This window comes from Lawsonella clevelandensis (genome assembly GCF_003241315.1).
GTDB lineage: Bacteria > Actinomycetota > Actinomycetes > Mycobacteriales > Mycobacteriaceae > Lawsonella > Lawsonella clevelandensis_A.
On record NZ_QFOZ01000010.1, the window covers coordinates 1 to 53,560 of the forward strand.

Here is a 53,560-nt window from a genome sequence, read left to right on the forward strand (position 1 = left end):
CCGCTCTGCCGCCAACACGGAACGCATCCTCCCCCAACCCGGGAACCTCCCCCGCGGCCCTATCCGTCACCCTGATGATCCCCTCTACGGCACCGGACGATAAAAACAGGACGCAAATACCCGGCACCAGTCGCTAAAACGCACCGGACGATAAACACCACACCGGACGCTAAACATTGAACTAGTCACCAAATACCGGGTACGCGACACCACTCAATTAATACGAGTAAAAGAAAACATGGATACATGATGCGCATGCATTATGTACGCGCATCATGTGTCGGTATCTTGTGTGCGTAGTGCGTAATGGAGTGGTGGGGTAGGTGCAGGGTAGGCTAGCAATCGTGAAACCGAAGACCAAGTCAGCCATTATTATCACTGTTCTGGTGGTGGCGTTTATTGCTCTGGGAACACTGGTGAAGATGCCGGTAGCGGCGTTGGGGCCGGGCCCTACCTTTAATACGTTAGGGGAGACCCAAATGCCGGATGGTTCCGGGAGTAGCGATGGTTCCGAGGGTGGGAAAGTTCCTGTTGTTCAGATTACGGGAGCGCCGGTTAATCCGGTAAGTGGTCATCTGGATATGACGACTGTGAATGTCTTAACAGGAATGAATTTTTTCGAGATGGTTCGGCTTGGTTTCAATAAGAAGTGGGATGTGGTGCCTCTTTCGGATATTTATCCGCCGGGCGTCAGCCATGAGCAAATGGAGCAAGAGCAAGCGGCTGAAATGAATCAGTCGGAGAACGCTGCTGCTACAGCTGCTTTGCATTATTTGCATTTACCTGTCGCTACCTATGTTGGCACTGTGGTGAAGAAGGGGCCCGCGGTGGGAAAGCTACAGCGGGGGGATCAGATTGTTGCAGTGAATGGGAAGGTCACTGTTTTAGCTACCGATGTGTATAAGGCTTTGCGGGGGACGAAAGCTGGGCAAACGGTAAAAGTGTCAGTATTGCGGAAGGGGAAAGCGTTAACTTTCCCTATCACGTTGGTTAGTGGAGCCCCAGATGTCGTGGATAGGGGCTTGCTGGGGGTAGGTGTTTATAGTGCTCCTTCTGGGAAGGTGCGGGTGCATATCAATTTGTCTGACGTGGGTGGTCCTTCAGCTGGGCTTATGTTCACTTTGGCAATTATTGATAAGCTCAGTCCACTTTCCTTGACAGGTGGCAAGTATATTGCTGGTACTGGCACTATGGATTATGACGGTTCGGTGGGACCAATTGGTGGTATTACTCATAAGTTAGCGGGGGCGCGTTCTGCAGGAGCCCGGTATTTTTTGGTGCCAGATAAGAACTGTCAGGAAGCCCTTACTGATGTTCCGCGGGGTCTTACCCTTATCCGGGTGACGAGTGTGCAGAGTGCATTGGATGCGTTAGCGCTCGTGCGTGCGGGTAAGACTGCCCCCACTTGTCGCGCTCACTGATTGCGGTTCTGTCTATATGGCTTTGCGTAGCTTTGCTCGTAGTTCTGCTTGCAAGTCTGCTTAAACCTTATTTTTCCCGTATCGTAAAGACAATAGCGTCGTGAAGACAGTAGTAAAGACAACACTGACAATGTTTAGTTAAGTGCTTAGTTAAATGCTTGGTTTTGTCTGTTTTTGTCTTGAGGAGATTGAATGGCTTTGAACTTCCCCGGCTTTGGCGATTATCAGCAGCCGCCGCGTCGTCCGCAGCGGCAGCCTCGGCAGCGTCAGCCTCTAAGCCAAAAACAGAAGAAGCATCTCAAAAATACCGGCATTACTGTAGCGGTGTTGGTGGCGCTCTTCGTTATTATTCCGCCGCTGGTGAGTGTCTATACCGGCTGGTTATGGTTTGATTCCTTGGAGAAGGGCGGTATTTTCGGCACTATTCTGGGAACCCGTTTAGGAATTTTCCTTATTGTTGGGGTTGTTTCTGCGGCCATTATCTACTTCGCTATGGCGTTTGCACATCGTGCGAAACCAACTACGTTAAGCCGTCCCAATCCGGTGCTGGATCCTTACCGCCGTATTGGTGAGGGTAAGCATAAGCCAGTATTCATTACTGTCGCCGTCATTGTGGGTATTGTCTTTGGTTTTTCGCTGCAGCTTAAGTGGCAGCAGATTAGTATCTTTTTCCACTCCACATCTTTTGGGGTGAAAGATCCACAATTCAACCATGACCTTAGTTTCTATGCTTTCCAGCTACCGTTCCTCACTATCCTTTTTGGGTGGCTTATTGGTGTGGCCAGCATAGGTATTGTCCTTAATATTCTGCTTCACTATTTCCAGGGCTCTCTGGAGTTCCGTGTGCGTCAGGGTAAACAGCGTGGCGGTGTTATTTTGGCGGATAAAGCGCGTAAGCAGATATCTATTCTGGGCGGCGTGCTGCTTGTTCTGGTGGGTGTTAGGTATTGGCTGGACCGCTACGAACTACTATCGGGGGATATTAAATTCAAGGGGCAGACGACCACTGGTGCCGGCTATACCTCCGCGAATGTTCTTATTCCGGCGAAACTGCTGCTCACTGTTATCGCGGTGTTGTGTGCGATAGCGTTTTTTGTCAGCTTTGTGGTTAAAGATTTGCGTGTACCCGCATTAGCAACCGCCATCATGCTGATTGGTGAAGTGGCCGTGGGTGGTGTTCTGCCGTGGGCGGTGGAGCAGCTGTCGGTTAAACCTAATAAGGCTAATAAGGAAGCGGAGTTTATTGCACGTAATATTAAGGCCACTCGGTTCGCCTATAACTTGCGTGATGACAATCTCACGGTAATGCCTAGTTTCGGCAAGGAGAATGCTCCGGCGCCGCAACCGGGGGGAAAGGGTGTAGCGTCTACTCTTTCTAATATTCGTCTTTTGGATCCTAATGTTTTGTCGCCTGCGTTTACGCAGTCGAAGCAGTTGCGGTCTTTTTATGGCTTCCCCGATACGCTTACTATTGATCGTTATCATGTGGGTAATGAGTTGCAGGACTATGTGGTAGCGGTACGCGAGATTAATCCAAGTGCATTGTCGGGTAACCAGACGGACTGGATTAACCGCCATACGGTGTATACCCACGGCAATGGTATTGTGATGGCTCCTGCGAATACTGTGGACGCCATTGTTACGGATGCGGGTGACCGTGGCGGTAATCCGAAATATGAAGTGTATGACTTGCAGTCTCTCGCTGCGAAGCAGGGGCAGCAGCATACTACTGCCAATAATGGAACGGCGCACCTCGATCTACGTGAACCGCGTGTGTACTATGGGCCGCTTATCGCTAAGCAGGATCCTGATTACGCCCTCGTTAAAACCGCTGGCGATTCGCAAGAGTATGACGTTGAGGGGGAAAACTACACGTATCAGGGTAAAGGTGGCGTTCATGCGGGTGGTTTCGCGAACCGTCTTGCCTACGCCATTGAATACCATGAGTTGAATTTCATTCTTTCCAACCTCATTAACGGAAATACGAAGATTCTTCTCAACCGGGATCCGCGTGCACGTGTGGAGGCAGTTGCCCCATGGCTTACGGCCGATACGTCCGCATATCCAACTGTTATTGATGGGCATATTAAGTGGATTGTTGATGCTTACACCACTTTGGATTCACTACCGTATGCGCAGAAAATTAATCTTGGTGAGGTTGATACGGACTCACAAACTGCGCGGCGGGAATGGTCCCCCACTATGAAGCAAGTATCCTATCTGCGCAATTCTGTGAAAGCGGTTGTTGATGCCTATGACGGTACTGTGCAACTGTATTCTTTCGATGAGAAGGACCCAGTGTTGCGTGCGTGGAAAGGTGTTTTCCCGGGTTTGGTAAAAGAAAAGTCGGAGATGTCTGAGCAGCTTCGTCAACATATCCGCTACCCGGAGGATATGTTTAAAGTGCAGCGTGAAATCCTCTCCCGTTACCATGTGACGAACCCTATGGGCTTCTACACGGGGGGCTCTTACTGGCAGGTTCCTAATGAACCGACGATGAGTGACAATGAGGCCGCTGTGGGTGCAGACTCGCACGGTATTTTCGACCAACCACCGTACTACGTGGTTTCTGCGGATCCTCGTACGGGCCGGCCCAGCTTCCAGCTGACAACCCCTATGTTGTGGAATCAGCGTGAGTTCTTATCTTCACAGATTTCTGTTTCGTCAGATCCAGATAATTATGGGCACATTACTATTAGGCAGTGGCCTACTAACACCACAACGCAGGGACCTAAGAACGCGCTTGACCGGATGACCTCAGCCGGCGGTTACCAAACCGAGAAACTGCAGCTGGAGGGCGCTAACACTATCATCTACGGTAACCTGCTTACCCTCCCTATTGGGGATGGCGGTGTGCTTTACGTAGAGCCACTTTATGCACAGCGGAAGGGACAAGATTCCGCTTACCCGAAGCTCATTCGTGTCATGGTGATGTATAACAACCGTATGGGGTATGGCAGGTCCCTTGCCGATGCGTTGGAGCAAGTGGGGCTGGACGGGTCGCTAGTTGAGCAGCCAGAAGGTGCCGAAAACGACAGTAGTGTTCCCCCCGTCGCTAAGAAATCCACGCCAGATCGTATGACGCGTGATGCTGCCGCTGCGAAACTAGATGAGGCACTGGCCAATCTGAAACAGGCGCAAGCATCAGGCGACATGAGTGAGTTTGGCAGGGCTTTGGAGAATCTTGATAAGGCGGTACAGGACTACCAAAACGCAGGAAAATAACTCAATAGTTCATGATTAATTTGCTTATTAACCCCACGGTGAACTAACGTTATCCATACAACATCGCGGGGTGGAGCAGCTCGGTAGCTCGCTGGGCTCATAACCCAGAGGTCGTTGGTTCGAATCCAGCCCCCGCTACTAAGAAGGAAGAACTCGGTTCCTAGAAGGAACCGAGTTCTTCCTATTTACTAGAGTTGTTTTTAGTACTCGAACAATACTTTTCATAATCAATTCAATAGAATTTATATTTTTCAAAAAATATTCTTGTTACTATAAATACTGAGTCGGCACGAAATTACTTGTATTGCAGTCTTTTCAAGATAATTTCCAGTAAAGCAGTAGATACTGGCAACCACTGAGATGTTGTCGTAGCGCAAAGAAATTAGATTCGAGGAGTTCAGTTGAAACCATCCATAGCTCTCACGATGGCAGTAATAGCAGTTTCGTGTGGCTTTTCGGTGATAGCTGTTGAACTTACTGTACCCGGTGTTTGGTCTGTTCCTACTTTCATTGGTGCCGTAGGTTCTGTGATTATTGGAGCTTCAGCAATTTTCCGTGTAGTCGGAGGACTTCAAAAAGAACATCAGACCAGTAAAAAATCTCAATTGGAAAATCAGTAGGGATTGGATCTGGAGAGTTTAGTTGAAGAGATCTGCTGTAATTTTCGCGCTATCGATAGGATCAGATGTACTTGTTTTAGCGGCACTCATTATTGTACTCACTGTGCCTGGTGCTTGGTCTCCCTTGAATTTTGTTTTCTGTATGTGCATGGTTTCGTCTGCCGATGTAGTGACTTTTCAGGTTTTTAAGAGGATGAAAGAGGACCAGAGCAGTGACGATCGTCAGTTGGAGGATCGATAACCTCTAGAGGTCGGTCTAGGACAGTCTGTCTCCGTAAATGGTTTTATCCCATTCGGTGATGCTGCTCTGGGTGTCGTTAAGAAGAACTCGGTTCCTAGAAGGAACCGAGTTCTTCTTATTTGTGGGTTTGTTCTCAGTGTGCGAACACGGGCTTTTTATCGTTTTGTTATCTTGCGTGGAAAAAAGTGATCACGTTAGGCTGGGAAAATCTCCTGTTGTGAAGGACGACTTTAATTTTATGATTCTTGCAGCTAGTCCTATTAATAACGCTATAGAAACAGTGATGGTGCCTATTTCCCATGCGGTGTCATCTGTTGTTTTCTGTGATATTCCCATAGGGAGCAATAGGCTCCCTCTTATTCTTGTGTGGCTTCTTGCCGGCTCCGTCTTTTTTACTGTTTATCTTGGAGTTCAGCAGCTTCGCCCTCATTCGCAAAAGCTTTCCTACAATCTTATCCGTGGTCGTTTTGCGCGGGAGACGGATCCTGGTGAGGTAACGTCTTTTCAGGCGTTAGCGACGGAGCTTTCGGGTACTGTCGGGTTGGGCAATATTGCGGGTGTGGCTATTGCTATTACGGCTGGGGGGCCGGGTGCTGCCTTGTGGATTGCGGTAGCGGGCGTGTTGGGAATGTCCGTCAAGATGGCGGAAGCAACCTTGGGGTCGAAGTTCCGTATTGTTCGTGAGGACGGTACTACTGATGGTGGCCCCATGTACTATCTGCGGGATGGTTTGAAGCAGCAGGGGCACGAAAAATTAGGTAAGGTCCTTTCCACTATATTTGCTGTCACAACTGTTTTCGGTATGACTGGCGCCGGTAATATGTTTCAGGCGAATCAGGCCACGTCACAGATTGTGGCTGTTTCCGGGGGAGCGTTAGAGTCTTACCGGTGGGCTATTGGGGTGGCTATCGCAGTTTTGGTGGCCCTAGTTATTTTGGGTGGTATTACCAAAATCGGTAGTTATACGTCCCGCATTGTGCCGATTATGGCGGGTATCTATGTGGTGACGTGTTTAGTGGTTATCGGGTGTAATATTCACCAATTACCTGCCGCATTCCGTGCTATTTTCGAGGGGGCTTTTACTGGTAGGGGCGCCGCAGGGGGAATTGTTGGGGCCATGATTATTGGATTCCGTCGTGCCGCATTTTCTAATGCTGCAGGGGTGGGGACGGCAGGTATTGCCCATTCGGCTGTGAAAACTCGCCGTCCGGCATCGCAGGGTTTTGTAGCTATGTGGGAGCCTTTTGTGGATTCTGTGGTGGTCTGCTCTATTACGTCCCTCACCGTGGTTATTACTGGAGTGTGGCAGAATGTGGGGCCGGGGGCAGAGGGGGTCTCTTTAACGTCTAAAGCGTGGTCAACTGCTGCACCATGGTTGTCGTATGTGCTGGCTGTGGCGGTTGCACTTTTTGCTTTTTCAACAATGTTGTCCTACTCCTTTTATGGCTGCAAGGCGGTAGGTTTTCTCTGTGGGGGATCTCGTAAGGCCGAAAAGATCTACAACATTATTTTTATTCTTCTTATTGTGGTGGGTGCTACAACGTCACTGGCGCCTATTGTGGATTTCTCCGACGCCATGCTTTTCCTCATGTCAATCCCTAATTTGGTGGGACTTTACTTCCTGGCACCGGTAGTGAAGCAGGAAATTTTTGGTTTTGTAGGGCGTGTGAAAGACGGCGATATTGGCCCGGTGGCAGAAGAACACCAGTTGGGCATGCTGTATAGCAAAAGTAGTGATGAGGATCCGGCGGTAACTGTTGGGAATATTCCCGATGGTGGCGGTTCTATGGGGGAAGTTCCTACCGGTTCGGAACCTGGCGAATTTTGTGATGATTTCTACAGTGATGAAGTGCCCTCGGAAGATTAAGTAGTGTCTTAAAAAGCTAGCTGGCTGTTGTTCCGCATAGTGGGAGAGCAGCTGTGTGAAAGAATAATAGGGACAATTCTGTCCAAATTTCATAGGTGAATTCATAATCGAAGAGGAGACGTCGGAGTGAATACTATTGGCTTTGACCGTCAGAAATACATTGCTCTGCAGTCGCAGCATATTAAGGAGCGTCGCGCCCAGTTCGGTGGACGTCTTTACCTGGAAATGGGGGGAAAACTCTTCGACGATATGCACGCATCGCGTGTTCTTCCCGGTTTCACCCCGGACAATAAAATCCTCATGTTGGAGTCGATGAAGGATGAGATGGAAATCCTCGTCGTTCTTAACGCGGAGGATCTCACTCGTAATAAGGTTCGTGCGGACTTGGGAATCTCCTATGAGGAGGATGTTCTTCGCCTGGTGGATGTTTTCCGCTCGCGCGGTTTTCTTGTTAATAATGTTGTTATTACTCGGTGGAGTGATGACAATGCGCAGGCCCAGGATTTCCGTCGCAAACTGGACCGTATGGGGGTGACGGTGCGGCGCCACTATCCTATTGCCGGCTACCCCAATAAGATCAGCCGTATTCTCTCCGATGAAGGCTACGGTAAAAACGAGTACGTGGACACTACCCGTGACCTTGTTGTGGTGACGGCGCCGGGCCCCGGGTCCGGGAAGATGGCGGTGTGTCTTTCCCAGATTTATGCGGAGAATCAGCGCGGTATGAAGTCTGGTTACGCCAAGTTTGAGACGTTCCCCATATGGAATCTTCCCCTGGACCACCCCGTCAATGTTGCGTACGAGGCGGCTACTGCTGATCTGGAAGACGCTAACATTATCGACCCCTTCCACCTGGCTGCCTACGGTAAGCAGGTGGTGTCCTATAACCGTGACGCGGATGTTTTCCCTGTTCTGAAACAGCTTCTGGAAGGCGTGATGGGGGAGTCCCCTTACCAGTCGCCTACGGATATGGGTGTCAATATGGCGGGGTATTGCATCAGTGATGATGAGGCGTGCCGGGAGGCTGCGAAGCAGGAGATCATTCGTCGCTTCTATCATGCGCAAGTGTATGAGAAGCAGCAGGCTCTGGAATCCACCCAGTCTGATCGCATCGCCCTTCTGATGAGCAAGATGCATCTCAGTACGGAGGATCGTGCCGTAGTGACACCTGCCTTGCAGGTTGCCGCCGAAACAGACGCGCCAGCAGCCGCTATCCAGCTAGCGGACGGCACTATTATCACGGGTAAGACGAGCCCGCTACTGGGGTGTTCCTCGGCTATGTTGCTGAATGCGTTGAAGTATTTGGCGGGGATACCGCATGAGGTGGAATTGCTTGCGCGTGAATCTATTGAGCCTATTCAAACTCTTAAAACTCAGCATTTGGGATCCCGTAATCCGCGGCTGCATACAGATGAAGTACTGATCGCATTGTCAGTGTCTGCGAATACCGATGATTATGCGCGCCGGGCATTGGAACAACTGCGCGCATTACGTGGGTGCGATGTTCATACCACTACTATCCTGGGATCAGTGGATACTGGTATTTTCCGTAACTTGGGTGTTCTTGTGACCTCCGAGCCGGTGTACCAGCGTAAAACCCTCTACCGAAAGCATTAATACTTATGACGTTCCCTATTATCAGGCGCGCCACTATTGCTGACGCCCCCGTTATCTACGATCTTGTGTGCAACCTTGCCGAGTTTCAAAAAGCCTCTGACAGGGTAAGGACGTCTCTTGAACAGATTGTGGAGACAATGTTTGGGGACAATCCGCAAGTGTGGGCTGAACTGGTGGAGGACGAAGACGGTGTGCAGGGTATGGCTCTCTGGTTCGTCACCTATTCCACCTGGGAGGGTTCCTATGGAATCCACATGGAGGATCTTTTTGTCCGTCCGGAAGCACGTGGGAAAGGCTATGCGTCACTTCTCTTTCAACGGTTAGCGTTGATTATGGAGGAGAAAGGCTGGGCACGTATGGAGTGGACTGTTATCGACTGGAACCAGCCCGCTATTGACGTGTATCAGCATATGGGCGGGGAAGAAATAGAGGGATGGTACGACTATCGAATGATCGGAGAACCAGTGCATGCACTCGCTGAGCAGGGGCGTCAGAACGGTCTTACCGCTGAGCTTTAGGCTCCAGTTTTCAGCTTCTAGCTTTAATTCTCACTAACCGTATAGGAGGATGACGGATATGTCAGGCTCACTTAAAGAGATTCACCAGCAGGTGTGTGACGCCGCTAGCGAATTATGTGAGAAAAGCGAGATACCAGCCGGCACTCTCTTCGTTGTGGGGTGTTCCTCCTCGGAAATTAGCGGCCACGCTATTGGTGCCCAGCCTGCCCCCATAGTGGGGAAAACGGTAGTGGACGCACTGCTGGAAGTGTTGCAGCCGCGTGGTATTCACCTGGTGGCACAGTGCTGTGAGCATTTGAATCGTGCTCTTGTCGTGGAGCGTGAAGTGATGGTGGGCCGCTGGTGGGCGGAGGAAGTTAACGCCCGGCCCATCCCCACCGCCGGCGGGTCTTTCGCCACTGCCGCCTATGAGACTTTTACACACCCCATGTTGGTGGAGTCCATGCGGGCGGACGCTGGCCTCGATATTGGTTCAACGCTAATCGGTATGCATTTACATGCTGTCGCTGTCCCCGTTCGCTTGGAACACAACCGGGTTGGGGAGGCGTATGTTACTGCGGCTCGGACTCGCCCGAAGTATGTGGGTGGTGTGCGGGCACAGTATAACGATGCTCTCGCACATACACCGGGGTGCCCGCCCCGCCACTAATGTAGCGGTTTGATAGTTCGGCAGCCGGGGCGCCCGTCACACACTATCCCTGCCAGCTATCCCTGCCAGACAACTCCGAAGGGTGTACCGGCACTGAAGGACTGCTCAATACCGTGGGTGACGAACTCTTTTGCAGTAGTAACAGCCGTGTGCAGGTCATTTCCCTTGGCTAGTTCTGCCGTAATGGCGGCGGCCAGGCTATCGCCCGCACCCGAAACACGCAGTTCACCCACCTTAGGGGCGGAGAAGATAGTGGCCTCGCTACCGTCCCACAGCACGTCCACAGCCTTATCCCCGGGAAGGTTCGCGCCGCCTTTAGCCAGAACAGCCTTGGCACCAGTATCAGCAATGCGTTTAGCGGCTTCCGTCAGCTCCTCCACAGTGCTGATGGTGTCCATTCCAGAAAGAATTTCTGCCTCAACAAGATTGGGAGTAAGGACAGTGGCGAGGGGAAGAATCTTCTCCCGCAAAGCATTATCAATATCCAGTGCGGCGCCGGGCTCTTGCCCCTTACAGATGAGGACGGGATCCACAACAACGTGGGGGAATGCGTTTGTGGAGAGAATGTCGGCGGTGGCCTCAATTGCGGGGACAGTGCCGAGCATGCCGATTTTGACGGCGTTAATATCCCAGCAGGCCAGAGTGGCTTCCGTTTGATTCTTGATGACGGCCGGGTCGATGGGGACGAAACGGTGGTCCCACCCATTCTGGGGGTTGAAGGCAACAATGCAGGTAAGTGTGCAAGCGCCATAAACACCTAGCTGGTGGAATGTGCGTAGGTCAGCCTGGCAGCCGGCACCACCAGTGGATTCAGAACCGGCGATATCAAGAACAAAAGCGGTCATTCGTGCTTCCTTTTCCTCTCGTAGCGTTACAAGAGGGGCAGTAGCGGGTACTACTCTCCAGCAACAGCAACATGTGGTTTTAGTATACGGGTGCCTGAACACTGTGCTTTAATAGAGCGCTTTAACAGAGTGCTCTTTAACGGGGTGTTGTAGCAGGGGCTTTTAGCAGAGTGTTTCAATGGGGTGTTTTGGTGGTATCGGGATAATGTCAAAGCATGCGTATCCTGCTCGTTGACCATCATGATTCCTACACCCATATTTTGAGCCATCTTTTCTATAGCGCTGGTCAGCAGTTGGGGTATGCGATTGATGTGGATATCGTTCCGCATGATTGTCCCTCATGGCAGGCTGCGCGCATAGAGGAACTGGCGCAGTACCAGCTGCCGGTGTTTGGCGTGTGCTTGGGGCATCAGCTTATGGCGGTTGTGGAGGGCGCGCAGCTGCAGGAGGGGCATGGTCCGCATCATGGGGTGGTATCGCATGTACGGCATAACGGTGACGGTATATGGCACAGTATTGAGCAGAATGCGCAGGTGGTGCGGTACCACTCGTTGGCGATCGCGGAGCCTCTTCCTACAGGAATAGAAGCAACTTCCTGGGCGGAGGACGGTACCGTCATGTCGCTGCAGTACCAGGCGCAGCGGTGCCAGTGTGCGGGGGCGCCGCGGTGGGGTGTGCAGTTTCACCCGGAGTCCATTGATTCCCCTTGCGGTGTGCAGATAGTGATGAATGTGCTGCGGCTAACCCAAGAGTGGTGGGATCGGAATGGTAGCGGTAACGGTAACGGTAGCGATAACGCTAGTGGTTATAACGATGGTGGATGCAGCATTCGTGAAAGCGTCAGCGTTGAGGGTGTGGCGCCTGCTGAGAGTATAGCAAGGGCTAAGGGTGTGGAGACTGTTGGGGGCGTGACTGCGGAGCAGATTGCTGCGGTGTTCCGGGAGGAAGTACAGGCGGGGGAGAGTCTGCGTTGGTTGGACGACAGTCTAGGGGAGACGGCAAGTCTTATCGCTATATGTGGGGAGCCGCAAAAGTCGGGGCAAAAGCTAGGCTTGCCAGACATTCAGCCTATTCAGCCCATGCGGCCTATCCAACCTATGCAGCAGAGCTCCCCGGCCTATCCTTATGCGGGCTGGATAGGGGTTGTGGACTATGAGGACGATTACACGAATTTTGCTCACACGGAGGTAGTGGCGTGGGGGAGGAGGAACTGTTGGCAGCTTGCTGGCGCGGATCCTGCCCGGGTTACTGTACTGTGTGAGCGCTTGCATGATTGTGTCGGATCCTCGCAGGTAGACGATATGGCAGAAGCAGCTACAGCAGTACCGTCTACAGAGACGCCGACAATACTTGGAACAGAAAGAGTCGCCGCGGTAGCGGTCAGCCCGGCCCGCTATAAAAAGTCCTTCACCACGTGCCAGAATCTTCTTCGCCGTGGTGAAAGCTACGAAATCTGTCTAACGGATACTATTCGCCTACCACGCCGGCTCACCCGCCACCCGTGGGAGGCCTACCAGCAGCTACGACATATTTGCCCCACAAACTTTGGTGCATATCTAGAGTTTCCAACTGGCCCGGTGGAGGCCATAGCGTCTGCCTCCCTCGAACTTTTCCTCCATGTCAGCAAAGATGGGCGTGTCACCACCAGACCGATGAAGGGGACTGCGCCGCGTTGCTTGGATGATCCTGCTGAGGATAAGCGCCGGGCGTTCGCCTTACAGACTGACCCTAAAACGCGAGCCGAAAATCTCATGGTTATCGACATGGCACGAAGCGATGTGGCGCGCGTCTGCCGGCCGGGGAGCGTCACCGTCCCCAAAGATCGGGTTGTGGAAACATACCGCACAGTGCACCAGCTTGTTACAGAAATAACGGGTACACTCCTGCCCGGTTTCACCGTCTGCGACGCACTGCGCGCCTGTTTTCCGCCGGCAAGTATGACGGGTGCTCCCAAAGAACGAACAGTGGAATTGCTTAAAGATATTGAGGCGCAGCCACGCGGAGTCTACTCTGGGATTCTCGGGTTTTTAGGAGATGACGGATCCGCGTCATTCTCCGTTATTATCCGCACGGCCTCCTATATGCGCAGTGGGGATGTGCTGATTGGTGCCGGTGGCGCGATTACCGCAGATTCCTCCTGCCACGCCGAATATGAGGAGATGCTGCACAAAGCCAACTATGTGGTTGGTACGGTAGTGGACCCCGCGCAGTGGACAATGCCTGTAGTGGACTCGTTCTACCTTGTTGACGGCATGTTCGCGCAGGCGGAAAACCTTACGGCACGGATCGGGCAAATGTGGGGGAACGCTGGCACTGTATTTCCATACGCCAACGGTGATGAACGGCGCGGTAGTGATGCTGGCCAAAACAGCAGTGATGCTGCGCGATGGGACAAGCGTCTGCGGGAGCTTCATCAGCAACGGTTTGTGTCCTCCGTCGAGGCTATGTACGGGGTGGAGGCGGCCACGCAAGCTGCAGATTTTTACCAGGACTGTCTCGCCCACTTACCTACAGAGGGAGAGTTCTTCCCGCAAATCCGGTGGGGCGGAACAAGCGCTGACACTATCCAAGCTGCCGCCGCTCAAGCCGATGCTATCCAAGCGACTCACACTAGCACTGCCCAAGTTACTGCCACCCAAGCTGGCAGCGCGGATCTTTTTCGTCCGTGCCCGCCCCGGCTTACCGAGATTGTAGGCATTGTGGGAACAGATCCCGTTTTCAAAGAAACCTATGCGAAACTCGTCACGCCGCGGATCAAAGGCCCCGACATGCCCGCCTATGGGAAACTCCGCTCGTTGGCTATGGAAGGGGGAGCTCATGAAGTGGTCCTTGTTGACCGGTGGGGGATGGTTCGGGAGGGAAGTCACTCCGCTATTCTCTGGTGGGATGGTGACGTGCTGTGTGCACCTCCGCAGGATGCCGTCATGCCCTCCACTATGCGCACTGTAGTGGAGGAGGCGGCGCATCGGCAGGGGTTCCGCGTGGAGGAGCGGTGGCTGCCGGCGGACGAGTTACAGAACTATCGAGTGTGGTCGGTGAATGCTCTGCACGGGATACGGGAGATCACCAGCTGGATATAGCGGGCTGGCTATAACGGGCTGGGTGTGTCTCTGGGCTAGCGGCATCTCTGGATAGTATCGCCGCCGTTACTTGCGCGGAGGGAGTTCACCCAGATTAATGGCGCGCAAAACCTGGTCGTGGAGCAGTCCGTTAGTAGCGACAGCCTCACCATTGTGGGGGCCGGGGCGGCCATCCAGTGAGCTGAAACGTCCACCGGCTTCACGCACTAAAACATCTAGGGCTGCTAAATCCCAGAGGCATACTTCCGGCTCGGCCGCCACATCTACAGCACCCTCGGCCAGGAGACAGTAGGAGAAGAAGTCCCCGTAGCCGCGCATTCGCCAGGAGTAGTTCATCATATTGATGAAATTCTCCATAAGGTTCTTCCGCTTCCAGCCAACCAAGCTGGAAAAAGAAATGGAGGCATGGCAGAGGTTGCTCACTTCGGAAACGTGAATGCGTTTCGCGGGTGAGCTAGCGCAGCAGCGGTAAGCCCCCGCACCTTCAGCCGCCCACCAGCGACGGTGCAGGGCTGGTGCGGACACAACACTCATGCGGGGAACCCCATCTACCATCAGCGCGATAAGAGTGGCCCACGTGGGGACGTTGCGCACAAAATTCTTGGTGCCATCAATGGGGTCAATAACCCACTGTCGTCCTACATATTCCGCAGTGCCGCCGAATTCCTCCCCCACAATGTCATCGTCGGGGCGGTGCTCCTGGAGGTGTGTGCGGATAGCGCGTTCAACAGCTAAATCCGCGTCAGAAACAGGGGTGAGATCGGGTTTAGCATCCACACGGAGGTTCTCTGCCTCGAAGCGATCCATGGTGATGCTATCTGCAATGTCCGCGAGTTCCCACGCAATACGGAGGTCATCATGGTAGGTACCTTCCGTACCGGGAAGAGTGTTGAAGGCGGGCGGGTAGGCATTCACTGCCAGATTCTCCTTATGTTGTGGACCGGGTGGTTACATCAATTCCACTCGCTGTAACCTGCGCTACAACCTGCACAGATTTCTTAAGGCTAGCCTACTACTAGGCTCAGAGTGTACACAGGTTAGTCCCTTTGTAATGCGGCACCTTGTAGCGCAGCAGTCGCTCCCTTCACAAGATGCGGCGCGCCCGCAATAGTCCACACTTCCCCCGCAACCTCAACATCCTGCACGGCTCCACCCACACCTAGTACTAGTGCTGCGCCGGGCAGGCGGTCCCAGTCGGGTAGGCGGTGCTGTATCCAAAGGTCGGTGTCTCCTTCTGCAGTGGAGGCTAGATCGACTGATGCGGAGCCCATCATGCGGTAGGTGGCGCAGCGTTCAATAACGCGGAGGAAAGCCGCATAAACCTCGGGGTTGTGGTAGAAAGTGGGGTGTAGGTAGGTGTTGATGCAGGCAGAGGCGAGACTACTAGGGGTTTCTCGTGCGGGGTCGCCGAAGTGGGGGATGGGTTGCCCGTTGCGGGTGGTGGGAATGTTCTTTCCGCCTACCCAGAGGTTATGGGTGCAGGGCTGGTAGACGGCTCCTGCGGTGACGGTGTTGGAGGGGGAGAGGTAGCGTTCGCGGCTGCGGAGTCGTACCGGATCAGTGGGGTCGTTTTCGGTGAAGGCGATGGCGGAGCACCAGTATTCAAAATTGTTGGCGAAGTTGTAGGTGCCATCTACGGGATCAATGGTCCAGCGGGTGCCGCTTTCCCCTAGCCGGAGGGTGCCTTCCTCGCCCAGGACGGAGTCGTCTGGGCGTTGTTGGATGAGTGTGGAGGTGACGTATTCTTCCGCGGCCCGGTCGGCTTGTGTCACGACGTCGGAGATGGATGTTTTGGTGTCGATGGTAAGGCCTTGTCCTCGCATTCTGTAGGCGAGGTTCCCAGCAGTGTAAACAAGGTGAGTAGCGAGGTGTATGTTGTCGATCGTCGTATTCATACTGTCCACGGTAGTGTCTTTTGGGGTGATTATCGAGGGTGGGAAGAGTGTTTCTGTTGGGCAAGGCTTACCAGTAGTTGGCGGTTGAGTTTGCCGTTACTGCGGTGTGGCAGGTGGGGCAGGATAATGAGGTCTTTCGGGAGGGAATAGTAGTCAAATGTGGATTCGAGTACACCGCATATTTCGTCCAGTGTTGGTGGTGTGGCACCGTCTTCCGGCACGATGACGGCGGTAACGCGGTGCCCGAAATGTGGGTGGGGAAGGCCTATGATGGCGCAGTCTTTCACCTGTGGGTGGGTGAGGAGGAGTTTTTCGAGGGGTTGTGGGATAACCATAATTCCGCCGCTGTTGATGGCTTCGTCGAGGCGTCCGTCAATAATGAGGCGTCCGTCGGCTGTCCAGTGTCCCAGGTCGTGCGTGTGATACCAGCGTCGGCTGTTACTTTGGTCGTCGCTTTCGCAGTTGTCCCCGCTGCTTTCTACAGTCCAGTCGGGGTGGGTGTCCATACCGACGTAGCCGTCTGCGAGGGTATCTCCGCTAATGCTTATACGGTGGGTGGTGGGGTCAACACGGATTTGTGTGGCGGGGCCGGGGCGGCCGTCGAAAAGGACTCCGCCGGCTACTTCTGAACTGCCGTAGCCGCGCACAATGGTGAGTCCGGCAGCGGTGAGGTAGTCGTCTATGTGTTGGGGTAGTGGTGCCCCTCCGGACAGGATGGCATCTAATTGAGCGCATGCGTGGAGGGCTTTTTCGGCAGTGCGGCGAGTGTCTGGACGTGATGAGTGAAGATCCTGGTAGAGGGTGTCTAGTTGGTTGGGAACCAGTGACGCATAGTGTCGCCGCTGTGGCTGTGACTGTGCTAGTTGGAACCCGTCATCGATGGGCATGGTGACGGGTGGGTAGCCGGTGTGAAGGCTGCGGAGAAGTACTTGCATGCCGATAATGTGGTGGGCGGGGACGGCGAGTAGCCAGCGTCCTGGTCCGCCGAGTGCGGTGTGGGTGCTGTCGATGGAGGCGCGTAGTGTGGCGGCGGAGAGGCGGGCGCCTTTGGGTGTTCCGGTGGTACCGGAGGTTGTCATAATGAGTGCGCTACCCGGCGCGGGTTTGCCAACGAAGTGGTGGTGTAGTCGTTGTGCTTCGACGGGGTTGGCGGGGAGTACGACAAGTGGGGGTGTGGTGCCTCGTAAACACTCTCGTAGAAGTGGGTAGATGGAGTCCATGCGAGAGTATGAGGGTAGATAGAGTGGTTCGATAAAGTGCTGCACAGAGCAATTATTGAACACTGTATAGGTGAATGCAATATGCTTACACCATGCACACTATGCACAATGATGTTCCCCCACCGCTTAGCCAAATGTTTTATGATTCCCCGCATATTATTCGCCATGATGAAGCCCGTCCAACAGAGAGACATTTCATTGACTTAGCGAGTAATAACTATCTCGGTCTAGCGAAAGACCCACGCGTTTGTGCCGCCGCACAGCAGGCAATAGAACAGTGGGGAGTAGGCGCTACCGGATCGCGCGTTGTGTGCGGCACTGTTCCGCCTCACCATGAATGCGAGGAAGCATTAGCAGACTTTCTAGGTTTCCCCGCTGCACTGCTTTTCTCCTCCGGGTATACGGCTAATCTGGCAGCTGTTACATCATGTGTGCAGCCTGACGACACTCTTATCTGTGATGTGCGAAACCATGCCAGTCTTATCGATGCATGTCGGCTTACTAAAGCACCACGAATAGTGTGTGACTGTACAGACCCTCGTGCTCTTACCAATGCACTCCAGTCTGCTGCGTCGGCGGTAGTGGTATGCGATGTTGTCGATTCAACAGACGGCAGTGTCCTCGATATCGCAACTATTTACCAGGCCACGCATGCAGCAGGCGCCCTCCTTATCGCAGATTTCGCCCACGGATTGGGCACTTTAGGAGACGATGGACGTGGGAACCTACACACACTATGGGCTAGGGACATCGCGCCAGATGATTGTGTCATAACGTGTACTCTTTCGAAAGCATTGGGAAGCCAGGGCGGTGCAGTACTGTGTTCTCAGCAGTTACGGGACCATATGGTCACCACTGCTCGTTCCTTCATCTTTGATACGGCATTAGCCCCCGCGTGTGCTGCTGCGGCCACAGAAGCACTCCGTATTCTGTCCGCAGAGCCAGATCGTGTACAGGCATTACATCAGCAGATGAACATGTTTGCGCATGTCCTGGATCTACCTGCTACACGCACAGGGGTAATGGCTATTCCGTTAGGCGATCCGGTGTCTGCATTGGAGGCGCAACGGTGTCTTAGTGCGATGGGGGTAGAGGTTGGTTGTTTCCGTCCGCCCAGTGTGCCATGGCAGCGAAGTGGGTTGCGTATTGGTGGCTGCGCCGGTTTATTTCCATCACAGGCACAACGGGCTATCAGTACCGTAAAAAATGTATTAGACCAGTTGAATTAGTAGATAGTGCTAAATTGCGCTAGTACTTATGTAACTATTAACAGTTGATATGTTGTCTAAAATGCCACATTTGTCTTGGGAATTAGGTAGGTGTGGTTTTAGTATGGGCGGCATGAGCACTACTGAAAATCTCCCTATCGTCTACTTCCTAGGCGCTAATAATGTTGAAAAGAGCGCTATGGCGGAAGCGATTACCAATGCTCGCCACGGCCATCTTTTTAAGGCATACTCTGCAGGCACCGACTGCGAAAAGGGTCTTTCCCGAGACGCGGATTGTGTAGCTGCCTGCGCCGAGATTGGTATCACCCTTGATGGTGTCTCCACCCCTGTTGACGAAGACCTTTTCAAAAAGGCGGATTTCGTTATCGTCGTTTCCCGCAAGATGACTGTTGATCCTGTCCCTGACATGAAGGGCGTCATTTTGCGGTGGGGTGTTGATGAACCCTCCGAGCAAGGCATCACCGGACGTGAGCGTGCCAACCTACTCCGCGACTACCTCATTCGTCGCGTTGACGCACTCGCTGTTGGCGCCATGACAAGTGATGGAACCCTCCGCTCCGGCTACCGCGGAGAGGACATTCTCGACCAAACCGGTGGAGAGAAATCCAGTCGTCGTCTCACTGGCGTCAAGTAATTCACGCACCCAGTCATTCACCTGTACCAATTATTGAGGAAGTCCCCCGCAGCCTACTGTGGGGGACTTCCTTTGTCTCTGCTACCACCTGGTAGTGTGCAGCCGGTATCCTGGCTCTATGACCCCTGAAATTTCCGCTGATATTGAGGATCTTAAAAGCCGGCTTGTTTCCATTGAAAAAGTTCTTAACCCGGAAGAATTACGCCGCCGGGTGGAGGAATTAGAGCAAAAGGCCGCCGATCCAGACTTGTGGAATGACCAGGATTACGCCCAGCACGTCACCAGCCAACTTTCTCAGACACAGGCGCAGCTGAGAAAAATGACGTCTCTACGCGACCGGCTCAATGATCTCCCCGTCATGTACGAGTTAGCAGAAGAAGAGGACGACGCGGCTGCACAGCAGGACGCCAATGATCTTGCCGATGCGGAGCGAAGCGCACTGCGGACGGATATTGAATCTGCAGAAATAACCACACTGCTATCCGGTGAGTTAGATGAACGTGATGCCGTCGTTAACATTCGTTCCGGGGCGGGCGGTGTTGACGCTGCAGACTTCGCAGAAATGTTGCTGCGTATGTATATTCGCTGGGCGGAAAAACGGGGGGCAAAAGTCGATTTATATGACACTTCCTATGCGGAAGAAGCCGGCATTAAATCGGCCACGTTCGTCGTGCATGAGCCGTATGCGTATGGAACCCTCTCCGTAGAACAGGGTACGCATCGCCTTGTTCGTCTCAGCCCCTTCGACAATGCACACCGCCGGCAAACATCCTTTGCAGAGGTAGAAGTACTGCCGGTCGTGGAACAGACTGATCATATCGATATTCCCGACTCGGATATCCGCGTAGACGTGTACCATTCGTCCGGTCCTGGCGGGCAGTCGGTGAACACCACGGATTCTGCAGTACGCATAACGCACTTTCCCACTGGCATTGTTGTTACCTGCCAGAATGAGAAATCCCAGCTACAAAATAAGGCGGCTGCTATGGCAGTGCTGCAATCTCGCCTTCTAGAAAAGAAGCGCCAGGAGGAGAAGGAGGCGCTGCGGGAACTTGGTACCGGCGGTAATGCCAGCTGGGGTAACCAAATGCGCTCCTACGTATTGCACCCCTACCAGATGGTGAAGGATCTGCGAACCGGCTACGAGGTGAATAATCCGCAGGCGGTCCTCGATGGCGATATTGATGGTTTTTTGGAGTCCGGTATTCGCTGGCGCGCAACTGGCGAAGCAGATGCACAAAACTGAGAGAATAACTCGTTAAGCTGTTAGCTGCCCCGAATATATCGTGTGGGAAGAGAGATTATTATGTCTAAGTCTTGGTGGGTTTCTGTTGTCACCTGGCTTGGTACCCAGGGGCTGCAAATCCTCCTCATCATTATTGGGTCCATTCTGCTGGCTCGTCTGGCCGGGTTCGTTAGTCACCGTGTAACACGCAGTATTGCGCGGGGAGAAAAAGACCGCGACAGTCTCGTCCAGTCAGAAACCGCGAAGCACCGTTATGCGGTGGCACAAGTTATTACCTATGTGGTGGTGGCTCTTATTGTCGTCGTTGCGGCAGTAGGGGTTGTTGACCGTCTAGGGGTGTCGCTGACCTCCCTTGTGGCACCCGCTACCGTGCTTGGTGCTGCCCTCGGTTTCGGTGCGCAGCGTGTTGTCCAAGATTTTCTTGCCGGATTTTTTGTGGTGACGGAACGCCATTATGGGTACGGCGACGTAGTGACCATTTGGATTTCCGGGTGTATTGAACCGGCAGAAGGCACAGTAGAAGACGTCACCTTACGCATTACCCGAGTGCGCACCGCAGATGGTGAAGTTGTCACCGTCCCCAATGGGCAGATCATTAAAACAATTAACCGTTCTAAAGACTGGGCGCGTGCAGTTGTTGACGTACCAGTGCGGAATCAGTTTATTTCTGAGGCTACGCAACAATTGCATGACCTCTGCGACGACATTATTAAAGAGCAGCATTTCCGGGATCTTCTACTTGATAAACCCACTGTTATTGGGGTGGAAGAAATTGGTTCGGAAGAAACGGTATTGCGTATTGTGGCCCGTTCTCTTCCCGGTAAACAGTTTGAAGTATCCCGCGAATTGCGGGCACGAGTAGCCCGTAGACTCGCTGATCTGGGAGTGGACTCCACCAAAGTTCACGCAGTGGACTCCATAGGAGATACCGGCACTAGTGTTTCCGAAAACAGTGAGGACGCTACTGCTTCTGCGGGTGTTGGAGAGGAGGATGACTAATGGAGGAGAAAGGAACTGCAGAAACAACAGCAACGGAAACAGTAAAACACCTGCCGACAAAAGATGAGCACGCGTTCGGTACACATCTTAAAGAAGAACATAGCCGTGAGCATCGCGGAAAAACCACGTCAACTATCATCCTCACAGTTGTTTTTATTGCGCTACTAGCAACATATATTTATCTCCACGGATCAGACCGTTTCGACGTTTTTCAGCCAAAACCAACAAGCAGTACCGTACAGCCCGTTCCCATCATTCCCTGGGAAGATTACAAGAAGCAGCATCCGCAGCAATCGTCAACGCCGCAGCCATCGGTCACATCGCCGCAACCGAGTGATAGTTCCACACCATCAAAGACACCCGCTGAGCCTTCACCAGGGGAGAGTACGGGTGAGAATGGGGCAGAGACTCGGCAGCTGTTCCCGCCGGTACACGCACCGGATAATAACGAGCCATCGGCGCCGCCGTCATCCCCAGACTCTGCTGCACGGCCATAGGCTCTGCCACACGGCCATAGTGTCAGTTTTCCCTTATCTTATGAGTTTGGTGGCACTAACCCCTACAAACCTTTTAGAGTGATAACCGTGATGATCGACGTTCAGAATGTATCAGTTGAATACCGAGGCGCCACCCGCCCCGCGCTCGACAGTGTCAGTTTTCAAGTAGATAAAGGCGAATTCGCTTTTATTATCGGGCCATCTGGTTCAGGTAAATCTACTGTGCTATCTGCACTCCTCGCAGACCAGAAGATCCGTTCAGGCACCATCACGGTTGCCGGCCAGCGAGTAGATAAACTCCGCGGCGGGGCAATCTCGCGTTACCGTCGAAACATTGGGTGCGTATTCCAGGATTATCGCCTGCTGGAACGCATGACAGTGGAAGAGAATGTTGCTTTCGCACTACGTGTTATTGGTAAACGGGATCGCTTTATTAAGGATGCCGTGCCCGAGGCCCTCGATATGGTGGGTCTAGCAGGTAAAGGACGTCGATTCCCCAACGAACTTTCCGGTGGTGAACAACAGCGGGTTGCTATTGCGCGCGCATTCGTTAACCATCCACTCGTTCTGCTGGCCGATGAGCCCACAGGTAATCTAGACCGTGCAACTAGTGACGAGATTGTCTCTTTGCTGCAGAAGATTAACCGCACTGGGACAACTATTCTCATGGCCACGCACGACGATCGTATTGTTGACGAACTGCGTCAACACGTTATTGAGATGCGTCACGGCAAAGTTGTTCGTGATGAAATGTCCGGCGTCTATGGGCGCGTGTAAGGAGCCTACCAATGAATGCAAAGTTTCTTTTCGGTGAGGCTTTCCGAGGGCTACGACGTAATCTCACCATTACATTCGCCATGATCGTCACAGCCTCCATCTCCCTCGTAATGCTGGGTGTGGGCATTCTGATTGCGGGAATGGCCGATAATTCTAAACAAGAATGGGTTGATCGTACTGAAATCTCCATTTTTGTTGAGTCAACAGTTGCTGTGAAAGACGCTGACTGCTCCAAGAGTGGGTGTGGTGACCTCCGCAGCGCCCTTCTTGACACAAAGGGAGTGAAGTCAGTCCGCTACCGTAACCAGCAACAATCACTTGATGTTGGTAAAAAAACCGCCCGCGCCGACACTGCTGAACTATTCGATCGGGCGCAGGTTGACGCTATGCCCGGTACACTATTAGTGAAGCTAGACGGCGAAAACACGGATACTACTCCGGTAGAGACAACTGTGGCTCGTTTCCCAGATGTGGCTCAACCTGCAGTGCAGGCGCATAGTGGACAGCCGGCAATCTATATTTCAGATTCCCGAGAGCTCATTAATCGTCTTTTCAGTTTCCTCGATCTCACCCGGAATGGTGCATACGCACTTGCCGGCTTCCTTGGTCTAGGCGCTATTGCCCTTATTGCCAATATGGTGCAGATGGCCGCCTTCACCCGCCGTAAAACTACACAAATTATGCGCCTTGTCGGTGCCAGTAGAACTACTGTTACAGCTCCCTTCACACTAGAAGTTGTCATGAGCTCCTTCATTGGCTCCCTGGTAGCTATCGCTGGCTTATTCGCCGTGCATGCCTGGATACTGACACCACTTTTAAAGAACGTGTGGGAAGGCAGGGCGATAGCGCAGATAACTGCCGCAGATGTGGGGCTTGTGTCCCCCATCCTTATCCTTGTTGCAGTTATTGGTGCCGCACTGACATCAGTAGTGGTACTACCTATTTACGTGCGGCGATAAGTGCGGTAATAGGGTAGTGAAGTAGTGGTATTAGATGGGTAAAAAGTCGAAAAAGGCCCAGCAGAAAAAAGCTGCTGAATTGGCGAAAAATGGTGGCAATTTTACTGTTGCCACTAACCGCTCTGCCCGCCATAACTACAACATTCTGGACACCTATGAAGTTGGCATTATGTTGGTGGGCACCGAGGTCAAAAGTCTACGGGAAGGCAAAGCCTCCCTGGTGGACGCCTGGGCATCCATTGATGACGGGGAACTGTGGCTCCGCGGCCTCCATATTCCCGAATACTCGTACGGAACCTGGACGAACCATTCCCCGCGCCGCACCCGCAAACTGCTTGCCCACCGCCGCGAAATTGACTACCTACAAGGTAAGATCCGCGATGGCCACCTTACTTTAGTGCCGCTAAAACTGTACTTTAAAGATGGTCTATGCAAAGTGGAATTAGGCCTTGCAGAAGGTAAGAAAGCGCACGATAAGCGGCAGGATCTGGCACGCCGCCAGGCTGAGCGCGATGTTATCCGGGAACTTGGCCGGCGTGTGAAAGGCATGCCCGGATAAAAATATTCTGCAGCCTATTGACCATACCTTCACTATTGGATATCCTGAAATATCGCCTGATTTTCAGGTGATAAGCCTTTTGGTTTTCTGAGGGGCTGAACGGTTTCGACTACGTATGTTGCGTCAGGAGAAGCGTGCCGGTGCAGGCTAGAGACCACCGTAAGCGTCGTAGCACCTTATTAAGCGCCGAAAATACTCAGCGCGACTACGCTCTCGCTGCTTAATAGCGACAGCTAGTCTGTGGGCCCGGAAGTGTCTCCGATCCGGTGTTTTCCCACATCATCAAGGGGGCTTACTGCTAACTGCGGCTACGGCAGGTGGCAGGACATCACACAGTAGCTGGGTTCGCCTTCCGGGCTTGTGAGCGTGCTCCGGAGAACCAAGTAAGGGCGTAGTTCACTGCGCACGGAGAAGTCCTGGCAAAGCTGCGGAGGACCCGGGTTCAATTCCCGGCAGCTCCACAATTTGCAAATCCCCTAGTCAGCAACGACCAGGGGATTTCTTTATGTCGTCTTTATTTGTGCTGGTAGTAGCTCTAATAGGTGTGGCGGCTAGGAGGCGTAAATCGTTAAGCCCCAGCGTTGTATGGCTGGCTCAATAGACTGCGCACTTACACGTGTAGAGTCGTCCGGTTGCAGATAAGAAATAATGCCTGTGGCATAAATATTATCGTCGACCAGGCCGTAGACGGGGCCGCCGGAGTCTCCATGGTCAACATAGCCGCGGAATTGGATAATTCCACTTTGCGTGTAGTTCAGGTATGCGCCGCAGGATTGGCCTGTGCGGAATCCTAGATGGCACACGCGTGGGCGTTGATCGTTAAGTTCATCAAGGGATAACCAGCCGTGTAGCTTTTGCGTGAATGGCATTGCCGCAGTGACGTAGTTTGTATTGTAGAGCTCGATGAGACCATAATCGGCTCCGCCTGTTTGGATGTATGTGGACTCTACCATCTCGCCGATGGTTGTCTGGTTTCCTTGAGAGTCGCTGACTGCGAAGCGGTTTCCGACGTGACCGCAGTGTCCGGCGGTGAGAATAAAGCGTCGCTGTTCGCGCCCTACAATCCAGCCAGTGGAGCATGCTGTGCTTTGATCAATGTTTATTATTTGTCCACCGGGAATGACTTTGCCTGGGTAATTAAGCCAGGCCCATTCCTCACTACTGTGATAGATAGGGGAATCTGAACTCCCATCTGGTGAAAATGTTTGGTCGTCGTCAGTATCGTCGTCCGTGAAGGGTGTGGAGTGGGAATGGTGAATATCTTCCTGCTCTTCATCATCGTCGGAGCTGGATGTGTATGGGGATAGAGCACTGTAAGCACTGTAAAGTCCGCAGCCGCTGAGGGGGGAGGAGAACAGCGATAATTGCGAACATTATTAGTGCGCATCTGTGCCATGGTGGGATGGGAGTTTTTTGCATAGCGAAAACTTAATTTATCATATTTCTTTCTTATTAACCGTAGCTGCTTTGTGGGGCCTTTTGAAAAATCTTGGCAAAATCTTGGCACGAGTATGGCACTGTGTAGAGTGGTGGGGATACGGTCAGAAGTCCCAGTCATCGTCTTCGGTTTCTTCGGTGGTTCCCATAACGTAGGAGGAGCCGGAGCCGGAGAAGAAGTCGTGGTTTTCGTCTGCGTTGGGGCTGAGTGACGCCAGAATGATGGGGTCTACTTTTGTGTCGGTGGCGGGGAATATTCCGTCGTAGCCAAGGTTGTTGAGGGCTTTGTTGGCGTTGTAGCGGAGGAATTTTTTCACGTCGTCGGTCCAGCCGATGTCATCGTAGAGGGCTTCGGTGTACTCGATTTCGTTGTGGTAGAGGTCGTTGAGGAGGTCGTAGGTGTGTTCCTCGAGCTCCTTCTTTTCGGCTTGTGACAGTTGGTCTTGGCTGCGCTGGTATTTGTAGCCGATGTAGTATCCGTGGACTGCTTCGTCGCGGATAATCAGCCGAATGACGTCGGCGGTGTTGGTGAGTTTGGAGTGGGCGGACCAGCGCATGGGTAGGTAGAAGCCGGAGTAGAAGAGGAATGATTCTAGGAGCGTTGAGGCGATCTTTTTTCGGAAGGGGTCTTTTCCTTCATAGAAGTCGAGAATGATGGTGGCTTTTTTCTGTAGGTGAGTGTTGTTTTCTGACCATTGGAATGCCTCGTTGATCTGGCTGGTGGAGGTGAGTGTCATGAAGATGGAACTGTAGCTTTTAGCATGTACGGATTCCATGAAAGCAATGTTGGTGTACACGGCTTCTTCGTGTGGGGTGAGGGCGTCGGGGATGAGGGATACTGCGCCTACTGTGCCTTGAATGGTGTCGAGCATGGTGAGCCCGGTGAAAACCCGCATGGTGGTGCGTTTTTCCATGTCGTTGAGGGTTTGCCAGCTGGGGATATCGTTCGAGAGCGGGACTTTTTCGGGGAGCCAGAAGTTTCCGGTGAGGCGATCCCACACTTCTTGGTCTTTGTCGTCGATGAGGTGGTCCCAGTTGATGGCAGCGATGGGGCAAGCAGAGTCGCTGGGGCAGTCGTGTCTGTGGGCGGGGGTTGTTGTGTGCTGGGTGTTCATAAGTGTCCTTTCGGGGTGTTGTTGGTGGTGTGGCTGGGGGCAGACAAAACTAGGGAGTTAGATGTTGGGGAGGGAATCAAAAAATTCTATGAGCCCGTTGCGGACGGTGGTGACATCTTCGTCGTTGCCCATGAGTTCAAAACGGTAGAGGTGGGGGACGTGGCATTTATGGGAGATGAGGTCCCCGGCGGTGCCGTAGTCGGCGCCGAAGTTGGTGTTGCCGCCGGAGATAACTCCGCGAATAAGTGCCCGGTTGGCGGGGTCATTAAGGAAGCGAATGACCTGGATGGGGACAGGGCGAGGTTGTCCCCCGTGGATACTTACGCCACCACCGTATGTGGGGCAGATGAGGACGTATGGTTTGGTGACGGTGAGGGGTCCGTCAGTTTTTTTAATGGGAATACGCGCAGATGGTAAGCCTAGTTTGTGAACGAAATGATGAGTGTTTTCGGTGGTGCTGGAGAAATAAACGATGAGCATGGGCTTCCTCCGGCGTAGGTAGAGTACTTCTTTATTTAGGATAGCCTAACTAAATAATGGAGAAATGTCTGGTCCTACGCGACATTGCAAAAGCCCCCACCTGCTCTACAACATTGCAGTAAAAGCTGTTTCATAGGAGGCAGTAGCGGTGTACGTTTAGTAGAAAGTGCCCTATATCAGGGAAGTATCGTTCCTGCAGATCATGGCATTATGTGAATAACTACCACGCAACGTATGGAGATTTTTGATGACGACACCTTCCGACCCGCACAGCACTGACCACAACGCTACCGAGCACAACGCTACTGAGCAGAGCTATCCGAATTATCCAAGCTATCCCCAGCAGGACGTGAATCCGGCTGAAGCGCAGCAGGAGAAGCAAGGGTCGAAGAAGAAGCGTGTTGTGGGATACTCCGTGGGCGCGGTCATCCTGGTTGTCATTATTGTGGTGTGCGCTCTGGTGTTTGGAAAGGGAACAACGTCTGCAAAAACTGCGGATGGTCTTGCGGAGGGACTACAAGCAAATCTGCGCGATGGTACAGGCATTAGTGAGTACCTGTGCGAAGCGCCTGCCCAGCCTCTGAAGTATGGTGCTTTAACCCCCCATCTGGAAGGGGTTATGGCAGATGAGACCGAACAGTCGCAGGAATCAGCAGATTTGCAGCCCTTTATAGATGACATGCTAAAAGCATTGTCGGATAACCCTAATGCCGAGGTAAAAGTCGCGAAGAAGGAAGACTCTAAAGCTATTATTGTCTACAACTTCCATGCCGACGATATTAAGGACAAAATTAGCGATAAGTCCCTTTCTGGAATTCACATGAGCCGTGAAGAAGGAAACCACGCCATTGAAGAGATGACAGCAGATAGGCACACCATCACCTACCATGCTGAGAAACAAGACGATAAATGGTGTGTACAGGATCGTTAGTCTGCTTGTGATTACCGAAGCTAAAAGCGACTAATTGGCTGTTCCTCGCTAGGATAGAACCCGTGACCACTGTAGAAAACGTCGTGAGCGATACCCAATGCTGCTCCGCAGAGGGAACAGAGGGGCAGGATTCTGACGTCCGCCCTTGGGTTACGTGGGTATCTTTCCTCGCCCGTCTTGTGCTCGCTGGGATTTGGATAGTATCTGGTGTCCTCAAAGCCAGTAACATGATGGAGACACGGGTAGCTGTTCGCGCCTACCGGGTTCTACCGGAGGCAGCAGTCGCCAGTGTCGCATTCATGCTTCCGGCATTAGAGATACTGCTCGGTGTGCTCCTTCTCCTAGGCATTAAGAATAAGTGGATGGCAATTGCGTCAGCAGTCGTTTTTACTGTTTTTATTGTCATGATTGCGCAAGCATGGATACGTGGACTACAGATTGATTGTGGATGCTTTGGAGGCGGCGGATACGACCCCCAAGCAGACCATCTCACGTATCTCTCAGAGATCGCCCGCGATCTCGCCTTTATGGTGTTCGCCGTATGGTTGGCATGCTTTCCTCACACACCACTTGCGGTGGAACCTGGAAGCCGTGCCCCGCTCCGCCGTCACCCCTAACATAGCTGTGTGAGTCCGCAGCTGCACTATGAAAGGTTCCTCCGTGGAAAAGAAGAAAAATAAGCGTCGCGCCTCTGCTCCATCCAAGTACGTGCCCTCGACCAAGAAAAACTACGGGTGGCTATGGGGCCTCCTCGTTATTGTGGTCGTTGCCGTCATCATTGGAGTAGGCATCCACATGGGTGTCAAAAGTAAGGACGATTCCGCCGATGGTGCCGATATCACCCTCAAAAATTCAGTAGTGAACGTTTCCGACGACTACATCGAATTCCGCTCCAAGGACGCAAAAAAGGATGCTAAAGTTGTCGAACTATTCGAGGACCCACGCTGCCCACTCTGCTCGGAGCTAGAGAAAACATACGGTAAGCAAATGGCCGACGCCATTGAATCCAATCAGGTTATCCTGCACGTGCATCTGATGGACTTCCTCAACCAGAGCGGTAAAACCCAGTACTCTACCCGCGCCAATGCTGCCCTGGTAACCGCAGCACTAACCGGCGACGCTGAATCCGCCTTCCGCTTCCACTCCATCCTGTGGCACACTGCCCCCGCAGAAGGCCAGGACACCGTAGAGCCCTCCGATGAGGATCTCGCAGACAAAGCAAAGCGGGCCGGCATTAAGGGCGACGCCCTCGACAAGATCAAGTCTGGCCAGTATGACACAATGCGCGCATCAAAGATGGGCAACGATAATATGAAGGACCTCGGTAAGCGCCTTGGTAAGGACTCCGGTACCCCCGCAGTCTTCACTGATGGTAAGCGAATCGATACGCAGAAATCGGACTGGGTCACTTCCCTCTACAGTGAAGAGAAGAAGTAAAGCATAAAACGTTCCCCATAAGGACCCTTTGATAAGTGCCCCGAGAGAGTAATCTCGGGGCACTTATCGTTCATGAGGACGTTACACAGTAGCCTTTTCATATTTTCCCAGAACTCACACTGCAGCTATGACCAGGCGATTTGGTACCGCTGTAAAAAGTGGTGTACTTTAACTAAAGCAGCCGAAAGGCACTGGGGCTATGGCGCAGCTGGTAGCGCACCACACTGGCAGTGTGGGGGTCACGGGTTCGAATCCCGTTAGCTCCACAGAGCAGAAATCCCCTGGTCGTAACTGACCAGGGGTTTTCTTTATTTGTGCTGATGTGCTTTGGTAGGTGCGAGCGCCATAATTCTGCAGGCTGCAATTTTGAGCATTGCAGCTACTGTTGCGGCTAGGCGTGGAGGGTAAGACCCCAGCGTTGCATGACGGTCTGGATGGGTTGTGCAGCAACATCCGTGGCGTTTGTCGGCTGTCCCCAGGAGATAATACCTACCGCATAGGGGGTGCCCTTGATCATTACATAGACGGGATCGCCAGAGTCGCCATGGTCGACGATTCCGCGGAAATGAATGTATCCTAGGTCGTCAACACCTAGATACTGTCCGCATGATTCCCCGGTACGGTAGCCCAAATGGCAAACGGTGCGGGGATGGTTTTGTTTAAGCCATTGAACCCCATACCAGCCAGGTACTTGGTTGTGGCCAGGAAGTCGTGGATCGACGTATTGGAGAGTAGAAAGCTCGATGAGGGCGTAGTCGCCACTGCTGTTGTTGGAGAGGTTTTTCCTTTCCACCATTTGTCCGATAACTGCACTGTTCCCATTGCGGTCTCGGATGGCGAAGCGGTCATACACGCGGCCACAGTGGCCGGCAGTGAGAATAAAATAGCGTTGTTTTTGGGAGACAATCCATCCCGTTGAACACTGTCCACCAGTGTCTATGTTAATAATCTGTCCACCTGGGACCACTTTTTCTGGATAGCTCAGCCAGTCCCAGCGCTCACTATCGTGATAGATAGGAGCGTCCATTGCATAGGGGTTGAAGCTCGAATGCAAAGAGTTAGCAGCGGGAAGATGCGAGTACTGCCGTCCTAGTGTCGGTGCAGCACTTGGTTTACTAGATTCTATTTCTGCCGCATGCGCCAGCGCGAATGGTGAGGCTTGTGAGCTGAGGGGAAGAAGCACTGCGGCGGCAAGAGCGAGGGCAGCCGCATGGTGTTTACGCGAAGCCACGTTAAGGCCTTTCTACTTTTCCTCTATCCTATTGACCGTAACTGTTGGTCGCATTGTGTTGACCGTATTGTGTTGGGATATCAGCGGGCGAGAAAATTACTGTAGTCTCAGTCTAATCGGTTAGTACCCAGTAAAAGACTATGAATTCCACCACGTATCGTAGGGGGCAACAGGGGAGGTTCGCTTGTGCCGGGACCGGAGGAAGTGTGCTTCAATTGTGCCGCACGCCTGCGGGGAGGGTTTTCCGGCTACTCCTTCAAGGTAGTCGTCAATGTCCCGGTAGGTTACTCCCAGCGCGGTTTCGTCAGGTAATGCGGGGCGATCGTCTTCAAGGTCGGCGGTGGGGACTTTTTCCCACGTTGCAGCGGGGGCACCTAGTTCTTGTAACAGTGCGGCGCCTTGTCGTTTTGTGAGCCCGCTAAGAGGGGTGAGATCTGCGCCCCCGTCACCGAATTTTGTGTAGAAACCAGTGACGGCTTCTGCCGCATGGTCAGTGCCCACAACGAGGTAGTGGCGTTGCCCAGCTACGGTGTATTGCGCCACCATGCGTTGGCGGGCTTTCACGTTGCCGCGCACAAAATCGCTAATGTCCTCGCCGCCCAGAGCTGTGGCCGCGGCGGCGACTGCAGCATCGGTAGCGTCTTTAATATTCACGGTGAGGGACACGTCGGGCTGGATGAATCGGAGGGCTAGTTGGGCGTCGTCTTCGTCTGCTTGTATGCCGTAGGGGAGACGCATGGCGATGAATTCAGCATGATAGTTTTCTTGGCGGAGTTCTTCCGCGGCGAGTTGGGTAAGGCGCCCTGCCAGGGTGGAGTCTTGGCCTCCGCTAATGCCTAGCACGTAGCCGTGTGAGCCGGTTGTGCGGGCATAGTTTTTGAGGAAGTCGATGCGTGTGCGAATTTCTTTCGCCGGGTCAATAGTGGGTTGTACGTGGAGTTCTGCGATAATGCGGTCCCGAAGAGTGCTCATGAAGCTAGCTTATCCTTTTCCCCGTACGGCACTGTACTAGGGTGCTGTGCTGTGACACTGTACTGGGGGCGCTGTGCTGTAACACTGTACGGGGTTGTGTGGTGGGAGTGGGTCTGTGCACTACAATGCCATCATGACTACAACTCCCACGAAGGATGCTGCAGTACCGGCGAGCGTCCAGCATAGAACGTCCAGTATTGGCTTGGTATCTGCTATTGCTGCTTTAGGCGGCATTCTTTTTGGCTATGACACCGGTGTCATGTCTGGGGCATTGCTTTTCATTAAGCCTGATTTTGACATGTCTGCCACACAGGAGGGCGTCATCACCTCCATCTTGATGATAGGCGCTGCTCTCGGCGCGCTTTCGGGTGGTCGCCTGGCGGATGCCATTGGCCGTCGGTGGGCTGTATTTTGGGCGGGCATTCTTTTTATTGTGGCGTCTTTGGCGTGTGCTTTTTCGGGGGGTACTTCGGCGGCAGCTGCCACAGTGTGCCTCTCCATTTCTCGTTTCTTCCTTGGTGTGGCGGTTGGTGGGGCATCCATTATTGTCCCCATGTATATTTCTGAGATTGCTCCGCAGGGTGTGCGTGGCCGGTTAGCTACGTTGAATTCGCTCATGATTGTGGTGGGCCAGCTTATTGCCTACGGGGTGAACTCGGCTTTTGCACCATCTGAGAATTGGCGTCTTATGTTGGGGCTGGGGGTAGTACCGGCAGTTGTGCTTGCTATTGGTACGTACTTTTTGCCTGATTCTCCTGTGTATTATCTGCTGCAGGATAGGCCTGATGATGCTGCGGCAGTGTTGCGCCATTTGCGGCGGGGTGATGACGCAGCCCATATTGATGAGGAGCTTGCCTCGTTGGCTGCTGCTGTTGCTGAGAAGAAAAACAAGAAGTCTGAGTGGTCTGCGTTAGGTACTCCGTGGATTAAAACTGTTATGGGTATCGCTATTGTCGTAGCGATGATCCAGCAAGTGACGGGTGTTAACGCCATTGTGTACTATGCCCCCACCATGTTGAAGAATGTTGGGTGGACCAGCCAAAATGCGGTCTTTGGCTCTATTCTTATTGGTGTTGTGTCGGTCATATCCTGCTGGGTTGGCCTGTCCATTGTAGATAAGGTGGGGCGGCGCCCCTTGCTACTGGGTGGTTTAGCGGGCACGGCCGTTTCTCTAGTGGCGCTTACCTTGGTGTATTGGCTTGCTCCCACAGATGAGTTGTGGGCGTCTAGCCTCATGCTTGCGTTAATGGGTGTCTTTATGGTGTTCCAGCAGTCTGCGGTGTCGGTAGCGACGTGGCTGCTGGTATCTGAGCTTATTCCGTCCGCGGTGCGTGGTATTGGCATGGGCATTGCTGGTTTGGCATTGTGGCTTATGAATTTTGTGGTGGCTATGTGCTTCCCGCCGCTTTTGGAAAGTATTGGCGGCGCGTGGACGTTCTTTGTGTTTGCGGTGCTGTGTGTGCTGTCGTTTGTTTTTGTGGACAAGGTAATTCCAGAGACGAAGAATCGGTCGCTTCCGGATATTGAGGAGGAGTTCCGTCTGCGTTATGCGGAGAAGTAGGGTGTATCTGCTGCTTACTTTGGTGTAGTGGGGGAAATCCGGTAAACTCTTTCGAGAGTGTCAGCCAGCATTGTGGTTTTCTCGCGTGCAAATCGGTTGGCAATAGACTTAACTTTATTGTGTTGGCTTAAGAAAGGAGCGTCCGCATGAAGGTCCGTAATTCCCTCCGGTCGCTGAAGAACAAGCCGGGCGCTCAGATTGTGCGCCGTCATGGCAAACTTTATGTCATTAACAAGAAAGACCCTCGCTTCAAAGGTCGTCAGGGTTAATTTGTGAAAGACGAAAAGTAAAGGGCATGGGTGTTTCTCATGTCCTTACTTTTTACCCATTACAGTGTGTGATATATATCACATACTAAAGTGAAAGTTTCTTGCGTCAGAATCACATCTTTGTGAGTTGAACGAACGCAAGATGTGGGTGACAGGCTCCACGCATTTCCCGTTAAATCCCAAAAAATGAGACATCGACATGGGAATTTCACTTTTGTAATTCCTATATCTAGTGGTACTAGCGGAAATTTTGCACAAGTTATAGTGTCTTTTGTGTCAGTCACAGTGATGTGAATCAGTTGTCGCTAGCGAAGGATAACAATGAGCGTCGTCGTCTACACCAAACCCGCATGTATGCAGTGCAAGGCCACTCAGAAGGCTCTCAACAATGCTGGTGTTGAGTTTGAGATCGTAGACATTTCCATCGACGATGAAGCCCGCGAGTATGTCCTCGCCCTGGGCTACCTCCAAGCTCCCGTTGTCGTCACCGAAGAAACCCACTGGAGCGGTTTCCGCCCTGATCTCATCAACAAGTACGCTGTGCAAGCCGCCTAAGGTTAGGAAAAGTACGCACAGAGTGAACAGCCACTAACAGTCCCGAATATCATCACTACAGCACCGCTACACAACGTCGTCATCGCGTATTCAGTATGTCGTTGGCGACGTTGATGTGTGTGTTACACCCTTCTGCTAATACTAAAGAATGGCTAAAGCACCTTATTGAGGTGTTGCACTGAATCGCGTTGTACCGTGCTGGATCATATTGAACTGCATGAACGTTCTGTGTGAAGACTGCATGCTGTACGAAGACTGTACACTGTGTGAATACTGCATTGTAAATATTTATTGTGTTGTGAAGACTGCGTGAGGCAGAGGAGAAAATAGGAATTATGGGCGAAAAGAAGATTCTGACTGACGAGAACGGCCAACCGCTTGACTACCATTCACTGAATGCGATGTTGAACATTTACGACGAAAACGGACAAATCCGTTTTGAGTCCGACCGCGAAGCTGTTCGCCAGTTTTTCCTCCAGCATGTTAATCAGAACACTGTTTTCTTCCACACTCTTCAAGAAAAACTAGAATTCCTTTTGGAGAACGGTTACTACGACGAAAAGGTCATTAACCAGTACTCCTTCGCCTTCATTAAGAGCCTCTTCCAGCAGGCCTACGCGCATCGTTTCCGCTTTAAAACGTTCCTCGGCGCCTACAAGTACTACACCAGCTACACACTGAAAACTTTTGACGGTAGTCGCTACTTAGAACGCTATGAAGACCGCGTCTGCATGGTGGCACTAGCCCTTGCAGAAGGTGACGAGCAAATGGCCCGCTACCTTGTTGACGAAATTATTACCGGCCGTTTCCAACCCGCCACCCCCACCTTCCTCAACGAAGGCAAAAAACAGCGCGGCGAGCCCGTTTCCTGCTTCCTCCTGCGTATCGAGGACAATATGGAATCTATCGGCCGCGCCATCAACTCCTCCCTGCAGCTATCTAAGCGTGGCGGCGGCGTTGCTCTCCTCCTCACTAACCTGCGTGAGCAAGGCGCCCCCATTAAACGCATAGAGAATCAGTCGTCCGGCGTTGTCCCCGTCATGAAACTGCTAGAGGACTCCTTCTCCTACGCTAACCAGCTGGGTGCCCGGCAGGGTGCCGGCGCTGTCTACCTGCACGCTCACCACCCGGATATCATGCGTTTCCTCGACACGAAGCGTGAAAATGCTGACGAGAAAATCCGCATTAAGTCCCTCTCACTAGGCGTTGTCATCCCGGATATCACTTTTGAACTCGCCCGCAATAATGAGGACATGTACCTCTTCAGCCCCTACGATGTGGAGCGCGTCTACGGTAAGGCATTCTCCGACATTAACGTCACCGAGAAATACCGCGAAATGGTCGACGACCACCGCATTAAGAAGTACAAGATTAATGCCCGCAAGTTCTTCCAAACACTAGCCACTATTCAGTTCGAGTCGGGCTACCCCTACATCGTTTTTGAGGACACCGCTAACCGGGCTAACCCCATTGAAGGAAAAATCACCATGTCGAATCTCTGCTCAGAGATTCTGCAAGTGTCCACCCCTTCCACCTATAACGATGACCTCAGCTACTCCCATATTGGCCGCGACATTAGCTGCAACCTGGGCTCCATGAACATTGCCATGGCAATGGATTCCCCCAACTTTGAAAGAACTGTGGAAACCGCCATTCGTGGCCTTACCGCAGTATCTGACCAGACCAACATCCAGTCGGTGCCGTCTGTTGCGCGCGCTAATTCAGAAGGCCACGCAATTGGCCTGGGACAGATGAACCTGCATGGCTACCTTGCTCGTGAACACGTCCACTATGGTTCACCCGAGGCCCTCGACTTCACCAACATCTACTTCTACAGTGTGCTCTTCTACGCTCTGAAGGCATCGCACAAGCTGGCGGTGGAACGCAACACCCGCTTCATTAACTTCGAGAAATCTAAGTACGCCACCGGCGAGTTCTTCGAGAAGTACATAGAAAAAGAATGGGTACCGGTTACCGATAAAGCCAAGGAACTCTTCGCCAAATCCAGCGTCCAGATTCCCACCCAGGAGGACTGGAAGACGCTGCGCGACGACATCATGCGTGACGGCATCTACAACCAGAACCTGCAGGCTATCCCGCCCACGGGATCCATCTCATACATCAATAACTCCACCTCGTCGATCCACCCCATCGTGTCCAAAATTGAGATTCGTAAAGAGGGGAAGATCGGTCGCGTCTACTACCCGGCACCCTTCATGGCGAACGACAACCTGGAGTACTACACCGACGCCTACGAGCTAGGCTACAAACCCATCGTGGACACGTATGCTGTTGCCACTCAGCATGTAGACCAGGGGCTTTCTCTCACACTGTTCTTCCCGGATACAGCCACGACACGCGATATTAACAAAGCCCAGATTTACGCCTACTCCAAAGGCATTAAATCCCTCTACTACATTCGCCTCCGCCAAATGGCACTTGAAGGGACTGAAGTTGAGGGCTGCGTTTCCTGCATGCTCTAAAATGGCTATAGAGAAGATATAGGGAAGATGGACGCCCTGCCGGGGAAGCAGGACGTCCATCTTTTAACTATCTTTTGGTCATCTTTTGACCTTGTCCACCTCACCCGGAACAATAGGATATACCGAGCGGCCAGCGATAAAGCTAGCACCATAGCCAGCGATAAAAGGACACAGCATGAAAAAAGCGGACACTGTTCTCGTCACCGTCACAGGACGAGATAAGCCGGGTGTCACTTTTGCCCTCATGAGTATTCTCAGCCAGCATGATGCTGTCCTCCTTGATGTACAGCAGGTTGTCATTCGTGGCCGGCTTATCCTGACTGCTCTCATTGAGCGCCTCCCACAGTGCGGGGAACTTGTTACCGACATTGAAAATGGGATGGCCGCACTCGGCATGGACGCCGATATTGAAATCGGCTCCGACCCCGTAGGCTCCGGCTATACCGCAACCCACACAGTTCTCATCCTGGGCCGACCTATCACTGCGGAAGCCTTCTCCCGTATCGCCGGAACCCTCGCCGACCTAGGGGCTAACATTGCCTCCATTAAAGGCGTCGCCGACTATCCGGTAACAGGTATCGCTCTGCAAATTGTGGCCCGCAATGCTTCCGGTGAACGTATTTCCGGTATCCGTACCGCCCTCGCCTCACTTGCTACCGAACTTGGGGTCGATATTTCCTTCGAGCCAGACGAGTACGCTCGCCGTGCGCAACGCCTTATTGTCTTTGATGTTGATTCCACCCTCATCCAAGGTGAAGTCATTGAAATGCTGGCAGCACACGCAGGTAAAGAAGCAGAAGTGAAGGAGATTACAGACCGTGCTATGCGCGGCGAAATCGACTTTGCGGAATCCCTGCGGGAACGTGTCGCAACACTCCAAGGCCTGCCTGCCAGCATCATTAAAGAAGTATCCGACTCAATTGTGCTCACCCCGGGGGCCCGCACCACCATCCGCACCCTTAAACATTTGGGCTTCAAATGCGGTGTTGTCTCTGGCGGCTTTAACCAGGTTATCGCCCCCCTGGCGGAGGATCTGGAACTCGACTTTATGCGGGCAAACGAACTCGATATCAAAGACGGTGTCCTTACCGGCAAAGTTAACGGCGCCATTGTTGACCGCGCCGGCAAAGCCGCAGCACTCAAAGAATTCGCCGAACGGGAACGCGTATCACTGTCGCAAACAGTGGCAGTGGGTGACGGTGCCAACGACATAGACATGTTAAAAGCTGCAGGTATGGGGATCGCCTTCAACGCGAAACCGGCATTACGCACCGTGGCCGATAACTCTGTTAACTTCCCCTATCTTGATGAAGTACTGTTCATGCTGGGTGTTACCCGCTCCCAAATAGTGGCGGTTAATGGGGACATACGCCACGATTAGTGCAGGATTAGTGCAGTGAGCCAGTAATTCTCCGCAGAGAATTGAGCACTACCTCAGTGTTTGTTGTCTCCCAATAGGGTGGAAGGCTCTTCCGCAGGTAGCTACCGTAGCGTGCCGTCACCAGGCGGGAATCCATAACTGCAATAACGCCCCGGTCCGTGCTGGAGCGCAGCAGGCGGCCTGTTCCCTGGGCCAGAAGAAGTGCTGCATGAGATGCGGAGACGGACATGAAGCCGTTTCCGCCGTGCTCATTAATAAAGTCAAGCCGCGCCGACATAAGTGGATCATCGGGGCGGGGAAAAGGGATGCGGTCAATAATAACGAGGGAACAGGACGGCCCGGGAACATCCACACCCTGCCAGAGCCCCAGCGTTCCTACCAGGCAACTTTCTTCCTGCTCGGCGAAGTCCGTGATAAGCGAGCTCATAGTGGCTTGCCCCTGGCAGAGCACTGGGTAGGATACGTGGTCGTCTAGATAGCTGGCTACCTCGTCTGCTGCGCGCCGGGAACTACACAACACCAGTGTGCGGCCACCGGCTGCGTTAATAAGATCCTCCATCCGCTGCAGTGTGGCAGGGGAGGTGGTGCCCTGCGCAGGGCGGGGCAGATCTGCGGCAACGTAAAGAATGCCGGATGATCGGTGGTCAAAAGGAGACCCCACATCCAGGCTTTCCCACGTAGAGGTTGTAGAAGCGGGCGCAGGCGCGGTTGGGGACGCCGACGCGGGTGAAGATGCCGTCGCGGACGTGTCAGAGTCTTGGCTTTGGCTCGGCAGCCCCCATTGACGTGCCATTGTTTGGAATGAGCCGCCTGCCTGCAGTGTGGCAGAGGTAAGAATGACGGTGGAATCCGCGAAAAGATGGTCGCGTAGTACCGCCGAAACAGATAGTGGCGCCACATGAATTTCGTAGCCGCGGCGCTCATCGTGGCTCATCCACACAACATGGGTGGGGGAGCTAGCCATCACCACATCACACACGTCAACAATCTGGTTCAAATTGCCAATAGTTTGTTTCTTCGCAGTGGCTTTTTTCGGGTTGGAGAGAATATCGGCTTCTTGGACGGGACCAATAGATGTTAGAAGCGCACTGGCGGAGGAGCGGAGCACAGTAAGTGCAGCTGTCTGTTGGTCGGTAAGGCTGTCCCAGCGTCCAATGGGACTATTCTCCATGGCAGTAATAGTGTGTTCAATAGTGTCCTGGAAATTGTCGACGTCTTCTTCGCCGGCATAGTGAATAAGGCGCTTCCCCAGCATTTCTAACCCGGTAGCGGAGAGTGTTCCGGCAATAACGTTGGTGACGCGACTCTCTAACTCGTGCGCCTCATCAATAATGACAACATCATGGTCGGGAAGAAGATTGATGGGTGACGCTGCGTCGATAGCCAACATGGCGTGGTTAGTCACAACGATATCTGCTTGATAGGCCTGTTGACGGGCCTGCTCCGCAAAACATTCGGCGCTGAAAGTACAGAGGGAAGAGCCAATACAGGATTGTGTATCTACTGAAAAGGTTTTCCACACAACATCGGAAACACCTGGTTTGAGGTCGTCGCGGTCGCCAGTGTCCGTGTTTAACGCCCACTCGTGGATACGCTGCGCCTGCAAACCCTTTTCAGAGGGAATAAGTGCAGTAGTCCCCTCATCGTCTGTGTCAGGATCGTTACCGGCGTCCAACGCGTTTAGGCACAGATAATTATTGCGTCCCTTTAAGAGCGCAAAAGTGGGTCGCCGCCCAAGGTCTTCCGCAAGCGCATCCACAAGAAGCGGAAGATCACGCCGACATAGCTGGTGTTGCAACGCAATGGTGGCGGTGGACACCACTACAGTGTGTCCAGTTTCCACCGCGTGGCGCAGTGCCGGAACCAGGTACGCCAACGACTTACCGGTACCCGTGCCCGCCTGCACCGCCAAATGCTTGCCGGTAGCCATAGCGCGGTCTACCGCGGTTGCCATCTGCTGCTGGCCGGTACGTTCCTGACCCCCTATAGCCGTCACCGCTTTTTCTAACAGCTCTTCCACACTGGGAAGCGAACTGTGAAGTGAACTAGACAGTGAATCGGGAAGTGAGTCAGATGGCGAGCTAGACGGTGAAGGGGAGTCTGATGCCGGTGAGGAAGCCACGTCAGAGAGATCCTCCACGAGTCCCATAGTCTCCGTTAGAAACCAACAAACTGGGTGGGGATAGCTGGCTCACCACGTGATAGAGAGAGCCCCTCCCACGGCAACTGTTTGAGATTGTCATACAGTAGGCTACGGGCATCATCGAGGGTGGGGAGACCGTCCTGAACTTCACCGTTCACCATGTAGTCAATGGTGAGCTTTTCACAGTTCAGTGTGCCAGTGTCAGGTGTGTCAGCACCCAACGGGGTAACAATTTCGGACACCATCGTGCCAGTGGCGCGAGACGTACGGAAGCCCTGCTTACTACCGCCACGGGTTTCCTTATGGCTGGAGCGTTTCGCAACGCGCTGACCATCCACCTCAACAAGCTTGAAAACAAGCTCGGCAGTGGGAGCACCAGAGCCAGTCACCAGGGACGTCCCCACCCCGTAGGCGTCAACAGGTTCAGCACGAAGCGCCGCAATGGAGTATTCATCCAGGTCACCAGAGACAACAATGTGCGTATTGTGGGCGCCCAAAGAATCAAGCTGCTGACGCACCTGCCGCGCCAGTACACCCAGATCACCGGAGTCGATACGCACCCCGCCCAGTTGCGGGCCGGCTACCTCAATAGCGTTGGCAACACCCTGAGTGATGTCGTATGTATCCACAAGGAGCGTGGTATCCGTCCCCATCGCCTTGATCTGGTGGCGGAAAGCAGCCTTTTCATCGGCCTGGTTATCGGTGGTGTGCAGCAGTGTGAAGGAGTGTGCAGACGTTCCGCCCACGGGGATATTCCAGCGGTAGCCGGCGGCAAGATCCGACGTGCTGGTGAAGCCCGCAATGTAGGCGGCGCGGGCACCAGCCACAGCACTTTCTTCATGGGTGCGCCGGGCGCCCATTTCAATGATGACGCGGCCATCTGCGGCGGCTGCCATGCGTGCGGCGGCGGTGGCGACAGCGCAGTCATGGTTCAGAATGGAGAGCGCGAGTGTCTCTAGGATCTGACATTCAGCAAAAGTGCCTTGCACGGTGAGGATGGGGGAGCCGGGGAAGTAGAGGTCGCCTTCGCGGTAGCCGCTGATGCTTCCGGAGAAGCGGAAGTTCCGCATCCATTCGAGGGTGTCGTCGGAGAGGAAGTCACTGCAGTAGTCAATTTGCTCGTCAGTGAACTGGAAGTTTTGCAGTTGTTCTAGCAGTCGTCCGGTGCCAACAACAACCCCATAGCGGCGGTCGTGGGGCAGACGGCGGCCAAAGATCTCAAAGGTGGTTTGTCGGCTTGCCATGGGTGTGCCATTGGCTTTTTCGGCGGCGAGAGCCGCATCCACCATGGTGAGTTCGTACATATCCGTTAGCAGCGCAGGGGCGCCACGGTAAGTGTCCATAAATACTCTTCTCAGAGGTTTTTACGCGGGTTATGTCTCTAAGTTTACTCACCTCCAGGGGGTATCGAGCGAACTGTCTATAGTGAATAGCAGAGTGAATTACACTGAGGTCGATTACTGAAGTGGATTGTTCTAGCAGTCAACAGTATGAGGGCGTTCACGGATAAGTGATTGATCAGTGCATGATGTGTGGCGGGAAAGGATAAGGATTTCGCGCATGGTAAGCAGTGCGGCAGGGGGCAGTGCGAAAGACGGCAGTGTGGCAGGGGGCAGTGTGGCAGGAGAGAAAACCGCACCCATTGGGGTTTTCGACTCCGGGGTAGGGGGGTTGACGGTTGCACGCGCCATTATTGACCAACTGCCGCACGAGGCTCTTCTTTTCGTGGGTGATGGGGCGCATGGTCCCTACGGTAATCAGTCGATGGAGGCAGTACAGGGGTATGCCGTTGCTATCGGTGATTATCTGGTAGACCAGGGCTGTAAAGCCATTGTTATGGCATGTAATACCGCTACGGCAGCGGCTTACGAGACGTTTCAAAAGCGTTACAGCATCCCCATTGTGCAGGTGATAACTCCGGCAGTGAGGCGTGCTGTGGCGACCACACGATCGGGCAAAGTGGGGGTAATTGCCACACAGGCGACGGTTGATTCAGGTGCCTATGCGCGCGAATTCGAGCGCTTGTGTCAACGCCAGCCAGAGTGCGGGGACGTCACAGTGTTGAGCGTGGCTTGTCCGCGGTTTGTGGATTTTATTGAGCGTGGTGTCACGACGGGACGGCAGGTTTTAGGTTTGGCGGAGGGGTATCTGTCGCCGTTGCAGGAGGCGGGGGTGGATACGCTTGTTTTGGGGTGTACGCATTATCCGCTGCTTTCCGGCATTATTCAGATGGCTGTTGGGATGGATGTTGCACTGATTAACTCTGCGGAGGAAACGACGAAGGATCTTGTGCGGTTTTTAACGGAGCAGGATCTTCTGGCGCCAACTATCCCGGATGACGAAACGGGTATTGATGAAGTGGGTGTTGTGGGAGGTCCGCTGCACCGTTTTGAAACAACTGGCGATCCAGTATTGTTTGAGCACTTGGCGCACCGATTTTTGGGGCCGGTAGTGGGGTCTGTAGAAGCGACGCGGTTATTGGATTACTAAATTACTAGCCGGATGGTAAGCGGTTTTGTCGTTTTAGCGTTCTCTATTTCGTATTGTGGAACCCTATTTTCATTTAGTGATTGATCCTTGTCGCTTTCCTCACACCTTCTTCCTGTTGTGCTATTTTGCCTCGATATTGGCCTCACACTTGAGCTGGAAAACTGGAACCATGGAGACATGCGTTTGACTGTGATTGGTTGTTCAGGAAGTGTCGTGAGTCCCCATTCACCCGCATCCTGCTACCTTCTCCAGTCCGCCGGCCAGCGCCCCATCATCATGGATATTGGTAATGGATCAATGGGAACTCTGCAAGAACTTGTTGATCCCAGCGGCTGCGATCTTGTTAATTCGCATCTTCACCCCGACCACACAGCTGATATTCCCAGCCTTATTGTGTGGAGACGGTATTCGCACCGGTCAACAACACGGCCAGCTACTGTCTTCGGGCCGTCCACATTCCTTAAAAAAGTGGGGGAGTGGTTTGCTGATGATTACGGTTCCTGCCACGACCTTACTGATACTTTTGATTTTCACCCGTGGGATGTAGCTGCGCCCCAGCATCTCAACGGCTGTACTTTTCAGGCTTTTCCTGCCGATCATCCCGGGGAGGCCTACTGTATGCGGGTAACGGAGGATACCACTGGGGCAACATTCTGTTTCTCTGGGGATACTGGGCCTTGCGAAGGTGTTTACAAGGCTAGTAAAGATGTTGATGTCTTCTTGTGTGAGGCAACGTGGACAAGTAATCCTAATCTGCCTGAGCACATGCATCTTACGGGAGCGTTGGCGGGCGCGCTGGCGTCAGAGAATCATGTTGGCCGCTTGTTGCTCACGCATATTTCTCCCTGGACCGATAGTGAAGCTGTTTTGGCGGAAGCTAGGGAGACGTCAACTGTGCCTACTGAACTGGTAAGTCCCCGGGCGGTTTATGAGTGGTAGTAGGCTCTAGGTGTGTCTACTACTGTAAATTCTCGCGCCGATGGGCGTGCTGTTGATGAACTTCGTCCCGTTACTATCACTCGTGGTTTTACCGAGAATCCGGCAGGCTCTGTGCTGATTTCTATGGGGAATACCCGCGTTATGTGCACTGCGTCTGTGACGCAGGGAGTACCCCGTTGGCGTAAAGGATCCGGTCTAGGGTGGCTAACAGCTGAATACTCTATGCTTCCGGCTGCCACGAATGAACGCTCTCAGCGTGAATCCACACGCGGCAAGGTGGGGGGTCGTACGCACGAGATTTCTCGCCTTATTGGCCGTTCTCTGCGGGCAGCTATTGATCTATCGGCACTGGGAGAAAACACTATTGCCCTTGACTGTGATGTACTGCAGGCAGATGGTGGTACGCGGACTGCATCCATCACCGGCGCCTATGTTGCACTTGCTGATGCTGTTACCTATCTACTGTCGCAGGGGCTTATTACCGGTGGTAATCCGCTGAAAAACAGTATTGCGGCAATCTCTGTGGGCGTTATTGACGGCGAAGTACGTCTTGATCTTCCCTATGAGGAGGACTGTCGTGCGGAAGTTGATATGAACATCATCTGCACTGGTGATGGTCGTCTGGTGGAAGTACAGGGTACTGCGGAGGGTGAGCCTTTTGACCGGGCTGTTATGAATAGTCTGCTCGATATGGGGCAAATGGGGTGTGCCGCGTTAAGTAAGACACAAAATGATGTTCTCGCTGCCCCGTATCCCTTCCCCGCTAAGCTCGGTACTGGCAACTGCGTTTAATCACTGCTCCCTAGCGTTATAAGGAGAAACCGTGAAATTACTTGTTGCTTCCCGCAATAAGAAGAAATTGTCTGAACTGGAACGGGTATTAGCTGCTGCGCATCTCACCAGTATTGAAGTCGTCGGTTTAGACGAGGTGAAAGAATATCCAGAAACGCCAGAAACTGGTGCTACGTTTGCCGAGAATTCTCTTATTAAAGCCCGTGACGGTGCCGCTCATTCCGGTTGGGTGACAGTTGCTGATGATTCTGGTCTACAAGTTGATGCCTTGAACGGAATGCCGGGTGTCTTGTCAGCTCGCTGGTGCGGGGAACACGGCCGCGATGAGGACAATCTGCACCTGGTGTTGGGTCAATTGCGTGATGTTCCCGATGAGCGTCGGGGGGCAGGTTTCGTTTCTGCAGTAGCTATTGTGGTACCGGAGTCAGTGGCTAGCGCGGCAAAACTTGCTGAGTATGACCTTCAACCGGAGATGGTTGTTGAGCGGGAATGGCGTGGCAGTATTACACGCCAGCCACGTGGTGACAATGGTTTTGGGTATGATCCCATTTTTCGGCCGTGTGATGCTGATGGGCGCACATCGGCAGAATTAGCACCTGCGGAGAAAGATGAGCGTTCGCATCGTGGCCAAGCTTTACGTGCTGCGCTTCCTCTTTTTACGGCTTTAGCACAGCTGGAAGCATAAATATGCGGCTAGGTTAGCTTAACGATTTGGTATTAAGGATACTGTGACCTGTACAGTATGAGAGTCCCTTATGAGAATTTCTTGTACAGGACATGCGCGAGTGGCGGAATTGGCAGACGCGCTAGATTTAGGTTCTAGTGTCTAAGGACGTGCGGGTTCAAGTCCCGCCTCGCGCACAGAAAAGCCCTTCGGAACGTGGTGTTTCCGGAGGGCTTTAGTGTGTTTACGCGCTTTGAGATGCTGTTTTACAGATTGAGTTCTTTAATGATGCGCGCAACGTGGCCGGTTGCTTTGACGTTATACTTCGCCAAAGCGATAGGATCAACAAGGAAGGTGGAGCGAATAACTCCCTGTACTACTTTCCCGTAGTTTTTCTTCTCTCCGAAGGCTCCCCATTCTTGCATGACAGTCTTATCGGGGTCTGAGAGGAGGGGAAAAGTGAGGTCATATTTGTCGCGGAAGGCGGCAAGTTTTTCTGGTTTGTCGGGAGAAATGGCAATAACGTCAATTCCGGCAGTGTTGAGTTGGGCAAGATTGTCGCGGAAGTCGCAGGCTTCTTTTGTACAGCCGGGAGTGTTGGCGCGTGGATAAAAGTAGACGATAACTCGTTTACCTGCGTAATCGTCAAGGCTGACGGTGTTGTTGTGGTCGTCGGTAAGCGTGAAGCGGGGAGCTTGTTCGCCTGCTGAGAGAGTTACCTTATTCGGTGTTGTAGAAGTGCTCATAGTCACAGCGTAGCGACTTTCCGTTGATTCGTCGGCTATTAGGCCATAGTGCAGTACGCTAAAGGGGGAACACTATCTAAAGTGTGTACGTGAAAATATAGCTGGAAAATATAGCTGGAGGACATTATGGCTCAGGACTTCGACGATATTGAGCTGAACATTGCTGCTGCTCGCGATAACCTTGCGGCAACTCTTGATGAGATTGCCGATCGCGTAGATCCCTCTAACGTTATGGAGAAGGGTAAAGCTGCTGCGAAGGATGCATTGCAGAAGGTTGAGGTGCAGATCGCATTAGGTGTCGCTGCTGCTGTCGCTTTGGGGTCTATCGTTATTTCTATTGTTCGCCATCACAAGAAGTAGCGATTGCATGTAGTGCTTGTGAAACTACGCATTGTCGGTAGTTTTACTTGTTAGCGTGAAAAATAAGGGGTGGGGCTCACACCTATGTGAGCCCCACCCCTTAATGCTTGCTAGCTGTCTGTTGCCTGCTAGCTAGTTGGTGTTCTGGTTAGCATTTCCGGCTTTCCATTGAGACCACGGAATGTTCCAATCTCCTAGGCCTTCAATACCTTCCAAAGTTCCACCCTTAGTATTCTTTACGAATACGGGGTCTCCAGCTTTCATCGTGTGATAGACCCATTCACCGTTTTCGGGGGACACGTTAAGGCACCCGTGGCTAGTATTACTGGATCCTTGTGCCCAAAGGGACCATGGTGCAGCGTGAATGAAGATACCGCTGTATGACATGCGGGTGGCCCAGTAAACAGTGGTTTTGTAGCCTTCTGGCGAGTTTGTGGGAACTCCGAACGTGGAGGAGTCCATAATCATGGATTCGTGCTTGTCGCCAATGTAGTAGATGCCATTAGGGGTTGGATGAGCATCCGATCCCATAGAAATGGGGATAGTCTTAATGACTTGGCCGTTCTTCTTAATAGTGAGTTGGTGCGTGTTATCGTCGGCAAAGCCTTCAACTCGATCCCCAATGGTGTAGGCGGAGTGGAGATCTTTCTGCCCGTAGAGACTATCGCCGAGGTCATGACCATAGCACTTGACGTCAATGTTGATCTTGGTTCCAGGCTTCCAGAAGTGTTCGCCGCGCCAGCGTACTTCAGTATCGCTCATCCAGTAGAAAGCTCCGTCTACTTTCGGAGAGGTCTTAATGTGGATGCAGTCTTGTGCAGCCTGGCGGTTACCAATGGGCTCATCAAATTTCACTGCAACGGGTTGTGCTACACCGGCAACTGTTCCATCGAGGGGATAGATCCAGGGCATTGTGAAATTGTCTGGCTTAACAGTGTGGAAGTTTCGCTGGAAGTTAAAACGCTTATCGCCTTTTGTAGCGAAAGACTTAATGGTGTAGCTCTGGTCATAACCTAGAGGCTCTGTGCTAGACCAATGATTCCCCTCCTGCGTACCCTTTACTTCTTTGCCTGTTTCATCATTGGTAAGCCGTACAGAGCCGAGAGTACCGCTGGTGGCTTGGACCAGGATGGGGGAAACAACGTTAACGTTAGTTGCGGCTTCCCCCACAGATGCCTGTATTGATGGTGGTTTCCCAGAATCTTCTGTTGCGTGGCAGCCAGTTAAGCCAACTGTTAAAGCAACAGTCGCAGCAATAGCTGCGAGAGCGGGATGACGTCGAACAGCACGACGCATAGAGGAACCTCCGAAAAGCAAAAATAATGTGCGCGAAATACACGGAATGTACAGAATGTGTGGAGTACACGGCACCTAATCCGTAGTACTTAACGTGCGCCCAATCTGCACCTAAGCTGTGTCCAAGCTGCGTTCAACCTGTACGGTAGCAATCACGGTATTAATCGCGGTATCAATTTATTCCCTGATAAAGGATGTATCGTTTGCAAGTTTAGCTGTGCCGTGTAACAACAGAAAAACTCCCAGCTAATACTTTTTAGCCGGGAGTTTCTTTCTCGTGCACCACCAGGGACTCGAACCCTGAACCCACTGATTAAGAGTCAGTTGCTCTGCCAATTGAGCTAGTAGTGCATAACTTGTTGCTTTTCACTCTTGCTGTGTGCAACAGAGAAAACTTTATAACGTTCTTTTCCTAGAAACAAATTGACTGGTAAGGGCAGGTAAACGAGAGGGGCGGCAGGCGGTTGATATCCCGCATGCCTCCCCTCGTTGGATATTATGTCCTCATATAAGTGAGGATTATTACTTTTTCAGACCGTTAATGAAGCCCTTGGCTTTATCGGCAACTTTCCCGGCTTTTTCAGCAGCAGCATCTTTTGCGTCGGATAGGGCGTCCTGTGCAGATGCAGCGGCCTGATTAACCTTTCCTTCTGTCTTTAACTGCTCGTCGCCAGTGACGTCTCCAAGGCCTTCCTTGGCTTTACCAGCGATATCTTTAGTGGAGTTTTTGATTTTGTCATCGAGAGACATATAAAGCCCTTTCACATTCTTTCGCAATAGTGTGCAGTCTTTCGCGATGCGAACAGAGCTACGTATTCATGCATACGATCCTGTTCGTGTGGCTATAGCGGCTACATTTTCACGCTAACAAAGTTTCCTCATACGACAAGAGGAAAGGTCAATGATTTTTAGTGATGAAGAGTACAGGGGTATGAGCTGTGTGAACGATGCGTCGATTGAGAGAAATGAAAAGGATCCCCATACGTCGTGTACGGGGATCCTTCTATGGGTGAGTGACGAGACTCGAACTCGCGACAGCCAGGATCACAACCTGGTGCTCTACCAACTGAACTACACTCACCATCAACTCATTATGAGTGCTGCTTCAGGCAGCAAGCTAATACTAGCGAAGATTGTGGTTTAGGAAAAATCGGCAAGTTTTTCTTTAATATCATCTTCGCTGGGACCAGGCTCCGGAACAAAGGCTACAGCGCGGTAATAGGCCAGTTCGCGAATAGATTCTTTAATGTCTGCCATGGCGCGGTGGTTCATACCTTTAGGAGGCTGGTTGACATAGATATAGGGGAACCAGCGGTGGCATAGTTCCTTAATGGTGGAAACGTCAATCATGCGGTAGTGCAGGAAGTTATCGAGCTCCGGCATATCGCGGGCGATGAAAGCGCGATCCGTGGCAATACTGTTGCCAGCTAGTGGTGCGGTACGCGGTTCTTTCACGAAGCGCTTAATGTAGTCCAGTACCTGTTTTTCTGCTTCCGCAACTGTGACGGTACTGCGGCGAATCTCCTCGGTAAGTCCCGAGCGTGCATGCATCTCTGTAACAACATCATCCATGCTATTCAGTAGTTCGTCAGAGGTGTGTATGACTATATCGAGTCCGGGAGTCTGGCCGTCTTCGTCACCGAGGATGTTGAGGTTGCTGTCGGTGACAAGGACGGAGATTTCTACAAGTGCGTCCTTGGCACGGTCAAGGCCGGTCATCTCGCAGTCTATCCAGACAATACGGTCGAGTTTTTCGGGAAGGTGCGTGGGGGAAATCATGGTCATTTGTTATCACCTGCTAGTGCCCCATAACTGAGTTTATTGATGGGGCTTGTAATCATATGTGGAAGGTATCCCACGGCATTCAGCATTTTGCCAATAGCACCAGGAACAATACGCCGTTTGTTACGTGCTAACGCAGCAAGAGACTGTTCTGCAACTTGATCGGAGTTTGCCCACATGAAAGCGGGGATCATGCGGTCGAGGAAGGTTTCTTCACTCTTCGGTTTATCAGAAGGACGAACTGGGCCAGGAGCCAACAAAGTGACATTAATACCGTAGCCTTTGAGCTCATCATGAAGTGACTCAGAGAAGATATTGACGAATGCCTTAGTGCCGGCATAAGTAGCGTTATAGGCAATAGGCATATTGCCTGCGGCGGAACCGACATTCAGAATGGCTCCTTCTCCGCGCTCAATCATGCGTGGGAGTACCGCGAGGACAAGTTCATGAACAGTACTGGCATTGAGCTGGAACTGCAAGTGTTCTTTCTCCTCTGGCAGTTTAGCGACACTGCCGAATGTAGCGGTTCCTGCATCATTGCAAAGGATAGTGACGTCGAGCGTGCGGAGCTCATCGGTAAGTTCTTTACGAGACGCGGGATCGGAAAGATCGCAGGGACGGCACAGTGCCTCCACCCCGTAGGTGGTAGTGATCTCGGTGGCTAATTCTTTAAGGACGTCTGCGCGGCGTGCTACAAGAATAACGTTGTAGCCACGTTGCGCCAGATGTAGTGCGAGAGATCGGCCAATGCCTTGTGAAGCACCAGTAACGACGGAGTAAGTCTGTGTGGTAGGTTGCGGAAATGCCATGTGCCTAAGTCTAGGCTATAACCATGCACAGTACGTTTCTGCATGCCATTCCCCGAGGCGATTCCCGTTGTAGCAGGTCTGTATCTCTACGGTTCATAGGGTTAGTAAGTGCTGCTGTCGTTACGGTGGCAACAGCAGGATGCGCCATAGATGTAGACGGTACGCAAACAGGGGATTCTTCTGGGGAGAGTACTAGTAGTTCGCCCAGTAGTAGCTTACAAACGCATCACTCGGGTAAACCACGTACGCCTGTTTCGCCGCGAGTATCACGGAGGAATAAGAATAAGGCAGCAGGAATTAGGTTTACTGTGCTGCGCGATTTTGGGCTGCATAGTTACCACGATGCGCTTACGCACGCTCGTTTTCTGACGGTAAAGGGACGCGCACCTAAAACTGGTTATAAACGCGCTCAGTATGGGCGAAGTTGGGATGACAATAACGACGCTCCGTTAGGACACAACGGATGTCGAACTCGTGAGGACATTCTGCAACGAGATCTAGTGAATGTGACATTCCGTCCGCGTACGCACGGTTGTGTGGTGGAAACAGGTGTACTGCATGATCCATATACAGGTGATGTTGTCTACTTCCAGCATGGTCAAAAGACAAGTGCCCTAGTGCAGATAGATCATGTGGTTGCACTTGCTGACTCATGGGTTAAAGGTGCGCAGTCGTGGAGTGCGGATGTGCGTCGCGCGTTCGCTAATGATCCCCGTAATCTTTTAGCTGTGTCAGGATGGGTCAATGCACAAAAGGGATCGGGGGATACGGCCACCTGGTTACCACCCAATAAGATTTATCGCTGTGAGTATGTTGCGAGACAGGTTGAGGTAAAGAGGCTTTACGGTTTGTGGGTTACCAAGGCTGAACAAGCTGCAATGATCACTGTGTTGCAAAAGTGTTCATAGAATATCTCGCCGTTATACAAAATTAATGATTGCAACAGATGCAATGTCTCTTAGGTTTAAATGTCCTTTCTGAGTTATAAATAATAAAGCCTGCTCATTTGTGCAAAAACTATTTTTATTCTCTACAAATGCTAAGTTTGGTGACATTGTGAATACTTCTTCGAAGGCATGGTGTTGTGTACACCCGTAGTTCGCCTAGATAGCGAAATGATTTCGGGGAAGTGGCAATAAGGTTCTCTTTTCTTAAGAAATTGTAGGAATAACTAAATCGTTCTTGTAACAAGATATCTTCTGTAGAAGACAATTGCGGTGACTACAGTATTGATGTTTGCAGATCAGCGTATGTCGTTGAATAAATAGCTACATAACGCTGTCATCTGCATAATCAGGGGAGGGTTTACCTTCTACGAATGAGAGCGCGCTCCGCAGGTCTACATCTTGATCGATAAAAGGAGTTATATGTCTAATAAGTGGGAAATGCTTGGTCAGCTACAAGAACAGTCAACTCGGCTGCGTAAAGTAGAGAAACAATTAGACAAGCTACAGAGCGAGCGCTACCAACTGGTGCAGTCTGCACACGGTAAAGGTGTTCGAATTTCTGAGATCTGTGAAGCAACCGGACTTTCTCGTCCTGGTGTCTACCGTATTCTGAGCCTTGAAGAGGCGCTCCTTTCATAGCTCATTAACGGTCAGTAGACCCGTAAATTTATGTCCTCAACCTTTTCTTAAGGCTGAGGACATAAATTTATGTAGGGTTTTAGGGTTTACAAAGCTTTCGCGTAAAGCATTGCACGAAGTGCTATATAAGCGCCCCCAGAAGGATTCGAAGCGTTAAGACGGTCGGCGAGCTGATCAAGATCATCATCAAATAAATCTGCGTACACGTCGAGTGTCATTGCTGCCGAGGAGTGGCCGAGCATCCGCTGGACGGCTTTTATGTTCGCGCCGGATTGTACGGCGAGACTAGCTGCCGTGTGCCTAAGTTCGTGCGGTGTGATGCGGGGTATGCCTGACGTCTTGATTGCGCGGGCCCAGTAGCCCTCACGGGCGTTGGGGCGGGGCACATAGCCTCCTCTAGGGGCTTCCCACACTAGGCCACCTGTAGGCACCGTACGCATATGCTTTTCTAGCTTGTCGGCCACTAGACCAATGATGGGAACTGTGCGCTCCTCGTTGCTTTTAGGGGTGCCTAAATGGACTTTCTTATCCAGCCAGACGGCGTTCTTGTTGATAGTAATTCTATGGCGGAGCAGATCAATATCGTTAGTGGTTAACGCGATAGCTTCACCCCAGCGCAGGCCACAGTAGCCGATAACGAGGACCAGTGTTTCGTACTCTCCGCAGGCCGCCGCGAACGCTTGTAGCTGCTCGTGAGTGAGGTAGGTTTTCCTGGCTCTCGTCTTTTTCGGAAGCGGTATTCCCTCAACCGGGTTAGTAAGGATGGCACGGTCGCGTACCGCGTCCTTGTAGATATTGTTCAATATCTGGTGCGCGTAGCGTTTCGTGGTGGCCGCTAAGGGTTTTCCCTCCCTGGTGGTCATGTTTGCGAGCCAGTCCGCAACCTCAGTGTGCTTCACACTATCCAGCGTCCGGGAGCCCCATTGAGGCTTAACCTTTGCTTCCCACACGTTCCTGAGAGAGCGGAGACTAGACGGCTTAAGGTGAGTCTGTCGGTTAAGCCACGCGTCCCCCAACTCTCCGATAGTTTGTTTCCCGCCTTTTTCGTCTACCCACTGGCCGGTGAGGATATCTGAGACGAGTTTTGTTTCCCACGCTTTGGCGGCTGTTTTGGTAAGGAATCCGCGCTTCTGTGTACGGGTGCCGTCTGGGCGACTGTAGGCTACTGACCAGCGGGGGCCTTTAGCCGTGGTGTATTTATGGACGCTCATCTTTAGTAACGGAGTAACCTATTGCCTTGAGTGCCTCGATTGCGGCCTCTGGGTTGTCTGTGACAGCAGCGCGTGTCTGTGTTCTTATCCATTCGTCTCGTGATTTTTGGATGATTTCGAGAGCATTGTCTGGGTGAGAAACGCCGCACTGCCGGATGAGAAGCTCAATGACATCTTCAATTGTAGGGCGGAATCGTTTACCGCCCACTGGGATATGCAGGACGTCTGTTGTCTGCGGTAAGTATTGTCGATTACTCGACCTATTCTTTCCAATTCTGGGAGTGAGATAGTCGAAGAGACTGTTTGCGCCCACCACATGAGCATGGCAGCTAATGTACGAATTATCGTCGCGATTGAAATCTATTCGGATGACAGGGCGTGTTTTTTCTCCGTAGCCTATCTTGATGCGGATATGTGATTCCTCTACTGCAAAGTATCGGCCAGAGCTTGACGCGCAGCATGAAAAATCACTTGCGAGCACACCGAACTGTTTCCCTGGACAATTGTCGGAAATGAGTTTTTTGGTTGTACGGATAATTGAAGCCTGCGGCCCTGTAACGTCAGAATGAACTTTGGCAACGGGCCCACTTAGGGTGTCGTTTAAAGTGGATGAGATGTGTGAAGAGAACTCTTTCGTTTTCTCTTCAAATGTTTTAGCGTCCATGCTTAATAAGGAAATTAAGCTGCCAAACTCTCTCGATACGGCATTGGTCGCTGTAGTCGAGCATATTCATGTTGTAGAGGTCTGTGGCGTCTTCTTCTGACATGCCTAGTTCTTCAAGGAGCTTAGCC

At 52.4% G+C, this 53,560-nt stretch carries 48 protein-coding genes, 5 tRNA genes and 1 other RNA gene; 34 read left to right on the top strand and 20 right to left on the bottom strand.

What is annotated here, in order from left to right; all coding sequences use genetic code 11:
- The first annotated feature begins 344 nt into the window (after positions 1 to 344).
- From DI579_RS05815 to DI579_RS05845, 7 genes are all read left to right on the top strand, one after another.
- A complete protein-coding gene (locus tag DI579_RS05815) occupies positions 345 to 1,421 on the top strand; it encodes a PDZ domain-containing protein (protein WP_303678913.1) in 1,077 nt (358 codons plus the stop codon).
- A 192-nt stretch (positions 1,422 to 1,613) separates the two neighbouring features.
- Positions 1,614 to 4,646 (top strand): UPF0182 family protein, encoded by a 3,033-nt coding sequence (locus DI579_RS05820; RefSeq protein ID WP_303678914.1) that lies wholly within the window; start codon positions 1,614 to 1,616, stop codon positions 4,644 to 4,646.
- 64 nt (positions 4,647 to 4,710) lie between these two features.
- Positions 4,711 to 4,784 (top strand) — tRNA-Met (locus DI579_RS05825).
- A 961-nt stretch (positions 4,785 to 5,745) separates the two neighbouring features.
- On the top strand, positions 5,746 to 7,374 hold the full coding sequence (locus tag DI579_RS05830; protein WP_290598797.1) for a sodium:alanine symporter family protein: 1,629 nt from the start codon (positions 5,746 to 5,748) through the stop codon (positions 7,372 to 7,374).
- Positions 7,375 to 7,500: 126 nt separating this feature from the next.
- Complete coding sequence (locus DI579_RS05835) at positions 7,501 to 8,991, top strand: DUF1846 domain-containing protein (protein WP_290598796.1); 1,491 nt, start codon at positions 7,501 to 7,503, stop codon at positions 8,989 to 8,991.
- Positions 8,992 to 8,996: 5 nt separating this feature from the next.
- Complete coding sequence (locus DI579_RS05840; RefSeq protein WP_290598794.1) at positions 8,997 to 9,509, top strand: GNAT family N-acetyltransferase; 513 nt, start codon at positions 8,997 to 8,999, stop codon at positions 9,507 to 9,509.
- Positions 9,510 to 9,567: 58 nt separating this feature from the next.
- On the top strand, positions 9,568 to 10,158 hold the full coding sequence (locus tag DI579_RS05845; RefSeq protein WP_290598793.1) for a TIGR01440 family protein: 591 nt from the start codon (positions 9,568 to 9,570) through the stop codon (positions 10,156 to 10,158).
- Between the two features lie 56 nt (positions 10,159 to 10,214).
- Here the strand turns inward: DI579_RS05845 and thiD are convergent, their stop codons facing one another.
- Positions 10,215 to 11,003: a bifunctional hydroxymethylpyrimidine kinase/phosphomethylpyrimidine kinase gene (thiD, locus tag DI579_RS05850; RefSeq protein ID WP_303678915.1), complete on the bottom strand. Its 789-nt coding sequence runs from the start codon at positions 11,001 to 11,003 to the stop codon at positions 10,215 to 10,217.
- Between the two features lie 215 nt (positions 11,004 to 11,218).
- Here thiD and DI579_RS05855 point away from each other — a divergent pair, with 215 nt between their 5' ends.
- Positions 11,219 to 14,083: an aminodeoxychorismate/anthranilate synthase gene (locus tag DI579_RS05855; RefSeq protein WP_303678916.1), complete on the top strand. Its 2,865-nt coding sequence runs from the start codon at positions 11,219 to 11,221 to the stop codon at positions 14,081 to 14,083.
- Positions 14,084 to 14,149: 66 nt separating this feature from the next.
- On the opposite strand, the gene DI579_RS05860 is transcribed toward DI579_RS05855, so the two are convergent.
- The 3 genes from DI579_RS05860 to DI579_RS05870 all read right to left on the bottom strand — a co-directional run bounded on the left by DI579_RS05860 (position 14,150) and on the right by DI579_RS05870 (position 17,198).
- Positions 14,150 to 14,998 carry an inositol monophosphatase family protein gene (locus DI579_RS05860; RefSeq protein ID WP_290598789.1) on the bottom strand — a complete coding sequence of 283 codons (849 nt, stop codon included), beginning with the start codon at positions 14,996 to 14,998 and terminating at the stop codon, positions 14,150 to 14,152.
- 122 nt (positions 14,999 to 15,120) lie between these two features.
- Positions 15,121 to 15,978: an inositol monophosphatase gene (locus tag DI579_RS05865; RefSeq protein ID WP_303678917.1), complete on the bottom strand. Its 858-nt coding sequence runs from the start codon at positions 15,976 to 15,978 to the stop codon at positions 15,121 to 15,123.
- 29 nt (positions 15,979 to 16,007) lie between these two features.
- Positions 16,008 to 17,198 carry an AMP-binding protein gene (locus DI579_RS05870; protein ID WP_303678918.1) on the bottom strand — a complete coding sequence of 397 codons (1,191 nt, stop codon included), beginning with the start codon at positions 17,196 to 17,198 and terminating at the stop codon, positions 16,008 to 16,010.
- 92 nt (positions 17,199 to 17,290) lie between these two features.
- On the opposite strand from DI579_RS05870, the gene DI579_RS05875 reads away from it, so the two are divergent.
- The 9 genes from DI579_RS05875 to ssrA all read left to right on the top strand — a co-directional run bounded on the left by DI579_RS05875 (position 17,291) and on the right by ssrA (position 24,562).
- The gene (locus DI579_RS05875) at positions 17,291 to 18,427 is read left to right on the top strand and encodes an aminotransferase class I/II-fold pyridoxal phosphate-dependent enzyme (protein WP_303678919.1); all 1,137 of its coding nucleotides are present in this window, start codon (positions 17,291 to 17,293) and stop codon (positions 18,425 to 18,427) included.
- A gap of 112 nt (positions 18,428 to 18,539) precedes the next feature.
- Positions 18,540 to 19,061 carry a low molecular weight phosphatase family protein gene (locus DI579_RS05880; protein ID WP_303678920.1) on the top strand — a complete coding sequence of 174 codons (522 nt, stop codon included), beginning with the start codon at positions 18,540 to 18,542 and terminating at the stop codon, positions 19,059 to 19,061.
- Between the two features lie 118 nt (positions 19,062 to 19,179).
- Entirely contained in the window at positions 19,180 to 20,307 is a 1,128-nt protein-coding gene (prfB, locus tag DI579_RS05885) for a peptide chain release factor 2 (protein WP_290598783.1), read from the top strand.
- Positions 20,308 to 20,367: 60 nt separating this feature from the next.
- The gene (locus DI579_RS05890) at positions 20,368 to 21,306 is read left to right on the top strand and encodes a mechanosensitive ion channel family protein (protein WP_290598782.1); all 939 of its coding nucleotides are present in this window, start codon (positions 20,368 to 20,370) and stop codon (positions 21,304 to 21,306) included.
- On the top strand, positions 21,306 to 21,803 hold the full coding sequence (locus DI579_RS05895) for a hypothetical protein (RefSeq protein WP_303678921.1): 498 nt from the start codon (positions 21,306 to 21,308) through the stop codon (positions 21,801 to 21,803). The genes DI579_RS05890 and DI579_RS05895 overlap by 1 nt, the downstream gene beginning before the upstream one ends.
- A 90-nt stretch (positions 21,804 to 21,893) precedes the next feature.
- Positions 21,894 to 22,580, top strand: a complete 687-nt coding sequence (locus DI579_RS05900) for a cell division ATP-binding protein FtsE (protein ID WP_290598780.1) — start codon at positions 21,894 to 21,896, stop codon at positions 22,578 to 22,580.
- A gap of 11 nt (positions 22,581 to 22,591) precedes the next feature.
- On the top strand, positions 22,592 to 23,539 hold the full coding sequence (locus DI579_RS05905; protein WP_303678922.1) for a permease-like cell division protein FtsX: 948 nt from the start codon (positions 22,592 to 22,594) through the stop codon (positions 23,537 to 23,539).
- A 34-nt stretch (positions 23,540 to 23,573) separates the two neighbouring features.
- A complete protein-coding gene (gene smpB / locus DI579_RS05910) occupies positions 23,574 to 24,098 on the top strand; it encodes an SsrA-binding protein SmpB (protein WP_290598778.1) in 525 nt (174 codons plus the stop codon).
- 91 nt (positions 24,099 to 24,189) lie between these two features.
- Positions 24,190 to 24,562: a transfer-messenger RNA gene (ssrA, locus tag DI579_RS05915) on the top strand.
- Between the two features lie 87 nt (positions 24,563 to 24,649).
- Here the strand turns inward: ssrA and DI579_RS07210 are convergent.
- From DI579_RS07210 to nrdI, 3 genes are all read right to left on the bottom strand, one after another.
- Positions 24,650 to 25,456 (bottom strand): trypsin-like serine protease, encoded by an 807-nt coding sequence (locus DI579_RS07210; protein WP_369680257.1) that lies wholly within the window; start codon positions 25,454 to 25,456, stop codon positions 24,650 to 24,652.
- A 183-nt stretch (positions 25,457 to 25,639) separates the two neighbouring features.
- A complete protein-coding gene (nrdF, locus tag DI579_RS05925) occupies positions 25,640 to 26,650 on the bottom strand; it encodes a class 1b ribonucleoside-diphosphate reductase subunit beta (protein WP_290598777.1) in 1,011 nt (336 codons plus the stop codon).
- 57 nt (positions 26,651 to 26,707) lie between these two features.
- Complete coding sequence (gene nrdI / locus DI579_RS05930; protein WP_303678923.1) at positions 26,708 to 27,130, bottom strand: class Ib ribonucleoside-diphosphate reductase assembly flavoprotein NrdI; 423 nt, start codon at positions 27,128 to 27,130, stop codon at positions 26,708 to 26,710.
- A 247-nt stretch (positions 27,131 to 27,377) separates the two neighbouring features.
- On the opposite strand from nrdI, the gene DI579_RS05935 reads away from it, so the two are divergent.
- The 4 genes from DI579_RS05935 to DI579_RS05950 all read left to right on the top strand — a co-directional run bounded on the left by DI579_RS05935 (position 27,378) and on the right by DI579_RS05950 (position 29,764).
- The gene (locus DI579_RS05935; protein ID WP_290598776.1) at positions 27,378 to 28,061 is read left to right on the top strand and encodes a hypothetical protein; all 684 of its coding nucleotides are present in this window, start codon (positions 27,378 to 27,380) and stop codon (positions 28,059 to 28,061) included.
- Between the two features lie 62 nt (positions 28,062 to 28,123).
- Entirely contained in the window at positions 28,124 to 28,678 is a 555-nt protein-coding gene (locus DI579_RS05940; protein WP_290598775.1) for a MauE/DoxX family redox-associated membrane protein, read from the top strand.
- 43 nt (positions 28,679 to 28,721) lie between these two features.
- Positions 28,722 to 29,498, top strand: coding sequence for a thioredoxin domain-containing protein (locus DI579_RS05945; protein WP_290598774.1), 777 nt, complete (start codon positions 28,722 to 28,724; stop codon positions 29,496 to 29,498).
- A gap of 193 nt (positions 29,499 to 29,691) precedes the next feature.
- Positions 29,692 to 29,764: transfer RNA gene (locus DI579_RS05950), tRNA-Ala, on the top strand.
- A gap of 125 nt (positions 29,765 to 29,889) precedes the next feature.
- Here the strand turns inward: DI579_RS05950 and DI579_RS05955 are convergent.
- Complete coding sequence (locus DI579_RS05955) at positions 29,890 to 30,729, bottom strand: trypsin-like serine protease (RefSeq protein WP_290598773.1); 840 nt, start codon at positions 30,727 to 30,729, stop codon at positions 29,890 to 29,892.
- Between the two features lie 138 nt (positions 30,730 to 30,867).
- Positions 30,868 to 31,701 (bottom strand): ammonia-dependent NAD(+) synthetase, encoded by an 834-nt coding sequence (nadE, locus tag DI579_RS05960; protein ID WP_290598772.1) that lies wholly within the window; start codon positions 31,699 to 31,701, stop codon positions 30,868 to 30,870.
- A gap of 133 nt (positions 31,702 to 31,834) precedes the next feature.
- On the opposite strand from nadE, the gene DI579_RS05965 reads away from it, so the two are divergent.
- The 5 genes from DI579_RS05965 to serB all read left to right on the top strand — a co-directional run bounded on the left by DI579_RS05965 (position 31,835) and on the right by serB (position 37,950).
- Entirely contained in the window at positions 31,835 to 33,262 is a 1,428-nt protein-coding gene (locus DI579_RS05965; RefSeq protein ID WP_290598771.1) for a sugar porter family MFS transporter, read from the top strand.
- A gap of 146 nt (positions 33,263 to 33,408) precedes the next feature.
- The gene (gene ykgO / locus DI579_RS05970) at positions 33,409 to 33,531 is read left to right on the top strand and encodes a type B 50S ribosomal protein L36 (protein WP_290598769.1); all 123 of its coding nucleotides are present in this window, start codon (positions 33,409 to 33,411) and stop codon (positions 33,529 to 33,531) included.
- Between the two features lie 321 nt (positions 33,532 to 33,852).
- Positions 33,853 to 34,086 (top strand): glutaredoxin-like protein NrdH, encoded by a 234-nt coding sequence (gene nrdH / locus DI579_RS05975; RefSeq protein ID WP_290598768.1) that lies wholly within the window; start codon positions 33,853 to 33,855, stop codon positions 34,084 to 34,086.
- Positions 34,087 to 34,421: 335 nt separating this feature from the next.
- Positions 34,422 to 36,569: a class 1b ribonucleoside-diphosphate reductase subunit alpha gene (gene nrdE / locus DI579_RS05980; RefSeq protein WP_290598767.1), complete on the top strand. Its 2,148-nt coding sequence runs from the start codon at positions 34,422 to 34,424 to the stop codon at positions 36,567 to 36,569.
- A 175-nt stretch (positions 36,570 to 36,744) separates the two neighbouring features.
- Positions 36,745 to 37,950: a phosphoserine phosphatase SerB gene (serB, locus tag DI579_RS05985; RefSeq protein ID WP_290598766.1), complete on the top strand. Its 1,206-nt coding sequence runs from the start codon at positions 36,745 to 36,747 to the stop codon at positions 37,948 to 37,950.
- Positions 37,951 to 37,957: 7 nt separating this feature from the next.
- Here serB and DI579_RS05990 read toward each other — a convergent pair whose 3' ends face one another.
- The gene (locus DI579_RS05990; protein WP_290598803.1) at positions 37,958 to 40,003 is read right to left on the bottom strand and encodes an ATP-dependent DNA helicase; all 2,046 of its coding nucleotides are present in this window, start codon (positions 40,001 to 40,003) and stop codon (positions 37,958 to 37,960) included.
- A gap of 104 nt (positions 40,004 to 40,107) precedes the next feature.
- The gene (locus DI579_RS05995; protein WP_290598765.1) at positions 40,108 to 41,436 is read right to left on the bottom strand and encodes a nicotinate phosphoribosyltransferase; all 1,329 of its coding nucleotides are present in this window, start codon (positions 41,434 to 41,436) and stop codon (positions 40,108 to 40,110) included.
- 217 nt (positions 41,437 to 41,653) lie between these two features.
- On the opposite strand from DI579_RS05995, the gene murI reads away from it, so the two are divergent.
- The 5 genes from murI to DI579_RS06020 all read left to right on the top strand — a co-directional run bounded on the left by murI (position 41,654) and on the right by DI579_RS06020 (position 45,175).
- Positions 41,654 to 42,583, top strand: a complete 930-nt coding sequence (murI, locus tag DI579_RS06000) for a glutamate racemase (RefSeq protein WP_303678924.1) — start codon at positions 41,654 to 41,656, stop codon at positions 42,581 to 42,583.
- A gap of 213 nt (positions 42,584 to 42,796) precedes the next feature.
- Positions 42,797 to 43,522 (top strand): MBL fold metallo-hydrolase, encoded by a 726-nt coding sequence (locus DI579_RS06005; protein WP_290598762.1) that lies wholly within the window; start codon positions 42,797 to 42,799, stop codon positions 43,520 to 43,522.
- Between the two features lie 12 nt (positions 43,523 to 43,534).
- A complete protein-coding gene (rph, locus tag DI579_RS06010; protein ID WP_290598760.1) occupies positions 43,535 to 44,314 on the top strand; it encodes a ribonuclease PH in 780 nt (259 codons plus the stop codon).
- 31 nt (positions 44,315 to 44,345) lie between these two features.
- Positions 44,346 to 44,999 (top strand): non-canonical purine NTP pyrophosphatase, encoded by a 654-nt coding sequence (locus DI579_RS06015; RefSeq protein WP_290598759.1) that lies wholly within the window; start codon positions 44,346 to 44,348, stop codon positions 44,997 to 44,999.
- 94 nt (positions 45,000 to 45,093) lie between these two features.
- Positions 45,094 to 45,175 (top strand) — tRNA-Leu (locus tag DI579_RS06020).
- A gap of 69 nt (positions 45,176 to 45,244) precedes the next feature.
- Here DI579_RS06020 and bcp read toward each other — a convergent pair.
- Positions 45,245 to 45,724, bottom strand: coding sequence for a thioredoxin-dependent thiol peroxidase (gene bcp, locus DI579_RS06025; protein ID WP_303678925.1), 480 nt, complete (start codon positions 45,722 to 45,724; stop codon positions 45,245 to 45,247).
- Between the two features lie 126 nt (positions 45,725 to 45,850).
- On the opposite strand from bcp, the gene DI579_RS06030 reads away from it, so the two are divergent.
- Positions 45,851 to 46,084 carry a DUF3618 domain-containing protein gene (locus tag DI579_RS06030; protein WP_290598758.1) on the top strand — a complete coding sequence of 78 codons (234 nt, stop codon included), beginning with the start codon at positions 45,851 to 45,853 and terminating at the stop codon, positions 46,082 to 46,084.
- A gap of 132 nt (positions 46,085 to 46,216) precedes the next feature.
- Here the strand turns inward: DI579_RS06030 and DI579_RS06035 are convergent, their stop codons facing one another.
- From DI579_RS06035 to DI579_RS06060, 6 genes are all read right to left on the bottom strand, one after another.
- Positions 46,217 to 47,380, bottom strand: a complete 1,164-nt coding sequence (locus DI579_RS06035) for an Ig-like domain-containing protein (protein WP_290598757.1) — start codon at positions 47,378 to 47,380, stop codon at positions 46,217 to 46,219.
- Between the two features lie 278 nt (positions 47,381 to 47,658).
- Positions 47,659 to 47,731 (bottom strand) — tRNA-Lys (locus tag DI579_RS06040).
- A gap of 171 nt (positions 47,732 to 47,902) precedes the next feature.
- Complete coding sequence (locus DI579_RS06045) at positions 47,903 to 48,130, bottom strand: CsbD family protein (protein WP_296237819.1); 228 nt, start codon at positions 48,128 to 48,130, stop codon at positions 47,903 to 47,905.
- A 258-nt stretch (positions 48,131 to 48,388) separates the two neighbouring features.
- Positions 48,389 to 48,461: transfer RNA gene (locus DI579_RS06050), tRNA-His, on the bottom strand.
- 59 nt (positions 48,462 to 48,520) lie between these two features.
- On the bottom strand, positions 48,521 to 49,159 hold the full coding sequence (gene orn / locus DI579_RS06055; protein ID WP_290598799.1) for an oligoribonuclease: 639 nt from the start codon (positions 49,157 to 49,159) through the stop codon (positions 48,521 to 48,523).
- Positions 49,160 to 49,161: 2 nt separating this feature from the next.
- Positions 49,162 to 49,971, bottom strand: a complete 810-nt coding sequence (locus DI579_RS06060; RefSeq protein ID WP_290598754.1) for an SDR family oxidoreductase — start codon at positions 49,969 to 49,971, stop codon at positions 49,162 to 49,164.
- 308 nt (positions 49,972 to 50,279) lie between these two features.
- Between DI579_RS06060 and DI579_RS06065 the strand changes: the two genes are divergently transcribed.
- On the top strand, positions 50,280 to 50,879 hold the full coding sequence (locus tag DI579_RS06065) for an HNH endonuclease family protein (RefSeq protein WP_290598752.1): 600 nt from the start codon (positions 50,280 to 50,282) through the stop codon (positions 50,877 to 50,879).
- Positions 50,880 to 51,338: 459 nt separating this feature from the next.
- On the top strand, positions 51,339 to 51,557 hold the full coding sequence (locus DI579_RS06070) for a helix-turn-helix domain-containing protein (RefSeq protein WP_290599372.1): 219 nt from the start codon (positions 51,339 to 51,341) through the stop codon (positions 51,555 to 51,557).
- A gap of 86 nt (positions 51,558 to 51,643) precedes the next feature.
- On the opposite strand, the gene DI579_RS06075 is transcribed toward DI579_RS06070, so the two are convergent.
- Positions 51,644 to 52,768, bottom strand: coding sequence for a site-specific integrase (locus DI579_RS06075; RefSeq protein ID WP_303678926.1), 1,125 nt, complete (start codon positions 52,766 to 52,768; stop codon positions 51,644 to 51,646).
- Positions 52,755 to 53,081 carry a hypothetical protein gene (locus DI579_RS06080; RefSeq protein WP_303678927.1) on the bottom strand — a complete coding sequence of 109 codons (327 nt, stop codon included), beginning with the start codon at positions 53,079 to 53,081 and terminating at the stop codon, positions 52,755 to 52,757. Before DI579_RS06080 ends, DI579_RS06075 begins: the two co-directional genes overlap by 14 nt.
- Positions 53,082 to 53,560 lie beyond the last annotated feature (479 nt).

Bases quoted from the DNA above. Each gene is read 5' to 3' on its own strand.
- DI579_RS05820 (WP_303678914.1), top strand. From the start codon at position 1,614: ATGGCTTTGAACTTCCCCGGCTTTGGCGATTATCAGCAGCCGCCGCGT.
- DI579_RS05830 (WP_290598797.1), top strand. From the start codon at position 5,746: ATGATTCTTGCAGCTAGTCCTATTAATAACGCTATAGAAACAGTGATG.
- DI579_RS05840 (WP_290598794.1), top strand. From the start codon at position 8,997: ATGACGTTCCCTATTATCAGGCGCGCCACTATTGCTGACGCCCCCGTT.
- DI579_RS05845 (WP_290598793.1), top strand. From the start codon at position 9,568: ATGTCAGGCTCACTTAAAGAGATTCACCAGCAGGTGTGTGACGCCGCT.
- thiD (WP_303678915.1), bottom strand. From the start codon at position 11,003: ATGACCGCTTTTGTTCTTGATATCGCCGGTTCTGAATCCACTGGTGGT.
- DI579_RS05855 (WP_303678916.1), top strand. From the start codon at position 11,219: ATGCGTATCCTGCTCGTTGACCATCATGATTCCTACACCCATATTTTG.
- DI579_RS05865 (WP_303678917.1), bottom strand. From the start codon at position 15,978: ATGAATACGACGATCGACAACATACACCTCGCTACTCACCTTGTTTAC.
- DI579_RS05870 (WP_303678918.1), bottom strand. From the start codon at position 17,198: ATGGACTCCATCTACCCACTTCTACGAGAGTGTTTACGAGGCACCACA.
- DI579_RS05875 (WP_303678919.1), top strand. From the start codon at position 17,291: ATGCACACTATGCACAATGATGTTCCCCCACCGCTTAGCCAAATGTTT.
- DI579_RS05880 (WP_303678920.1), top strand. From the start codon at position 18,540: ATGAGCACTACTGAAAATCTCCCTATCGTCTACTTCCTAGGCGCTAAT.
- prfB (WP_290598783.1), top strand. From the start codon at position 19,180: ATGACCCCTGAAATTTCCGCTGATATTGAGGATCTTAAAAGCCGGCTT.
- DI579_RS05890 (WP_290598782.1), top strand. From the start codon at position 20,368: ATGTCTAAGTCTTGGTGGGTTTCTGTTGTCACCTGGCTTGGTACCCAG.
- DI579_RS05895 (WP_303678921.1), top strand. From the start codon at position 21,306: ATGGAGGAGAAAGGAACTGCAGAAACAACAGCAACGGAAACAGTAAAA.
- DI579_RS05900 (WP_290598780.1), top strand. From the start codon at position 21,894: ATGATCGACGTTCAGAATGTATCAGTTGAATACCGAGGCGCCACCCGC.
- DI579_RS05905 (WP_303678922.1), top strand. From the start codon at position 22,592: ATGAATGCAAAGTTTCTTTTCGGTGAGGCTTTCCGAGGGCTACGACGT.
- smpB (WP_290598778.1), top strand. From the start codon at position 23,574: ATGGGTAAAAAGTCGAAAAAGGCCCAGCAGAAAAAAGCTGCTGAATTG.
- nrdF (WP_290598777.1), bottom strand. From the start codon at position 26,650: ATGAACACCCAGCACACAACAACCCCCGCCCACAGACACGACTGCCCC.
- nrdI (WP_303678923.1), bottom strand. From the start codon at position 27,130: ATGCTCATCGTTTATTTCTCCAGCACCACCGAAAACACTCATCATTTC.
- DI579_RS05935 (WP_290598776.1), top strand. From the start codon at position 27,378: ATGACGACACCTTCCGACCCGCACAGCACTGACCACAACGCTACCGAG.
- nadE (WP_290598772.1), bottom strand. From the start codon at position 31,701: ATGAGCACTCTTCGGGACCGCATTATCGCAGAACTCCACGTACAACCC.
- DI579_RS05965 (WP_290598771.1), top strand. From the start codon at position 31,835: ATGACTACAACTCCCACGAAGGATGCTGCAGTACCGGCGAGCGTCCAG.
- ykgO (WP_290598769.1), top strand. From the start codon at position 33,409: ATGAAGGTCCGTAATTCCCTCCGGTCGCTGAAGAACAAGCCGGGCGCT.
- nrdH (WP_290598768.1), top strand. From the start codon at position 33,853: ATGAGCGTCGTCGTCTACACCAAACCCGCATGTATGCAGTGCAAGGCC.
- nrdE (WP_290598767.1), top strand. From the start codon at position 34,422: ATGGGCGAAAAGAAGATTCTGACTGACGAGAACGGCCAACCGCTTGAC.
- serB (WP_290598766.1), top strand. From the start codon at position 36,745: ATGAAAAAAGCGGACACTGTTCTCGTCACCGTCACAGGACGAGATAAG.
- DI579_RS05995 (WP_290598765.1), bottom strand. From the start codon at position 41,436: ATGGACACTTACCGTGGCGCCCCTGCGCTGCTAACGGATATGTACGAA.
- murI (WP_303678924.1), top strand. From the start codon at position 41,654: ATGGTAAGCAGTGCGGCAGGGGGCAGTGCGAAAGACGGCAGTGTGGCA.
- bcp (WP_303678925.1), bottom strand. From the start codon at position 45,724: ATGAGCACTTCTACAACACCGAATAAGGTAACTCTCTCAGCAGGCGAA.
- DI579_RS06030 (WP_290598758.1), top strand. From the start codon at position 45,851: ATGGCTCAGGACTTCGACGATATTGAGCTGAACATTGCTGCTGCTCGC.
- DI579_RS06035 (WP_290598757.1), bottom strand. From the start codon at position 47,380: ATGCGTCGTGCTGTTCGACGTCATCCCGCTCTCGCAGCTATTGCTGCG.
- DI579_RS06045 (WP_296237819.1), bottom strand. From the start codon at position 48,130: ATGTCTCTCGATGACAAAATCAAAAACTCCACTAAAGATATCGCTGGT.
- orn (WP_290598799.1), bottom strand. From the start codon at position 49,159: ATGATTTCCCCCACGCACCTTCCCGAAAAACTCGACCGTATTGTCTGG.
- DI579_RS06060 (WP_290598754.1), bottom strand. From the start codon at position 49,971: ATGGCATTTCCGCAACCTACCACACAGACTTACTCCGTCGTTACTGGT.
- DI579_RS06070 (WP_290599372.1), top strand. From the start codon at position 51,339: ATGTCTAATAAGTGGGAAATGCTTGGTCAGCTACAAGAACAGTCAACT.
- DI579_RS06075 (WP_303678926.1), bottom strand. From the start codon at position 52,768: ATGAGCGTCCATAAATACACCACGGCTAAAGGCCCCCGCTGGTCAGTA.